45 protein-coding genes and 8 pseudogenes (1 of these 53 cut by a window edge) are annotated in these 57,671 nt (G+C 69.9%); 19 read left to right on the top strand and 34 right to left on the bottom strand.

The window, feature by feature from the left end; translation table 11 throughout:
* Positions 1-1,349, top strand: partial view of an acetaldehyde dehydrogenase ExaC gene (gene exaC, locus ACWBNA_RS20160; protein WP_482705811.1) — the 3' portion only. It extends 175 nt beyond the left edge of the window; 1,349 of the gene's 1,524 nt are visible here — the last part of the coding sequence; its start codon lies off the left edge, out of view; its stop codon occupies positions 1,347-1,349.
* Between the two features lie 152 nt (positions 1,350-1,501).
* Here exaC and ACWBNA_RS20155 read toward each other — a convergent pair.
* From ACWBNA_RS20155 to ACWBNA_RS20130, 6 genes and pseudogenes are all read right to left on the bottom strand, one after another.
* Positions 1,502-1,759 (bottom strand): annotated as a pseudogene (locus ACWBNA_RS20155) (helix-turn-helix domain-containing protein); the annotation flags it as partial.
* A gap of 188 nt (positions 1,760-1,947) precedes the next feature.
* Positions 1,948-2,556, bottom strand: a complete 609-nt coding sequence (locus tag ACWBNA_RS20150; protein ID WP_482705810.1) for an HhH-GDP family DNA glycosylase — start codon at positions 2,554-2,556, stop codon at positions 1,948-1,950.
* 122 nt (positions 2,557-2,678) lie between these two features.
* On the bottom strand, positions 2,679-3,395 hold the full coding sequence (locus ACWBNA_RS20145; protein ID WP_482705809.1) for a DUF4839 domain-containing protein: 717 nt from the start codon (positions 3,393-3,395) through the stop codon (positions 2,679-2,681).
* 603 nt (positions 3,396-3,998) lie between these two features.
* Positions 3,999-5,759, bottom strand: a complete 1,761-nt coding sequence (locus ACWBNA_RS20140; protein ID WP_482705808.1) for an ABC transporter permease subunit — start codon at positions 5,757-5,759, stop codon at positions 3,999-4,001.
* The gene (locus ACWBNA_RS20135; protein ID WP_482705807.1) at positions 5,760-7,283 is read right to left on the bottom strand and encodes an ABC transporter substrate-binding protein; all 1,524 of its coding nucleotides are present in this window, start codon (positions 7,281-7,283) and stop codon (positions 5,760-5,762) included. It lies immediately after the preceding gene.
* A gap of 408 nt (positions 7,284-7,691) precedes the next feature.
* Positions 7,692-7,865 (bottom strand): annotated as a pseudogene (locus tag ACWBNA_RS20130) (transposase); the annotation flags it as partial.
* Positions 7,866-8,360: 495 nt separating this feature from the next.
* Between ACWBNA_RS20130 and ACWBNA_RS20125 the strand changes: the two are divergent.
* Both ACWBNA_RS20125 and ACWBNA_RS20120 read left to right on the top strand, forming a co-directional pair.
* A pseudogene (locus ACWBNA_RS20125) lies at positions 8,361-8,752 on the top strand (hypothetical protein).
* Positions 8,753-8,757: 5 nt separating this feature from the next.
* Positions 8,758-9,174 (top strand): annotated as a pseudogene (locus ACWBNA_RS20120) (nucleotidyl transferase AbiEii/AbiGii toxin family protein); the annotation flags it as partial.
* Positions 9,175-9,196: 22 nt separating this feature from the next.
* Here ACWBNA_RS20120 and ACWBNA_RS20115 read toward each other — a convergent pair.
* Positions 9,197-9,916 (bottom strand): annotated as a pseudogene (locus ACWBNA_RS20115) (C-terminal helicase domain-containing protein); the annotation flags it as partial.
* A 273-nt stretch (positions 9,917-10,189) separates the two neighbouring features.
* Between ACWBNA_RS20115 and recA the strand changes: the two are divergent.
* A complete protein-coding gene (recA, locus tag ACWBNA_RS20110; RefSeq protein ID WP_482705806.1) occupies positions 10,190-11,266 on the top strand; it encodes a recombinase RecA in 1,077 nt (358 codons plus the stop codon).
* Positions 11,267-11,306: 40 nt separating this feature from the next.
* Here the strand turns inward: recA and ACWBNA_RS20105 are convergent.
* From ACWBNA_RS20105 to ACWBNA_RS20080, 6 genes and pseudogenes are all read right to left on the bottom strand, one after another.
* Positions 11,307-11,954: pseudogene (locus ACWBNA_RS20105) on the bottom strand (FGGY-family carbohydrate kinase); the annotation flags it as partial.
* The gene (locus ACWBNA_RS20100; RefSeq protein WP_482705875.1) at positions 11,864-12,127 is read right to left on the bottom strand and encodes a hypothetical protein; all 264 of its coding nucleotides are present in this window, start codon (positions 12,125-12,127) and stop codon (positions 11,864-11,866) included. The pseudogene ACWBNA_RS20105 and the gene ACWBNA_RS20100, both read right to left, overlap by 91 nt.
* Before the next feature lie 111 nt (positions 12,128-12,238).
* Positions 12,239-13,258: an ABC transporter permease gene (locus tag ACWBNA_RS20095; RefSeq protein ID WP_482705805.1), complete on the bottom strand. Its 1,020-nt coding sequence runs from the start codon at positions 13,256-13,258 to the stop codon at positions 12,239-12,241.
* Positions 13,255-14,862 (bottom strand): sugar ABC transporter ATP-binding protein, encoded by a 1,608-nt coding sequence (locus ACWBNA_RS20090; protein ID WP_482705804.1) that lies wholly within the window; start codon positions 14,860-14,862, stop codon positions 13,255-13,257. The genes ACWBNA_RS20095 and ACWBNA_RS20090 overlap by 4 nt, the downstream gene beginning before the upstream one ends.
* A 2-nt stretch (positions 14,863-14,864) precedes the next feature.
* On the bottom strand, positions 14,865-15,989 hold the full coding sequence (locus tag ACWBNA_RS20085) for a substrate-binding domain-containing protein (RefSeq protein ID WP_482705803.1): 1,125 nt from the start codon (positions 15,987-15,989) through the stop codon (positions 14,865-14,867).
* 690 nt (positions 15,990-16,679) lie between these two features.
* The gene (locus ACWBNA_RS20080; protein WP_482705802.1) at positions 16,680-17,711 is read right to left on the bottom strand and encodes a LacI family DNA-binding transcriptional regulator; all 1,032 of its coding nucleotides are present in this window, start codon (positions 17,709-17,711) and stop codon (positions 16,680-16,682) included.
* 559 nt (positions 17,712-18,270) lie between these two features.
* Between ACWBNA_RS20080 and ACWBNA_RS20075 the strand changes: the two genes are divergently transcribed.
* On the top strand, positions 18,271-19,770 hold the full coding sequence (locus ACWBNA_RS20075; protein ID WP_482705801.1) for an arabinofuranosidase catalytic domain-containing protein: 1,500 nt from the start codon (positions 18,271-18,273) through the stop codon (positions 19,768-19,770).
* Between the two features lie 362 nt (positions 19,771-20,132).
* On the top strand, positions 20,133-22,754 hold the full coding sequence (locus tag ACWBNA_RS20070) for a LamG-like jellyroll fold domain-containing protein (protein ID WP_482705800.1): 2,622 nt from the start codon (positions 20,133-20,135) through the stop codon (positions 22,752-22,754).
* Positions 22,755-22,994: 240 nt separating this feature from the next.
* Here the strand turns inward: ACWBNA_RS20070 and ACWBNA_RS20065 are convergent, their stop codons facing one another.
* Complete coding sequence (locus ACWBNA_RS20065) at positions 22,995-23,243, bottom strand: NAD(P)H-dependent oxidoreductase (RefSeq protein ID WP_482705872.1); 249 nt, start codon at positions 23,241-23,243, stop codon at positions 22,995-22,997.
* 53 nt (positions 23,244-23,296) lie between these two features.
* Here ACWBNA_RS20065 and ACWBNA_RS20060 point away from each other — a divergent pair, with 53 nt between their 5' ends.
* Positions 23,297-23,659: an MmyB family transcriptional regulator gene (locus tag ACWBNA_RS20060; protein ID WP_482705799.1), complete on the top strand. Its 363-nt coding sequence runs from the start codon at positions 23,297-23,299 to the stop codon at positions 23,657-23,659.
* Between the two features lie 124 nt (positions 23,660-23,783).
* Here the strand turns inward: ACWBNA_RS20060 and ACWBNA_RS20055 are convergent, their stop codons facing one another.
* On the bottom strand, positions 23,784-23,999 hold the full coding sequence (locus ACWBNA_RS20055) for a 4-oxalocrotonate tautomerase family protein (protein ID WP_482705798.1): 216 nt from the start codon (positions 23,997-23,999) through the stop codon (positions 23,784-23,786).
* Between the two features lie 170 nt (positions 24,000-24,169).
* Positions 24,170-24,982 (bottom strand): SDR family oxidoreductase, encoded by an 813-nt coding sequence (locus tag ACWBNA_RS20050; RefSeq protein ID WP_482705797.1) that lies wholly within the window; start codon positions 24,980-24,982, stop codon positions 24,170-24,172.
* A gap of 194 nt (positions 24,983-25,176) precedes the next feature.
* Here ACWBNA_RS20050 and ACWBNA_RS20045 point away from each other — a divergent pair, with 194 nt between their 5' ends.
* Both ACWBNA_RS20045 and ACWBNA_RS20040 read left to right on the top strand, forming a co-directional pair.
* Positions 25,177-26,049 (top strand): helix-turn-helix transcriptional regulator, encoded by an 873-nt coding sequence (locus ACWBNA_RS20045; protein WP_482705796.1) that lies wholly within the window; start codon positions 25,177-25,179, stop codon positions 26,047-26,049.
* Between the two features lie 75 nt (positions 26,050-26,124).
* A complete protein-coding gene (locus ACWBNA_RS20040; protein ID WP_482705795.1) occupies positions 26,125-26,997 on the top strand; it encodes a helix-turn-helix transcriptional regulator in 873 nt (290 codons plus the stop codon).
* 229 nt (positions 26,998-27,226) lie between these two features.
* Here the strand turns inward: ACWBNA_RS20040 and ACWBNA_RS20035 are convergent, their stop codons facing one another.
* From ACWBNA_RS20035 to ACWBNA_RS20025, 3 genes are all read right to left on the bottom strand, one after another.
* Entirely contained in the window at positions 27,227-27,988 is a 762-nt protein-coding gene (locus tag ACWBNA_RS20035; RefSeq protein WP_482705794.1) for an SDR family oxidoreductase, read from the bottom strand.
* 271 nt (positions 27,989-28,259) lie between these two features.
* On the bottom strand, positions 28,260-28,589 hold the full coding sequence (locus tag ACWBNA_RS20030) for a TfoX/Sxy family protein (RefSeq protein ID WP_482705793.1): 330 nt from the start codon (positions 28,587-28,589) through the stop codon (positions 28,260-28,262).
* Positions 28,590-28,637: 48 nt separating this feature from the next.
* Positions 28,638-29,090, bottom strand: coding sequence for an SRPBCC family protein (locus ACWBNA_RS20025; protein WP_482705792.1), 453 nt, complete (start codon positions 29,088-29,090; stop codon positions 28,638-28,640).
* 205 nt (positions 29,091-29,295) lie between these two features.
* On the opposite strand from ACWBNA_RS20025, the pseudogene ACWBNA_RS20020 reads away from it, so the two are divergent.
* Positions 29,296-29,769, top strand: a pseudogene (locus ACWBNA_RS20020) (cytochrome P450); the annotation flags it as partial.
* The gene (locus tag ACWBNA_RS20015) at positions 29,766-30,011 is read left to right on the top strand and encodes a hypothetical protein (protein WP_482705791.1); all 246 of its coding nucleotides are present in this window, start codon (positions 29,766-29,768) and stop codon (positions 30,009-30,011) included. The pseudogene ACWBNA_RS20020 and the gene ACWBNA_RS20015, both read left to right, overlap by 4 nt.
* A 98-nt stretch (positions 30,012-30,109) precedes the next feature.
* Here the strand turns inward: ACWBNA_RS20015 and ACWBNA_RS20010 are convergent, their stop codons facing one another.
* The 3 genes and pseudogenes from ACWBNA_RS20010 to ACWBNA_RS20000 all read right to left on the bottom strand — a co-directional run.
* The gene (locus tag ACWBNA_RS20010; RefSeq protein ID WP_482705790.1) at positions 30,110-31,096 is read right to left on the bottom strand and encodes an SDR family oxidoreductase; all 987 of its coding nucleotides are present in this window, start codon (positions 31,094-31,096) and stop codon (positions 30,110-30,112) included.
* Positions 31,097-31,187: 91 nt separating this feature from the next.
* Complete coding sequence (locus tag ACWBNA_RS20005; RefSeq protein WP_482705789.1) at positions 31,188-33,308, bottom strand: SpoIIE family protein phosphatase; 2,121 nt, start codon at positions 33,306-33,308, stop codon at positions 31,188-31,190.
* Between the two features lie 96 nt (positions 33,309-33,404).
* Positions 33,405-33,830, bottom strand: a pseudogene (locus ACWBNA_RS20000) (SDR family oxidoreductase); the annotation flags it as partial.
* A gap of 213 nt (positions 33,831-34,043) precedes the next feature.
* Here ACWBNA_RS20000 and ACWBNA_RS19995 point away from each other — a divergent pair.
* Positions 34,044-34,601, top strand: a complete 558-nt coding sequence (locus ACWBNA_RS19995; RefSeq protein WP_482705788.1) for a hypothetical protein — start codon at positions 34,044-34,046, stop codon at positions 34,599-34,601.
* Positions 34,602-34,772: 171 nt separating this feature from the next.
* Here ACWBNA_RS19995 and ACWBNA_RS19990 read toward each other — a convergent pair whose 3' ends face one another.
* From ACWBNA_RS19990 to ACWBNA_RS19935, 12 genes are all read right to left on the bottom strand, one after another.
* Positions 34,773-35,264 (bottom strand): hypothetical protein, encoded by a 492-nt coding sequence (locus ACWBNA_RS19990; RefSeq protein WP_482705787.1) that lies wholly within the window; start codon positions 35,262-35,264, stop codon positions 34,773-34,775.
* A complete protein-coding gene (locus tag ACWBNA_RS19985) occupies positions 35,261-37,657 on the bottom strand; it encodes a molybdopterin oxidoreductase family protein (protein WP_482705785.1) in 2,397 nt (798 codons plus the stop codon). Before ACWBNA_RS19985 ends, ACWBNA_RS19990 begins: the two co-directional genes overlap by 4 nt.
* A 209-nt stretch (positions 37,658-37,866) precedes the next feature.
* Positions 37,867-38,025: a hypothetical protein gene (locus tag ACWBNA_RS19980; RefSeq protein ID WP_482705784.1), complete on the bottom strand. Its 159-nt coding sequence runs from the start codon at positions 38,023-38,025 to the stop codon at positions 37,867-37,869.
* Positions 38,026-38,107: 82 nt separating this feature from the next.
* Positions 38,108-41,095: an esterase-like activity of phytase family protein gene (locus tag ACWBNA_RS19975; RefSeq protein WP_482705783.1), complete on the bottom strand. Its 2,988-nt coding sequence runs from the start codon at positions 41,093-41,095 to the stop codon at positions 38,108-38,110.
* 113 nt (positions 41,096-41,208) lie between these two features.
* Entirely contained in the window at positions 41,209-42,144 is a 936-nt protein-coding gene (locus tag ACWBNA_RS19970; protein WP_482705782.1) for an ABC transporter permease, read from the bottom strand.
* Positions 42,141-43,262, bottom strand: coding sequence for an ABC transporter permease (locus ACWBNA_RS19965; RefSeq protein ID WP_482705781.1), 1,122 nt, complete (start codon positions 43,260-43,262; stop codon positions 42,141-42,143). The genes ACWBNA_RS19970 and ACWBNA_RS19965 overlap by 4 nt, the downstream gene beginning before the upstream one ends.
* Positions 43,259-44,887 (bottom strand): ABC transporter ATP-binding protein, encoded by a 1,629-nt coding sequence (locus ACWBNA_RS19960; RefSeq protein ID WP_482705780.1) that lies wholly within the window; start codon positions 44,885-44,887, stop codon positions 43,259-43,261. Before ACWBNA_RS19960 ends, ACWBNA_RS19965 begins: the two co-directional genes overlap by 4 nt.
* A gap of 13 nt (positions 44,888-44,900) precedes the next feature.
* Positions 44,901-46,001 (bottom strand): BMP family lipoprotein, encoded by a 1,101-nt coding sequence (locus ACWBNA_RS19955; RefSeq protein ID WP_482705779.1) that lies wholly within the window; start codon positions 45,999-46,001, stop codon positions 44,901-44,903.
* A 112-nt stretch (positions 46,002-46,113) separates the two neighbouring features.
* Positions 46,114-46,863 carry a purine-nucleoside phosphorylase gene (gene deoD, locus ACWBNA_RS19950; RefSeq protein WP_482705778.1) on the bottom strand — a complete coding sequence of 250 codons (750 nt, stop codon included), beginning with the start codon at positions 46,861-46,863 and terminating at the stop codon, positions 46,114-46,116.
* The gene (locus ACWBNA_RS19945) at positions 46,863-47,612 is read right to left on the bottom strand and encodes a glutamine amidotransferase (RefSeq protein ID WP_482705777.1); all 750 of its coding nucleotides are present in this window, start codon (positions 47,610-47,612) and stop codon (positions 46,863-46,865) included. Before ACWBNA_RS19945 ends, deoD begins: the two co-directional genes overlap by 1 nt.
* Before the next feature lie 77 nt (positions 47,613-47,689).
* Positions 47,690-48,730 (bottom strand): LacI family DNA-binding transcriptional regulator, encoded by a 1,041-nt coding sequence (locus ACWBNA_RS19940; protein WP_482705776.1) that lies wholly within the window; start codon positions 48,728-48,730, stop codon positions 47,690-47,692.
* Positions 48,720-50,087 carry an amidohydrolase family protein gene (locus ACWBNA_RS19935; RefSeq protein WP_482705775.1) on the bottom strand — a complete coding sequence of 456 codons (1,368 nt, stop codon included), beginning with the start codon at positions 50,085-50,087 and terminating at the stop codon, positions 48,720-48,722. The genes ACWBNA_RS19940 and ACWBNA_RS19935 overlap by 11 nt, the downstream gene beginning before the upstream one ends.
* A gap of 241 nt (positions 50,088-50,328) precedes the next feature.
* Here ACWBNA_RS19935 and ACWBNA_RS19930 point away from each other — a divergent pair, with 241 nt between their 5' ends.
* The 7 genes from ACWBNA_RS19930 to ACWBNA_RS19900 all read left to right on the top strand — a co-directional run bounded on the left by ACWBNA_RS19930 (position 50,329) and on the right by ACWBNA_RS19900 (position 57,625).
* Positions 50,329-51,363 carry a LacI family DNA-binding transcriptional regulator gene (locus ACWBNA_RS19930; protein ID WP_482705774.1) on the top strand — a complete coding sequence of 345 codons (1,035 nt, stop codon included), beginning with the start codon at positions 50,329-50,331 and terminating at the stop codon, positions 51,361-51,363.
* 135 nt (positions 51,364-51,498) lie between these two features.
* The gene (locus ACWBNA_RS19925; RefSeq protein WP_482705773.1) at positions 51,499-52,779 is read left to right on the top strand and encodes an extracellular solute-binding protein; all 1,281 of its coding nucleotides are present in this window, start codon (positions 51,499-51,501) and stop codon (positions 52,777-52,779) included.
* Between the two features lie 100 nt (positions 52,780-52,879).
* Complete coding sequence (locus ACWBNA_RS19920; RefSeq protein ID WP_482705772.1) at positions 52,880-53,815, top strand: carbohydrate ABC transporter permease; 936 nt, start codon at positions 52,880-52,882, stop codon at positions 53,813-53,815.
* A 25-nt stretch (positions 53,816-53,840) separates the two neighbouring features.
* Positions 53,841-54,749: a carbohydrate ABC transporter permease gene (locus tag ACWBNA_RS19915; RefSeq protein ID WP_482705771.1), complete on the top strand. Its 909-nt coding sequence runs from the start codon at positions 53,841-53,843 to the stop codon at positions 54,747-54,749.
* Positions 54,750-54,823: 74 nt separating this feature from the next.
* Entirely contained in the window at positions 54,824-56,284 is a 1,461-nt protein-coding gene (locus tag ACWBNA_RS19910) for a glycoside hydrolase family 32 protein (RefSeq protein WP_482705770.1), read from the top strand.
* Between the two features lie 148 nt (positions 56,285-56,432).
* Positions 56,433-56,888 (top strand): DUF6153 family protein, encoded by a 456-nt coding sequence (locus ACWBNA_RS19905; protein ID WP_482705769.1) that lies wholly within the window; start codon positions 56,433-56,435, stop codon positions 56,886-56,888.
* Between the two features lie 95 nt (positions 56,889-56,983).
* Positions 56,984-57,625 carry a DUF305 domain-containing protein gene (locus ACWBNA_RS19900; protein ID WP_482705768.1) on the top strand — a complete coding sequence of 214 codons (642 nt, stop codon included), beginning with the start codon at positions 56,984-56,986 and terminating at the stop codon, positions 57,623-57,625.
* Positions 57,626-57,671 lie beyond the last annotated feature (46 nt).

Below are 57,671 nucleotides of genomic sequence, written 5' to 3'. Positions count from 1 at the left end.
TGGAACGCGCTCTGGACGCGGCGCACGCTGCGGCGCCCGGCTGGGGTCGCACGTCGGTGACCGAGCGTTCCGGCATCCTGCTGAAGATCGCCGACCGGATGGAGGCCAACCTCGAAGCCCTGGCCGTCGCCGAGAGCTGGGAGAACGGCAAGCCGGTGCGAGAGACGCTGGCGGCCGACATCCCGCTCGCCATCGACCACTTCCGCTACTTCGCCGGCACGATCCGCGCCCAGGAGGGTTCGCTGGGCGAGCTCGACGACGACACCGTGGCGTACCACTTCCACGAGCCGCTCGGCGTCGTCGCGCAGATCATCCCGTGGAACTTCCCCATCCTGATGGCGACGTGGAAGCTCGCCCCCGCCCTTGCCGCCGGCAACGCGGTCGTCATCAAGCCCGCCGAGCAGACCCCGGCCTCCCTCCACTACTGGATGAGCCTGATCTCCGACCTTCTTCCGCCGGGCGTGGTGAACATCGTCAACGGCTTCGGCGCGGAGGCGGGCAAGCCGCTCGCGTCCAGCCCGCGGGTCGCGAAGGTGGCGTTCACGGGCGAGACCACGACAGGGCGGCTGATCATGCAGTACGCCTCGGAGAACATCAAACCGGTCACCCTGGAGCTCGGCGGCAAGTCGCCCAACATCTTCTTCGACGACGTCTGGGCGAAGGACGACGACTTCCGCGACAAGGCGCTCGAAGGCTTCACGATGTTCGCCCTCAACCAGGGCGAGGTGTGCACCTGCCCGTCGAGGGCCCTCATCCAGCGCGGCCACTACGCGGAGTTCCTGGAGGCGGCCGTCGCCCGCACCGAACTGATCAAGCCGGGCCATCCCCTCGACACGGACACGATGATCGGAGCCCAGGCGTCCAACGACCAGCTGGAGAAGATCCTTTCCTACCTGGACATCGGCCGGCAGGAGGGCGCGAGGGTCCTCACGGGTGGGGAACGCGTCGAGTACGACGGCGAGTTGAAGGGCGGCTACTACGTCCAGCCGACGATCTTCGAGGGCGACAACCGCATGCGGATCTTCCAGGAGGAGATCTTCGGCCCGGTGGCCTCGGTGACGTCCTTCGACGACTTCGACGACGCGGTGAAAATCGCCAACGACACGCTGTACGGCCTCGGCGCGGGCGTATGGACACGCGACATCAACACGGCGTACCGCGCCGGACGGGCCATCCAGGCGGGGCGCGTCTGGACGAACTGCTACCACGCGTACCCGGCGCATGCCGCGTTCGGCGGCTACAAGCAGTCCGGGATCGGACGCGAGAACCACAAGATGATGCTGGAGCACTACCAGCAGACGAAGAACCTTCTTGTTTCATACAGTCCGAAGAAACTTGGGTTCTTCTAGAGCCTGAAGTCGGTTGCCTGGAGGCATCGTTCGCTCCAGGCAATCCTGTTCTGGTTGCGATCCTCGGTCGCGCCGAAGGGCGACCGCCACGATGGTGGAGGTGGGGGGGCCTGGCGCACCCACAGCCGGTTGCGACCCCCGGTTGCTCCGGCCAGTTCCCGCTCCAGCCTCGCGATCTGCGCTTCGCTGAGCCTCGGCCGCCCCGGCGATCCCTTCGACAGGACCCCCGCTTTGCCGCGCTCGCGCCACTGGCGGCGCCACCGCTCCACGGACCGCTCACTGACCCGCAGCGCGGCAGCAATCTCCCTGATCTTCTGCCCGCCCTCGAAGCGTTCCACCGCCTGCAGCCGGACCCGTTCCCTCGCGGCCCTCCCGGCGTCGGTCAACCCGCCGCCCTGCGCGTATCTCACGGTCCAGCGCTACCGGAGCGAACCGGCCGCCGTCAGGCGAACGGCTCCGACATCACCCACTCAAGTTCCTTACGTTGTTGATGGGAGGAGAAGACCGGAGACAAGGTCCGCGAACTCGGCCGCGCATCATCCACGAGCAGATCAGCCTGCTGTAACCCTCACCTACAACGGCCAGGCCCGCTGGGTGGCTACGTGGCCTTCGACCTATGCCGCCAAACGGCATGCTCCAGTCCGCCTTTGTCGTGCCCGAGAAGCGCGGCGGCTTCCTCGTACACTGCGCGCAACTGGTCGTATGGGAGGTCCGGAACACCAGCATCCACGGCGAAGGCGCGCAGATGTACGTCAACGGCGACGTGCGAACGGCCGACGAGATTGCCTATGTAGTCAATGCTCTTCGGCCCCACTCCCTTCACCGTGCGCAGAGCGGCGCGATTGGCCTGATGATCGAGCCAGGCGTGGAGGTCCTCGCAGGTATCGACCCCGTGGGCAGCGAGGAGGTCCGTGATGGCGTGAGCCGTCGCGACCTTCTGTGCGTGGTTGAACTTCATGGCCACGCCAAGGTCTTCCGTGACGAGCCGGCGCTGGAAGCCGCGGACTGTTCTTGCATCAGCCCAGCTCAATTGCAGATGGAGGAGCCGCGGTCGGAGAGTCCTCTCGTACTTGCACCGGGGCTGAAAGCTGACGTCGCAGATGACAGCACCCATGTGGGTCCATCCGCCGGGCTTGGGAAACGGACCGCTGCCAAGTAGGTGTTGAACGTGGTCGGCGAGCCGCTGGGCAGGGTTGGATGCGGGCATGGGTCAAGGATGGCGCTGCCGCCCGGCAAGCTGGTGGGAAAGGTCAAAACTCTCGAATGGATGGAGCAGGGGGCCGTTCCATCGGGCAGTCCCCTCCATGATGGGAAGGCTGCCCATTTCGGCTACCGGGTCTCCGTCGAGACCGGGGCGAGGCGGAATAGGCACTGGACCGTGTTGAACTCGACCACCTCGGCGATGAAGCGGAACTTGTCGCCAACTGCAATGGTGGCAGGGACCTCCTTGCCGGTCAGGTGGAGGTTGCCGGTGTTGACGTCCTCGTACTTGAAGTTCGGGCCATCCGTCGTCTGCGGCCCCTTGTCGCCCGGGCCGAGAAGGAAGTCGTAGCGGGTCCGGTCATCCGCGTGGGCCGCCATGTGCCTGATTGACCCGTCGAAGGCGACCGTCTGCCCCTCGTGCTTGGTTGCGAAGTTCACGTTCGCTTCGTCACACGGGTCCGCCTTCAACAACGCTGCGAACTCGCGATTGTTCTGCGCCGTGATCACCTCAGCGGCAGTCGGCTCGTCTGCGTGCGGCGTAGCCGAAGGCTTCTCACTGGCGGCCGTCGAACTGGCTGACGGGCCCTTCTCCTCGTCGCCGTCGCCGAGCGCAACGCCCGTGCCGATGATGGCGGCCAAGACCACGAGGGCGGCTGCCCCCGCCCCGATCAGACGCCAAGGCAGTGGCCTCTTCGCCCGACGGAAGTTGAGGGTGGTGCGAAGTCTGCCTGGGAGCTGTTCCACGAGCTCCCATCCGTCCTTCTGCATCTTCGAGATCACCAAACCGTCGGTGCCCCGAACCGTCTGCACGGCCTTGTACTCGTACCTGATCTCATCGGCCATGCGGCTCCCCGCCCCCTGAAGCGAACTGGTCATACCAACTGGGCGCGAGCATAAATGACTCCACGTGGAGCCCGGCGTCACGAACTGTCGGCTCATCACCGGCATCCGCAGCACGCGCAACGCGTGTAACGGGAGGCCGGAGTCGGCATGCACTACCGAGGGCACACCTCGGACAACGAGTTGATCATCGTTGGTAGCCTCACGAGCGGCGCAAGTGTTCGCCCAGCTCAATGGCCTGCTGATGCAGCTGGGGGCAGATGGAGGGCCGTATAGTTCCAGCCCGTCGGCATGTGTCATCGACATACAGAGCGTGAAGACTTCCACCAGCCTCCCCACCCGGAGCCAGGGAATCGACGCCGACAAGACGGTCGTGGGCCTTCGTTGGCCCGCCCCCGCTCTCCCGCCCGAGATGAATGCGCATAATGCACACGCGCGAAACCGCAGGTCAGGAGCCCTTCGCGACCGGCTCAAGCACCGCAACGCACTCCACATGATGCGTCATCGAAAACACGTCAGGTGGGCGACACCGGTGGAACCTGCAGGTCAGGGTGGATTTTCAGGGCCGCCGAGCGGGAGACCGGATCCCCGAGCGTCAGATGAGCGTCACGGCCGGGATCCGCTCCGTCCCCACGCCGTTCCGGACACCGAGAGAACGGAGAGCAGGACGAGTGCGCATGCCGGGCCGAGCACGGTCCAGGGCGCCAGTTCCACGTACGGCTGGTTCTCCGACAGCAGGCGGCCCCATTCCGCGGTGGGCGGCTGCTCGCCCAGACCGAGGAATCCGAGGGAGGCCAGCACGAGGACCGTGGTGGGCAAGCGCAGGAGGGCGTTACGCAGCACGGCGGGCAGTACGGCGGGCAGCAGGTGATGGCGGAGCAGATATCCCGGGCCGGCGCCGAAGGAGATGGACGCGAGCATGTGGCCGCTGGCCCGTTCCTGTTCGAGCAGGGCCGCGGCCTGTGCGGCGTAGGGGGTCCAGCCGACCAGGCAGACCGCGCACGCGGCGCCCCAGGCCGACGGTCCGGTCACCGCGGTCGTCAGGAGTCCGGCGAGGACCGCCGGCAGCGTCGAGACCACTTCCGTGAGTCCCGCGCCCACCTGTGCCGCCATGCCGAGCAACAGCCCGGTGACGGTGCACACCGCCGTCACCGCGAGGGCCACGCCCACCGTACGCAGCGCCCCTTGGCCCAACCGGGCCAGCAGATCGCGGCCGAGCGCATCCGTACCCAACGGGTGTGCGGCCGAGGGCGGGAGCAGCCGGGCCGCCGTGTCCACGTGCAGGGGATCGCGCAGCAGTCCGGCGAGGACCAGGGTGAGCAGGGCGACGGCACAGGCTCCGGCGGCCCAGCGGCTGGAGCGCCCTTGTGGGAGGGGCGGCGCGTGCAGTGCGGGCAGGGCGCCGTCCCGCAGGGCGGGACCGAGGAGAGCGCGCCGCATGGCCTGGATCAGCAGACCGGCCGCGATGCCCATCAGGACCAGAACCAGTGTCGCGGTCTGCAGGGGCGGGAGATCCTGAGCGATGGCGGCGTCCAGGGCGAGGCGGCCGAGCCCCGGGATGTTGAAGATCTTTTCCACCGCGACAGCACCGCCGACCAGGGCCACGACGGTCGGCAGGAGTTGCGGAAGCACCCCGGCCAGCGTCCGGCGCAGCGCATGCCGGGCGACGCGACCGGCAGCAAACCCGTAGGCGTGCCAGGTCCTGGCCCACGGCTCGTTGAAGGCGGCGGGCAGCGACTGGTCGAGCAGACCGCCGATCATCGCCCCGGACGGGACACCGAGGGCGAGCGCGGGCAGCACCATCGACGACGGCCCCTCCCACCCACTGGACGGGAACCAGCCCAGCCACACCCCGCACACGGTGGCGAGCAGTGAGGCGAGCAGAAACTTGGGCAGCGCGGCGAGGACGGCGGCCCCGGTGGCCCCTCTCCTCCGGCGCAGCCGCCGCCGGGAGCCGAGATACAGCGTGCGGCCACTGACCAGCGCGGCGACCGCGATCGTGACCACGAGCGCGCCGAGCATCAGCGTGAAGGAGACCCCGAAGGCGGCCGTCACCTGCGGCAGAACCGCTTCGCCCGACACCCAGGAAGTGCCCGCGTCGCCCCGCGGCAGCCCGCCCAGCCATTGCGCGAGATGCGCGAACGGCCCCTCGTCCAGGCCCAGTTGCTCACGTACGGCGGCCAGTTGCGCGGGGGTCGGATCCTGGTCGGCGGAGCGGGCCCGCAGGACGGTCAGCGCGGGGTCGTTGCCGGACAGCCAGGGCAGCAGGCTCACGGCCGTCAGCAACGCCGCCCCGGCGGCGAGGCGGCCGATGCCCGCCCGCCAGCGCCCTGGACGGGCATCGACAGCGACCGACGTGACGCTCATCTACTTCAGGCGGGTGTCGACGTCGATCAGGGAGCGCTCGCGAGGATCGAGGAGCACCCCCTCGACGTCCGTGGCGACGCCTTGGACGACCTTCTCATGGACCAGGGGTACGACGGCGTCGGTGCGCAGGATCTCCGCCTCGGCCGACATGATCTTCTGCTGTCGCTTCGCCGTGTCGCCTTCCTCGGCGGCGGACTTGATGGCCTGGTCCACCTTGGAGTCCTTCAGACCGGCGATGTTGTACACGCCGTCGCTCGTGTAGTCGCTCGCCAGGTACGCGACCGCGTCGCCGGTGTCGAGAAGCGTCACGCGAGAGAAGACGAGCGCGTCGTACTTGCCGGCCAGCAGGTCGGCCTCCATCTGCGTGTATTCGCGCACGTCCTGCTTCACCGTGAACCCGGCCTTCTCCAGCTGCTGCTGGACGACGGTCGCTGCCTCGGGCAGTTCCGCGCGGTTGGTGTAGGTGGCCAGGCGCAGGGTCTTGCCCTTCGCCTTGGACTTGACCTGTGCGGTGGTCGCGGCCTCAGCGCGGCCGGTGACGTCGACGCGCTTGCCGGCTGCCCAGGACACGGCGGGCCCGAACAGGCCCTGCGCGGGGTCGGCGTACCCACCGAAGACCGAGTCGACGAGCGCGGCGCCGTCCACGGCCTCGCGGGCTGTCGCGCGCAGTGCGGGGTCGGTGAACAGGCCGCTGCCGGTGTTGAGGATCAGACTGTCGGTCCGTACGGACGGCACCTCGTGACGGGTCTTCTCGTCCAGCAGCTTCGCCTGGGCGGTGGGGATCCACTCGGCGATGTCGACGTCGTCGCCGCGTAGGGCGTTGGCGCGGGCGGCGCCGTCGGCTATCCACGTCACGTCGATCCCGGACGCCTTGGCCTTGCCACCCCAGTAGCCGTCGTAACGGTCGAGTGTGGCCCTGGACTTGCCGGTGAGTTTCGCTATCTCGAAGGGGCCCGTTCCGGTGCCGACCGGGCTGACCGTGCCGTCCTTCGCGTACGCCTTCGGCGCGAGGATGCCCAGCGCCGGGCTGGCCAGCCGCAGCGGGAGCACCGGGTCGGCCGCCTTGGTGCTGATGGTGACGGTGTCAGCGTCCTCGGCCTTCGCGGTGAGGGTCACTTCACTGAGGACGCGGGGCTTGGGCACGGCGGCACCCGCGTGGTCGAGCGCGCTGACGACGGACTCGGCTGTGACCTGGGCGCCGTCCTGGAAGGTGGCCTTGCGCAGCTCGAAGGTCCAGGTGGTGTCGTTCGTCTGCTTCCAGGACTTCGCCAGCGCGGGCGCGGCGGCGCCGTTCTTGTCCAGCGCGGTCAGGCCCTCGGCGACGGAAAGCTTGCTCAGCAAGGTGGCGTCGTTGCTGTATGGCGACAGAGCCTGCACCGGCGGCACCGCGAGAGCCACCCTCAGCCGGCCCGCCGACCCGCCTTCTGCATCCGTACCCGAGCCTCCTTCGCCGGACACGAAACAGCCGGCCAGCAGCGGGGTGAGAGCAAGCGCCGCGAAGAGGCCACGGGAGGTCGTACGCATGGGGGTCCTGTCGTCCGGGAGAAGACGGTGCACCCCAGCCACACCAGATGGGGCGGCAGGGCGAGGGCAGCATATAAGGCAAGCCTTACTTGACCTCACCAGGGTAAGTGAAATCTCAACCAATGAGATCGATCCACACGGCCGCCGACGGCGGCTCTTCGCTGTCCATCCGAGCAGGTCCGTTACGTGCCGGGTGCGCCGCGGGCGGCAGACCAGGGCAGACGGGCGAGCCGGTTTCCGGCTCCATACGGAAAGACGCCAGAAGGGAGAGGGTCTGTCGTATTCGCAGGTCAAGACCCATTTACTGCTCCACCAAAGCGCCCTTCGGATGCTCGGAGCGTCAAACGAGCGTCATGACCAACAGTCGATCCCTCCTCTTCAGGGCCCGCCTAGTCTCTTTCTCTTTCGTCATCGCCAGATGAGGATGGCGGCGAGGCCGAGTGCGGCCTGGTAGGCGATGGCAAGCTTGTCCGTTCGCATGGCCAGGCCGCGCCACCGCTTGAACCGGTTGATGCATCGCTCTACCGCGTAGCGCTGCTTGTATGCCTCAGCATCGAAAGCGGGCGGGCCGCCGACCTGACGCTCCGTCGGGAACAGCGTCAAATGAGCGTCAGGACGGTTTCCCATACGCCCCCACGGGCCGAGGAGAACGCGTCCATCACCTCGCGAGACGCCCACGAAGCCGCAGGTCGAACCCACTCCCCGGCACCAGGACACGTTCCACGTCGTGTATTTCGGGGAACGTCGAGCGCACCCGGACGCGCCTGAGCAACCTAGGAAAACTGCAGGTCAGAGACCCTTTGCAGCGGGCTCAAGAATCGCCACACACTCCACGTGCGACGTCATCGGAAAGGTGCCGACCTGAGCGAGTGAGGGAAAAGGCCAGGTCAGAGCCGCCTTCTCGGCTCACCGCGAGGCGTGCGGACGACCAGAGCGTCACGACCGATTGCCCGTCCTGCCCACTCGGGCAGACCGAGCTGCTAAAGGCAGCTCCCCAGCAGGCTCCGCCTCTCTCACGTCAGACACCGGCTCGCTCATCATGACCCGCGCCACTCCTCCGGCCGCCATAATGGACTCATGCCCTCCAGCTCACAGCACCCCGCACCCGCGCCAAGGGACTCCGGGGCGCAGACGCCGAGGACCTCGCGCTCTACCGGGAGAAGTTCCGGCGTCGTCTGCCGGAGTCGCTGGATGAGTTGTCCGGCCCGGCCCAGGGGATCGTGGAGCTGCCGCTGCACATGGCCTGGTCGGGGATGACCTCGTACGACCTGACCAAGCCTCGCCAGCGCATGGGCCTGTACCGCACCGTCCTGCACGAGGGCCTGCGTGATGACCTGCCCCGGTACCTCAACCGGGACCTACTCCTCCAGCTGTGGCCTGTGCTGCGCACCCTCGTCGGTCGCACCGTGCGCGCCGTATGGGAAGACGCCTTCCCCCAGCTCGCCTCCCGCACCCGGGCAGCCGCGTGACGGACATGCCGGAGCTGCACACGCGGCTCCTGGCGGATGTGATCGCGCTAGGTTCCCCGTATCCACTGGTTCTCACCGGTGGATACGCCGTGCGGGCCCACCGCCTCGTGAACCGCCCCAGCCAGGACCTCGACGTCGCCACCGAGAACCCGGCCCCCATGGCCGACATCGCCGCCACGCTCCGCGCCGGCCTGGAAGCCCGCGGTTGGAAGGTGCACGCGCTGGAGACCGCCCCGCTGTCCGCCCGCTTCACCGTGTCCGACCCGGCCACCGGGGAGGAATGCGAAGTCGACATCCTCAAGGAAATCTTCTGGCGGCCAGTCACCCAAAGCCCGTACGGGCCCGTCCTCGCGGAGGAGGACGTGATCGGGACCAAGGTCCGCGCCCTCGCCGACCGCGGAGCGCCCCGCGACCTGATCGAACGAGGTCCTGTACTCGGCCTCCTCACGGGCCGCCGAGCCGCGCCGTCACTCGCTCCGCTCGGTCGGCCCACACATGCCAGGCAGGCAGCCGCACGCCGTTCGGCAGCAGGGCCGTGTGGCTGAGGGCGAGCTTCAAGTGGCGTGCGTCCTCCATGTCGGAGGACGCCCCGTGGTCCAGCCGGACCTGGACAGCACCCGTGCCTCGGCGGACGTCGAAGTCGTAGGGGTAGCCGTCAGCCGTGACGTTCCTGTCGAGCAGGACTCCGGACATCGCGTCTGCCAGCATGAGTTGAAGCCGGTCGCCAACAAGCTCGTCCTGCTGCCCGGAGTTCGCACCGGGCGAAAGCAGCGCTGCTTTGGCCTCAGCCGCGTCCAGCACTGCATGCGGCATGCCCGCCCGAACCGACCAGAAGTCGCGGTCGCCGAACACGATGAGGTGCGAGCGGGCGCGGGTGATGGCCACGTTCCACAGATTGACCTCGCGGCAGAGCCAGTTGACCGCACTGGGGCGCATTCTCGCACCTGCTACCAGGGACAAAAGGATCACGTCTTGCTGTCCCCCCTGGAACGCGTGCACCGTGCCGACCCGAACGCGCCCCTCGTGCTTCCAGCGCTCGGCGATCAGGTCCTTCTGAGCACGGAATGGGGTGACCACCCCTACCGTAGAACCTTCAGGCAACCGCATCAGCAACCGCTCCACGGAAAGATGAACGCGCTCTGCCTCCTCCTCGTTCATCCACGACCCATTGCTAACGTCACGAAGTCGGTGGAGGGCATTCTCGGAAGCAGTGACGACATTCGACGGCGCCGCGGTTCAGCGAGGGAAAGCGGGCGGCGGCGCGGTCTGCGTCCGGAGCGCGACCCGTCCCGCTCCCCTCTGTTTGGTACCTTTCACTGGACACGCAAATCGATCGGATGTTCGTTTACTGGGATCTCCGAGACGTCCGTTGTCGGCAGTAGACGCTCACGTTCTCCGACGTGCGGCGTGCCACACAATCGGACCGGGTGAAAGCTCATGGCAGGAACCGACCACGAGAAGGCGCTGGACACCGCGCTCGCACAGATCGAGCGGAAATTTGGCAGGGGCGCGGTCATGCGCCTCGGCGAGCGGCCCAATGAGCCCATCGAGGTGATCCCTACAGGATCGACCGCGCTGGACGTGGCGCTCGGCGTGGGCGGTCTGCCCCGCGGCCGTGTGGTGGAGGTATACGGGCCGGAGTCCTCCGGCAAGACGACCCTGACGTTGCACGCAGTAGCGAACGCACAGAAGGCCGGCGGCTCGGTGGCCTTCATCGACGCCGAGCACGCACTCGACCCCGAGTACGCCAAGAAGCTCGGCGTCGACACCGACAACCTCATCCTGTCCCAGCCGGACAACGGTGAACAGGCGCTGGAGATCGTCGACATCCTGATCCGCTCCGGCGCGATCGACTTGATCGTGATCGACTCCGTCGCGGCCCTGGTGCCACGCGCCGAGATCGAGGGCGAGATGGGCGACTCCCACATGGGTCTGCAGGCCCGTCTGATGAGCCAGGCGCTGCGGAAGATCACCAGTGCGCTGAGCCAGTCCAAGACCACCGCGATCTTCATCAACCAGCTCCGCGAGAAGATCGGCGTGATGTTCGGCTCGCCGGAGACCACGACCGGTGGCCGGGCGCTGAAGTTCTACGCCTCGGTGCGGCTCGACATCCGACGTATCGAGACGCTGAAGGACGGCACCGACGCGGTCGGCAACCGCACCCGCGTCAAGGTCGTCAAGAACAAGTGCGCTCCGCCCTTCAAGCAGGCCGAGTTCGACATCCTCTACGGGCAGGGCATCAGCCGCGAGGGCGGCCTGATCGACATGGGCGTGGAGAACGGCTTCGTCCGCAAGGCGGGCGCCTGGTACACGTACGAGGGCGCCCAGCTCGGCCAGGGCAAGGAGAACGCCCGCAACTTCCTCAAGGACAACCCCGGCCTCGCCGACGAGATCGAGAAGAAGATCCTCGAGAAGCTCGGAATCGGGGCACCGGCGAAGGCCGCAGTCGCCGAGGACACGGGCGACGTCCCGGTCCCTGGTGCCGCCCGGACCTCGGCGGGTAACGCCGCCTGACAGTCACGGGCGCGGCCTGGCCGGGGGCAGGCTTCCGACATGACGCCTCGGCGCGGATCCGGCGCAGTCGGTGCATGACCTCGTTGGCGCCGCGGCCGAAGTAGTCGTGCAGGAGCCGGTATTCGGCGTACAGGCGGTCATAGGCCCCGGCCCGCTCGGGGTCGGGGAGGAACACGGCTGGGCGGGCCTTGGCCATGGCGTGGGAGGCCGCCCGGATGTCGGCGTACGCCCCGGCCGCCACCGCGGCGTGCATGGCCGCGCCGAGAGCGGGACCCTGTGCCGAGTCGATGACACCGAGGGGACGGCGGGTGACGTCGGCGTAGATCTGCATCAGCAGCGCGTTCTTGGTCAGCCCGCCCGCGATGATCAGCTCTCGTACCGGCACGCCGGCGGTCTCGAATGTCTCGATGATGGTGCGGGTGCCGAAGGCGGTGGCTTCCAGCAGCGCCCGGTAGACGTCCTCGGGGCGGGTGGACAGGGTCAGGCCCACCACGACGCCGCTGAGGTCGTGGTCGACCAGGACGCTGCGGTTGCCGCTCTGCCAGTCCAGCGCGATCAGACCGTGCTCGCCCACCCGCTGCCCGGCCGCCAGCGCCGTCAGGTGTTCGTGCGGGTCACGCCCCAGGGCGGCGGCCTCTTCGGCGTACGACGCGGGGAAGCCGGTGCGGATGAACCAGCCGAAGATGTCCCGTCGGGCAGCTCCCGGTCCAGGACCGCGTGCCGGTACCCCTGCTCGGCGGTCCCCAACTCCGCGCCGTCCCGTACACGGACCACCACGGCCCGGCCGGACAGCGTCCCGAAGTCGACTCCTACGACGCAGGGTTCCGGGTTCCCGGCTGTCTCGTCTCCGGCGTTCACCATCAGCCTCCTCACATTGACGTAATGGACGTATTCGACATATCGATCGCTGTTCGATCTTCTGAGGGAGCCGAGGCGGCATCCGTGTCCGGATCGGCGGAGTCGAGGGACGTGCTAGCTGCGGCTCCTGCCGAAGTAGCGGGCGCGCACCCGGTCGAGCAGGATGGCGACGCCGAGAACCGCTCCCTGCACCACCTGCTGGTCGTACGGGCTGACCTTGAGCGCGAGCAGGCCGTTGGTGATGAACTCCAGCAGGATCGCGCCGGCCGCGATGCCGGCGATACGCCCCTCGCCGCCGGAGAGCGACATGCCGCCGACCACCGCGGCGGCGATCGCGGTCAGTTCCCAGCCGGCGCCGACCGAGGGGTCGGCCACGTTCATCCGGCCGATCACCATGATGCCGACCACACCGGCCAGCGCGGCGCTGGCGACGTAGGTGGAGGTGATCCGGCGGGCGGTCGGGATGCCGGCCAGCCGGGCGGCCTCCTTGTTGCCGCCGACCGCGTAGATCTGGCGGCCCACGTAGGTGCGCTCCAGCACGAACCAGGCGATGGCGGCCGCTCCCACGAAGAACAGTGCGGGAACCGGCACTTGGCCGATGTAGAACTGGCTCAGGTTGCTGAACATCGGGTCCAGGTTGTTGATGGGCGAGCCGCTGGTGATCGCGAGTGCCAGGCCCTGGGCCACGGTGTAGGTGACCAGGGTGATCACGAAGGGCGGCACGTTCAGGCGGGTGACCATGACACCGTGCCAGAGGCCGACGCCGCCGCAGATCACGAGCGTGAGCAGCATGGCGAGAGGCGCGGGCAGGCCCTCGTTCACGTTCATCCAGGCGGCCAGGATGCCGGCCAGACCGGCCAGCGCGCCCACCGAGAGGTCGATGCCACCGGTCAGGATGACCAGCGACTCGCCGATCGCCAGGATGCCGACCTGCGACAGGTCGCGGCCCATCACCTGGAGGTTGCCCACCGCGGTGTACGTGTCCGCATTGGCCGCGATCCCGGCGAACACCAGCACGCAGGCGATGATCACGCCGGCCTCCGGGGAGGCCGCGAGCTTGCGGGCGAGGCTCGATACCGCCGGGCGGGAACGCGGCACGACCTCGTCGGGTACGAGCGTGCTCTGAGCGCTCATGCTGTGGCTCCGTTCGTCAGCTGTTCCTGATCGGGCTGTTCCTGATCTGGCGATGCCTGATCGGGCGATGCCTGGTTGAGGGGGGACGTTCCGGCCGCGGCCGTCATGATCCGTTCCTTGGTGGCATCGGCCCGGTCGAGGACCGTGACCACCCGCCCGTGGTTCATCACGGCGATGCGATGGCAGATCCACAGCAGTTCCTCCAGTTCTGAGGAGGCCACCACCAGCGCCATGCCCTGCTCGGCTGCACGGTCGATCAGCTTGTAGATCTCCGCCTTCGCGCCCACGTCCACGCCGCGGGTCGGCTCGTCGAGCAGCAGCAGACGCGGCTGCGCGGCGAAGGCGCGGCCGAAGATGGCGCGCTGCTGGTTGCCGCCGGACAGCGAGCCGATCGGCTGCTCCACCGACCGCATCCGCACGTTGACGTTCTCGGTGATCTTCCGTGCCTCGGCGCGTTCCCGGCCCGGGCCGAGCAGGCCCCGGGTGCTGATCCGCCTGAGCACCGAGACGACGACATTCGACCGGATGGACGCGAACAGCACGAGCGACTGCTCCTTGCGGTCCTCGGGGATCAGCGCGATCCCGGCCGCCACGCCGTCACCCGCGCCCCGCGGCTGGTAGGGCTCGCCGCCCAGCAGCATCCGGCCGCCCGTCGAGGGCTGCGCGCCGGCGATCGTGTGGACGAGGCGGCTACGGCCCGAGCCCATCAGTCCGGCCACGCCGAGGATCTCGCCCTCGCGCACCTCCAGGTCGACGGGGCCGAGACCGTCCGCGGTCAGGCCCTCGACCTGCAGCAGGACCGGGCTCGCCGCCGACGCCTTCGGCTCACCCTGCGTGACCTCACCGCCGACCATCTCCCGGATCAGCCGATCCTCGGTGGCCTGAGCCGGTTCGAGGTCGGCGACCAGCCTGCCGTTGCGCAACACCAGGACGCGGTCGCTGATGTCCCGTACCTCGTCGAGACGGTGCCCGATGAACAGCACCGTGCCGCCGCGTTCGGCCAGTTGCCGGGCCAGGCCCAGCACCATCTCGGCCTCGACCGGACCCAGGGAGGAGGTCGGCTCGTCAAGGATCAGCAGCTTGGGCTCGCGGCCCCAGGCCTTGGCGATCTCGATCATCTGCCGCGTCGGCACCGGAAGGGTGCGCACCTCCCGGCTCACCGCGATCGTCTCCGCGGACACACCGATCTCCGTCAGCATCGCCTCGGCCTCGGCCCGCTGTGCGGCACGGTCCACCAGGAACCGCCGCTGCGACTTCCGCGGACGGCGGCCGAGCAGCAGGTTCTCCGCCACCGAGAGCTGTCCCACCAGAGGGAACTCCTGCGAGACCATGGCGATACCGAGTTGCCCAGCGGCCTCGGTGGACCCCGCGACGAGGGGCTCGCCGTCGATCAGGATCTCGCCGCCGTCCCGGTGGACCGATCCGGCCAGTGTGCCCATCAGCGTGGATTTTCCGGCGCCGTTCTCGCCGACCACGCCGATCACCTGGCCGGCGTAGAGGTCGAGTTCCGGCAGGTCCAGGACGCGCACCGGTCCGTAGGACTTGTGCACTCCCCGCAGCCGCGCGGTGATCGCGCGGCCCGGGGCGTTCCTTGTGGCCGTCATGCTCAGCCGATCCCGAGCTTCGACTCGAGGGACTGGTACGCGCTCAGGTCGGACTGGGTGACCAGGCCCACGCCGGAGCTCAGGGTTGAACCGTCCTTCTCCAGGTACGGCTTGACGATCGCCATCGTCTTGGCCTTGCCCAGCACCTTCTCCGCGGCCAGAATGTACGCCCCGGTGTAGCCCTGCTGGTACGGCATCTGCACAACGGTGCCGGAGATGACGCCGGACTTGATGAACTTCAGGGTCTGGGCGTCGGAATCGTCGGACACGATGTGCACCGAAGACGTCTTGCCCGCCGAGGTCACCGCCTGCGCCAGCGCGGGGCCGTCGTAGGAGTAAACGCCGTAAAGGCCGTTGACGTCGGGGTTGTTGGCCAGGATGGTCTCGGCGTCGGAGGTCGCGGTGCTGGCCTGGAGGTTGTCGTTGACCTTCTGGGCGACCGTGATCTTGGTGCCCTTCAGCGCGGCTTCGAAGCCCGCGATGCGCTGGGTGGCGTTCGACGCGGTGAGCGAGCCGACCAGGATCGCCACCTTGCCCTTGCCGCCGAGCACCTGCTTCATCGCGGTGCCCGCCTGGAATCCGGCGGTGTAGTTCGGGGTGCCGAGGTAGAGCGAGGCCGCGTCGGTGCCGGGCAGCGGCGAGTCGATCGCCAGGACGCCGATGCCCTTCTGAACGTCGGAGTGGATGGTCCCCGCAGCTGACGTCGGGTCGATCGCCGAGATCGAGTAGCCGGTGACGCCCTGCGAGCGCAGGGTCTCCAGCTCCGAGTTCTGCTCGGTCAACTTGCCGTTGGCCGGAGCGAAGTACGTGCACTTGCTCTTCGCGACGCCGAGGTCGGAGCAACCCTTGAGGAACCCGACCTGACCGGCCTTCCAGTAGTCGGCGGCCACGTTCACGACCATCGCGATGTCGACTTTGGACACGTCCTTGCCGGCCAGCGCCGACTTCAGCGCCGCGTCGAGCTTGGCGAGGCTCGTCTGGTTGAAGCTGACCGAACCGGCCAGCGCGACCGGGGCCGCGCTGGAGCCCGCGCTCGAGCGCGCCGAGCCGGAGGAGTCGGAGCCGCCCGCGTTCTTGGAGCAGCCGGCAGCGGTGAGCGAGATGAGCACGGCGGTCGCGGCGGCCACAGTGCGGGCTCGTCTGGTGCGAATCATGGGTGATCAGCGCCCTTCTAGGCGTGTCGGGGGGCGAGCCCACGACCGGGACGGATGTGGGCAACTGGGGATGACTGGATCGCGATCCCGGCCGCCGGGCCCGGCCGATGGCACACCGGTGCCCAGGGGCGGGCGGGGAGGTTGAGGGTGGTCCACTCGGGAGTCGTCGGCGGGCGAGTGGCCGGCCTGGATCCGGCGGATCGCGCGGGTGGACCGGTAGATGGCGGAGGAATGCCGCCGGGTGGGAGCCGACCGTGTGACCGTGGCAGGGGCGGCAGGTCGGTGATGCCAAGTCGCCTGATGGTTAGTCAGAACATGTGGGCCATTGGGCGGGACGGTGGCCTGGGTGAAGCGGTCGCGGCCGCCGGGGAAGCTCCGGATCGCGTGCGGTCGGCCACCACTTCGCCGGTTTCACAGCCCAAACGGCCTGGACGGCGCGGTCGTTCGGCCTAGGCACGTCACTTGCGACGGCGGGCCCCTGACGATCGGGAGCCGGACGACGTGGTGTTTGTCCCGCAGCCGGAGCGTTGGCGATCACGGTAACTGGGAGCGGCCCATGTCGGTTTCCTTTCCTGTGGGCAGGTCGGTGGTGCGACGGACGACGGGCGAGACTCCGACGATGGTTCGGCCGGTGTGCGTCGGTCAGTGTCTGGGACGGGTCGGTCAGTGTCTGGGACGGGTCGCCGAGGTTCGCACCACCAGACTGGGCGGGATGACGATGTGAGGTGTCTCGTTGGCCGGCGGAATCCCGGCGTCGGGATCACCGACGATCTCGATCAGCGCACGCAGGGCACGTCGGCCGAGTTCGTCGAAGTCCTGGCGGACGGTGGTCAGTGACGGTCCGAAGTACTCGGCCTCCGGCGTGTCGTCGAAGCCGACGACACTGATGTCCTCGGGCACCCGGAGCCCGGCCTGTTGCAGCGCCCGCAGCAGGCCGAGCGCCATGTGGTCGTTGGCGCAGAACACCGCGGTGATATCGGGGTCTGCGGCGATCCGTCGACCGTGCTCGTATCCGGTGCGGGCCGTCCAGTCACCGCCGACCAGCGGCTCGGCCACCGCGGCGTCCCGCTTTTCCAGGGCGTTGCGCCATCCGGCCTCACGCTCCTGGGCGTCGAGCCAGGAACGCGGCCCGACCAGGTGGTGCACCGTGTGATGGCCGAGGTCGAGCAGGTAGGAGGTGGCGAGCTCGGCACCCGCCTCGTTGTCCACGGCGACCGAGGCCAACGCGGTGTGGGTACCGCAGCCGACCGCGACCAAGGGCACGTCCGGCGGCACGTTCGCCAGTGCGCCGACCGCGGCGGTCTGCGGCGCGATGACGATGATTCCCGCCACGCCCTGGTCCCGGAGACGGTCGACGGCGTCCAGCAGCGAACGCCGATCGAGCGCGCCGACGGCGGCCACGGTGACGAAGTACTCCTGCTGCCGGGCCGCCTGTTCGATGCCGTAGAGCATGCAGGCCGGGCCGTACAGCGTGGTGTTGAAGCTGATCACACCGAGGGTGCGGGTGCGGCGTGTTGCCAGGGTGCGGGCGGCGGCGTTGGGGCGGTAGCCGAGTTCGCGGACCGCCGCGAGCACACGGATCCGGGTGACGGGCCGCACGTTCGGGTGGTCGTTGAGGACCCGCGAGACGGTCTGGTGCGAGACGCCCGCGATCCGGGCCACGTCCGCCATCACGGGTGCACGAGCCCCTTCCATGCTCAACCTCCTCACGCGGCGTCACGTTTCGAGCGGTGCGGTTCCCGGCCGACACCAGGAGCGTTGTGGGGGAATTGTTAGCGCACACATTTTCGGTAGGTCAATCGCTCCCCGTACTGTCTTTCGGAATTCTTAACCGCGTTGCCAGGGCCGAGAACCGCCTTGACCTGCTCATCCGTCACCCATGGCGGAGCAGGATGGCTGCCGACCGAGCACCGGGGCCAAAGCAGCGCATGACCTTAGTTTCCGCACTCTTGACTGTTCAACTGTGTTGCCTGCAGTTCACCGCGGCGTAAAAAGATGGTGTCGCGAGACCGGTCGATCAGTCACCGACCACGTGAGAACGGCGCGGACACAACACCGCGGTCCAGCCCCAACAGAGCGACCGACAGGCCGACCGCACCCTCGCCTCCCTACAGCTCGGATGAGGGGCGGCATCCGAGACGTCCTCCATTGTTAGCGCTCACATCCCCCCTCCCCCGCTGAGCGGTCGACGCCCCCTGCTCCCTGCGCACGCGGCGTCGCGCCGGACAAGAACGCACGACGGAAGAGGTTCACAGTGATAGGCAGACACCTGAGAGGGATCCGGCTGAAGGTGGTGGGCGCGGTCCTCACGCTGCTCGCCGGCATCCTGGCCGGAGTCATCGGTACCGCGGGGACGGCTCAGGCCGCTTCGTCCCTGCCCTGCGACATCTACGCCTCCGCGGGGACGCCCTGCGCCGCGGCGCACAGCACCACGCGGGCGCTCTACGCCTCCTACAACGGCGCTCTCTACCAGGTCAAGCGCACCTCGGACTCCGCCACGACCAACATCGGCGTACTCACCGCCGGCGGCTACGCCAACGCCGCGGCACAGGACTCCTTCTGCGCCGGCACGACCTGCGTCATCACCAAGATCTACGACCAGAGCCCGAACCACAACGACCTGACCATCGAGGGACCGGGCGGCAACGGCGGACAGGACGTCGGCGCGATCGCCAACGCCCTGCCGGTCACGGTCGGCGGCCACGCGGCATACGGCGTCTTCGTGTCCGCCGGCGTCGGCTACCGCGACAACAGCACCACGGGCATCGCCACCGGCAGCTCGCCCGAGGGCGCGTACATGGTGACCAGCGGCCACCACGTGAACCACCGGTGCTGCTTCGACTACGGCAACGCCGAGACGTCCGGCAACGACACCGGCAACGGACACATGGACGCGATCAACTTCGGTACGGAGTGCTGGTTCTCGTGTTCCGGCGCCGGATCGGGCCCTTGGGTCGAGGCGGACCTGGAGAACGGGCTCTTCTTCGGAGGAAACGGCTCGAACGCGAACAACAAGGGCAACTCCAGCGAGTACGTCACCGCCATGGAGAAGAACAACGGCACGACGACCTACGCCATCAAGGGCGGCAACGCACAATCGGGCTCTCTGACCACCTGGTACAACGGCGCTCTACCCAACCTCGGCGGCTACACCCCGATGCACATGGAGGGCGCCATCGTCCTCGGCACCGGCGGTGACAACAGCAACGGGTCCGACGGCTCCTTCTTCGAAGGCGTCATGACCTCCGGCTACCCGACCGACGCCGCCGACAACGCCGTTCAGGCCAACGTCACCTCCGTCGGCTACACCACGCCGGCCGCCGCCTTCCCCGTCGCCGGCACCGCCTACCGCCTGACCAACACCAACTCCGGCAAGGTCCTGGACGCGGTGAACTGCGGTACCGCCAACGGGACTTCGGTCGACATCTGGTCCTCGCTCGGCAACACCTGCCAGCAGTGGAAGTTCGCCGCCGCAGGCAACGGCCACTACACCATCACCAACGTCAACAGCGGCACGGTCCTGGACGACAAGAACTGCGGGGAGAGCAACGGCACCGCCGTCCAGTTGTGGGCCTCGCTCGGCAACGCCTGCCAGCAGTGGGACGTCACCAAGGCCGGCAGCCACTACAGCATCACCAACGTCAACACCGGAATGGCGCTGGACGTCGCGAACTGCGGAACGGCCAACGGCACCACGGTCCGCCAGTGGCAGCAACTCGACAACACATGCCAGCAGTGGGACATCGCCCCCTGACCGAACCCACCGAGTCATCCGTCCCGTCGGCGGCGGCGAGCACTGCGGGCACCGAGGGCGGTGCCGCCCGCCGTTCGCCGACGGTGGAGGCCACTCCACACGGGTGGTGACCGTCGTGGGCTCGACCAGGAACGGCGACTGGGCGTCGGCGTCGGGGCTGGCGTCAACTTCAGGTAACGCCGCAGTTCGGTCTCGCCCCCGCACAGACATCACCCTGGCCATCGGCGCCCAAGGTTTGCGATCACCACGGATGCGGGCGACAAACCGCGGAACGGCAGTCCCCCCATTCGTCATGGTCCTCCCCCGCCGCACCGCACTGGGCAGTTGCCCTGACCGACTCATCTCACCAAGGAACGTCGCACATGTCTTCAGAAGCCGCGCTGCCCCGCAGGACCGTCCTCACAGCCGCCCTGGGCGCCGCGTCCCTCGCCGGGACGTTCGCCGCCTCCGCTCCCGCCCGGGCCGCCGAGCGCTCCGGCGCGGCCGCGGACGCCCCTGCCGCGGACCTCCCCTCCGCAGCCGCGCACTGGACCTTCGACGAGGGCTCCGGTACCTCCGCCGCCGACTCTTCGGGCAACGCTCGCACCGCGGTACTCCAGGGCGCTGCCACCTGGGACACCGGCAAGGTCGGCGCCCACTGCCTGGGCCTCACGGCAGACGGCAACGCCGCGGCGTCCGGGCCGGCCCTCGACACATCCAAGGCATTCTCGGTAGCCGCATGGGTCAACCTCGCTCAGACGGGCGGCTACCAGACCGCCGTCAGCATCGACGGCAAGGTCGTCAGCTCCTTCTACCTGGGGCTGCGCGACGACACCGGCACCTTCGCCTTCGCTCGGCTGAACGGGGACGCCACCGGAAATGCCGCGGTGGCGGCCGCCGCCTCCGCCCCCGCCATCGGCGCCTGGACCCATCTGGTCGGCGTCAGTGACCCCGCAGCCGGCGTCACCCGCCTCTACGTCAACGGCGTGCTGGAAGGGGAAACGGCCTACACAGCGGGATGGGCCGGCAGCGGCGACACCGCCATCGGCCGCGCCCTGTACGGCGGCGGGCACGTCGACCAGTGGCACGGCCTGATCGACGACGTGTGGATGTTCCCGTCCGTCCTCACCTCCGACCAGGTCGCGGCGCTGGCCGGAGTGCCGGTGGAGACCACGACACCGCTGCTCAGCGTGGACGTCGCCCACCCCGCGCACGCCGTGTCCCCCATCCTTCCCGGCCTGATGTTCGAGGACATCAACCACTCGGGCGAGGGAGGTATCTACGCCGAACTGGTACAGAACCGCGCGATGATGGCCAGCGACACCGCGCCGGTCCACTGGTCCGCCGTCGGTGGGACGACTCTCGCTCTCGACACCGCCACTCCACTCAACGACGCGCTCAAGCGTTCCCTCAAGGTCGTACTGCCGAGCGGCACCGGGGCCGGAAGCCGGGCCGGGGTGGCCAATGACGGCTACTGGGGAATACCGGTGCGGCCCCGAACCACGTACAAGGCCCGGCTGTTCGCCAAGGCATCGCACCGGATCGGGCCCCTCACGGTGACCATCGAGTCGGCGGACGGCGCGACGGTGTACGCGTCCGCACAGGTGCCCCACGTCGGCACCACGTTCCCCGACCGCCCTTTCGAGCTCACCCTGCGCACCGGTCCAGGCACCCCCGTGGTCGGTGACGCGAAACTGACCGTCACCATCGCCGACCCCGCCGCCGGGGGCGAGACCCTATGGCTCCAGCACGTCTCCCTCTTCCCTCCCACCTACAACAACCGTCCCAACGGACTGCGCATCGACCTGATGGAGAAACTGGTCGCTCTGAAACCGAAGTTCCTGCGCTTCCCCGGCGGAAACTTCCTCGAGGGCAACACGATCGCCACTCGGTTCGACTGGAAGAAGACCATCGGTCCGGCCTGGGAGCGCCCCGGCCACATGGACGACGCCTGGGGCTACTGGTCGACGGACGGGCTCGGAGTGCTGGAATACCTGGAATGGGTCGAGGACATGGACGCCCAGCCGGTCCTCGCCGTCTTCGCCGGCTACTCGCTCAAGGGCGAACACGTGACCGGCGACGCGCTCAAGCCATACGTCCAGGACGCACTCGACGAGATCGAGTACGTCACCGGCCCGGTGACCAGCACCTGGGGCGCGAAGCGGGCCGCCGACGGACACCCGAAGCCGTTCCCGCTCGAGTTCGTGGAGATCGGCAACGAGGACTTCTTCGACCGCTCCGGATCGTACGAGGAGCGGTATGCGGCCTTCCACGACGCGATCAAGGCGAAGTACCCGCAACTGAAGCTGATCGCCACGACGCCGGTGACGAGTCGCGAGCCGGACCTGATCGACGAGCACTACTACCTCGCGCCGTCCGCCGCTCAGGCCTCCACCCACAAGTACGACAGCCGGGACCGCAACTCGACGAAGGTCTTCGTCGGGGAATGGGCCGCGCAGGAGGGCCGCCCCACACCCGACCTGAACGCCGCGCTGGGCGACGCCGCGTGGCTGGCCGGGCTGATCCGCAACTCCGACCAGGTCCTCATGGAGTGCTACGCGCCGCTCTTCTCCCACGTCAAGAACAACGTCTGGGCGACCAACCTGATCGCCTATGACAACCTCACCAGCTACGCCTCGCCCAGCTATTGGGCGCAGCACATGCTGACGAGCGGGCTGGGCAGCACAGTGCTGCCGGCCGCCGCCCGTGCACTGCCGGCCGTCGCCACCGTCGCCACCCGCTCCGGGAGCCGCCTCTACCTCGCGGTCGTCAACTGCGGGACGGAGAAAGTGAATGTGCCGGTCGAACTGAAGGGGCTGGCCAAGGGTGTCGAGAGGAACGCCACCGCCACCGTCCTGACCGGACCCTCACCCACCACCACCAACACGCTGACCGAACCCACGGCTGTGGTGCCCAGGACCGGCACCGTCACCGGCGCCGCGGCTTCCTTCACCAGCACCCTGCCGCCGCTCTCCGTCACCGTCCTGGAAATCACCCTGACCTGATACGCCACTCCGGCGAACGGAGCCTGTCCCGCCGGCTCGGCTACACCCGCCGCCGCACCAACGCCGAGGGCCTGTCCACCTCCTCGGCGGCATGAGCATGAGCCACTCGCACCGGAAACGCCCTCGCCCTTGAACGGCTTCGCCGCTCTAGAGGCGCCAAAAGGGGCGCCTGACGGGGCTTTTGCCCGTCAGGCGCCGGTCGCCCGGGAGGGGCGTTCAGCGGTGGTCGTGGGACGTGGGTCAGGCGGCGAAGGAGGCGAGCAGTTCGTTGTACTGCTTGGCGACGGTGGCCAGGTCCTCGTCGAAGAGGCCGAAGGCCGTGCCGTACACCTTGACCATCGGCTGCCGGATGTCGAACTGGCCCAGCCGCAGGGTCGCGTGCCAGTTGCCGAGGAGGGTCTCGATCGTGGCCTGGTTCGAGCCTTCGGGGGTGTAGTGGTCGGCGGGGACGCCGGTAGTGACGGCGACGGCGGCCTCCTTGCCGGCCAGCCGCGGGGAGTTCTTCCGCGACTGGGACCACGGTCGCGGACGACACGGTCGCCATGCTGCGCGCCGAGGCCGGCCGGGATCTCCACGACCGGCGGCTGACGGACCTGATCGGCGAACTGTCCACCCGCAGCGAGGACTTCCGTCACCGCTGGGCCGCCCACAACGTCCGGATCCACACCACAGGCGTCAAGCGCCTGCACCACCCTGTCGTCGGTGACCTGGACCTGCCTTTCGAGACCTTCCCCCTGGGCCCCGACCCCAGCCAGTTCCTCCTCACCTACACCGCCGAGCCCACGTCAGCCTCGCAGGACGGCCTGAACCTGCCGGCCAGTTGGGCCGCGACCAACGACGACATCGAGCGGGCCGCGCCGGCCGACGACTCCGAGCCGGCCGACTCGGCGGACACACCCGACTGACCGGAGAGCCACGCGTGCCGATCCGCGGCAGCCGGATGGTTCAACCAGCAGTCACGGTCTTCGGGTTGAGTGGCTGCAGCCGACCGGCCCCGAAGCCGATCGGCTGCCCGCCGGTGTCAGACCGTCACGCCTCGGGTGATTGGTCGAGCATGGCGAGAGTCAGGACGTTGCCGCCGATGCCCCAGCCTCCGTCGGCCACCTCCTCGACCAGGACCATGGTGTTGGCGCGGGCCCGTTCGCCGTAGATCTCGACGTAGAGCTCGGTGGTGCGGGCGACGATCTTCTCCTTCTGCTGCTCGTCGAGGGTGCCGGCGGGGACCTTGAAGTTGGCGAAGGGCATGGTTGTTCTCTTTTCTGGGATGGCATGACAGGGAACTGCCTGCGGGGAGCAGGGCATGGTCGTCCTCGCGAGGCCAGTGGGTGCGGCTCACGAACGAGTGGGTGCGGCTCACTAACGGCACCGGCGGTGTCACCGGCAGCGCCTCGCGCGACCGCGGTGACACCGGCAGGTCAGACGATGCCGCCGTTGGCGCGGACGACCTGGCCGTTGATCCAGTGGCCGGCCGGCGAGGCGAGGAAGGCGACGACCTCGGCGATGTCGGCGGGGGTACCGAGGCGTTCCAACGGGGGCTGGGCGGCCAGGCGGGCGATGCTCTCCTCGTCCTTGCCGTCGAGGAACAGTTCCGTGGCGGTGGGGCCCGGGGCGACGGCGTTGACGGTGACGTCCCGGCCGCGCAGCTCTCGGGCGAGGATCATCGTGAGCGCCTCGACGGCACCCTTGCTGGCGCTGTAGGCGCCGTATCCGGGAAACGCCAGGCCCACCACGGACGTGGAGAACGTGACCATCGCCCCACCGCGGCGGATCTTCCGGGCGGCCTGCTGGGCGACGACGAAGCTCCCACGGATATTGGTGCGGTACACCGCGTCCAGCTGCGCCAGGTCCAGGTCCGCGACCGGGGACAGATACATTCGGCCGGCCGCGTGGACGACGACGTCGACGCCGCCGAACTCGGACGCGGCGGTGTCGAAGAGTGCGGCGACCTGCTGCTCGTCGGCGACGTCGGCCTGGACGGCGATGGCCCGGCCGCCGACGGCGGTGACCTCCTTGACGGCGGCCTCGGCCAGATCACGGTTGCCCGCGTAGCCGACCACGACGGCGAATCCGTCGGCGGCCAGCCGGCTCACCGTCTCGCGGCCGATACCGCGGGAGCCGCCGGTGACGATGGCGACGCGGGGCAGGCCCGCGCGGTCGTCGAGCGCGGAGCGAGTCGGCGTGGAGCGAGTCTGCACGGAGCGAGTCGGCGCGGATTCTTGGTTCGGCATGGAGACTCCTGCGAGAGATGCCGGTTACGGAACGCCACGACGGGTGATCGTGGCGGGGGGCGTCGGTGTGGTCACCGGCTGCTCCCTGCTTGCCTCTCCAGCGTGGGCCGCCACTGCCGGGCCAGCCAGGGCTGTCTCCACCCAGGGGTTGCCACCCCCTGGTTCAGGACGCCCACGCGAGTGACGATAGGGGCGTGAACCACTCCGAACTCGCCGCGTTCCTCAAGTCCCGGCGCGCCCGCATACGGCCGTCCGATGTCGGCCTGCCCACCGGCCCACGGCGCCGGGTGCCCGGACTGCGACGCGAGGAGGTCTCCCAGCTGGCGGGCCTGTCCGCCGACTACTACACCGAGTTGGAGCGTGGCCGCGGCACCCAGCCCTCGGCCCAGGTGCTGGCCGCCCTGGCCAGGGCGCTGCGACTGAACGGCGACGAACGCGACCACCTGTTCCATCTCGCCGGCCGTCGCGTCCCCCCGGCCGCGCACGGCCCGACCGCGCACGTGCAGCCGGCCCTGCTCGGCCTGCTGGACCAGCTCACCACCACTCCCGCCCAGGTCATCACCGACCTGCACGAAACCCTGGTGCAGAACCATCTGGCTGCGGCGCTCGTCGGCCGGCCCCCGGCGGTGCGCGGCCCCGAAGCGAGCTTCGTCTACCGCTGGTTCACCGACCCCGACGCCCGTGGCCTCTACCCCGCCGAAGACCACCCCCACCACTCGCGGGTCTTCGTCGCCGACCTCCAGGCGGTCGCCGCACGGCACGGCGACGACACCGAGGTGCACCGGATGGTGGCCGCGCTACGACGGCGCAACCAGGAGTTCGCCGACCTGTGGGACACCCACGATGTCGCCCTTCGCCGGACCGACCACAAACGCATCGTGCACGCCGCGCTGGGCGTCATCGAGCTGGACTGCCACAGCCTGTTCAGCGAGGACGGACGCCAGCGCCTGCTGTGGTTCAGCGCCCCGCCCGGCACCGAAGGCGCCGCCCAGCTGCGGCTTCTCTCGGTCATCGGCACCCAGGACATGACGTCTGGCGCTAACGAACTCGGACAGCCGCAGGCCTGAGTCCGACGAGCCTGGGAGTATCACGGCCACCCTGCGCGGCCGCACGGCTCGGGGTGCGGGGCTACTGTCGACGGCATGGACGGCGACAACCTGCTGGGGCAGTTCCTTCGAGCTCGACGCGGCCTCGTGCAGCCCGAGGAGCAGGGAGTGCCCGTGACCGGCCACCGCCGTGTGGCGGGTCTGCGCCGGGAGGAAGTGGCCACGCTGGCCGGGCTGAGCACCGACTACTACATACGCCTGGAGCAGGGCCGCGAGAGGAACCCCTCGGTACAGGTGGTCGACGCGCTCGCCCGGGCACTGTTGCTGGACGACGACGCGACGGCCCATCTGCACCGACTGGCCCGGCCCGTGCCCGGACGTTCCCGCAAGAACGCCCGGCGTCAGCGGGTGAGTCCTGTTCTGCTGCGGATGATGAACACCTGGACCGGGACGCCCGCCGTGATTCTGGGGCGCTGTATGGACGTGCTCGCGCACAACCCCCTCGGTGGCGCCCTGTTCGCCGGCCACACCTACAGCGGGGATCTGATGCGGCTCGTCTTCCTCGACCCCGACGCCCGGGATTTCTATCCGGACTGGGACCGGGTCGCCGCCAACACGGTCGGCGGTCTGCGCGAGTCGGCGGGGACCGACTACGACGATCCGCGGATGATCGAGCTGGTGGGCGAGTTGTCGCTCAAGAGCGAAGCGTTCCGCAGGTTGTGGTCGCGTCATGACATCCGCCAGAAGCGGCACGAGACCAAGCGCTTCCGGCACCCGGTCGTCGGTGAACTCACCCTGGACTACGAGTCCTTGACCATCAACAGCGCGCCCGGTCAGCAACTCGTCGTCTACCAGGCCGAGCCCGGCAGCCCCTCCGCCCACGCGCTGTCGCTGCTCGGCAGTATCACCGCGACCCGGACGGCGCAGGCCTCGGATTCCGTGCAGCAGGACATCGCCACAGGCGAGTGAATCCACTCCGGCCGTCCGGCCGTCCGGTCGTCCGGTCGTCCGGTCGTCTGCCCGTCTCGCCGTCTCGCCGTCTCGCCGTCTCGCCGTCTCGCCGTCTGGCCGTCTGGCCACTGCCGCCCGGTTCGGTCGGCGCCATCTCGGAGCGCTGAAGGTAGCCGTCCTGGAACCCGGCGTCCCGGAACCCGGCGTCCCGGACGATGAACGACCCGAACGAGACGCGTCGTTCCTCTTACGGGCGCTGCCGCACGGGCCGGATGACCATCTCGTTGACGTCGACATCGGCCGGCTGACTGATCGCGTAGGAGATCGCACGGGCGATGGCATCGGGCGGGATGGCAGCCGAGCGGTAGGCCTTCATCGCCGCCGCGGCTCCTGGTTCGGTGATGGTTTCGGCGAGTTCGGACTCGACGACGCCCGGGGAGACGGTGGTGACCCGGATGAACGGGTCGGCCTCCTGGCGCAAGCCTTCTGTGATCGCCCAGGCCGCGTACTTCGTGGCGCAGTACACAGCGGCCGTGGGAACCACGGAGTAGGCACCGATCGACGCGATGGTGATGAAGTGCCCGCTGTTCTGGCGCTGGAAGTGCGGCATGGCCGCGGCGATGCCGTGCAGCAGACCCTTGACGTTGACATCGACCATCCGGTCCCACTCGTCCACCAGCAGTGAGTCGAGACGCGACAGCGGCATGACGCCGGCGTTGTTCACGATCACATCGATGTGCCCCCGGGCGGCAACCGTTTCGTCGACGAACCTGGCCACGTCGGCCCGTTCGGTGACATCGAGACGTCGTACGTCGATGCTTCCGCCGTCGGCTCGGACGCTCTCGGCCAGGCTGGTCAGCCGATCCTCTCGGCGCCCACCGGCAACGACGTGGTGCCCTTCCGCGGCAAGCCGCCTGGCGATTGCTTCGCCGATGCCGCTTGTGGCACCCGTGACGAGTACGACCTTCCGGCTGTCCTGCTCTGTGATCTCCGAGGTGGTCCGAGTCACCGCGTCCTCCTTGCTCAGTCAGGGCACAAGCCCCGCCAACGGTTCGTTCACCTGCGAACTTGCCGTGTTTGCGACGCCTGGAGAAGGCCGGGATCCTCCTAGGAGTACGGCACCCACTCCGACCGGCCTAAGGGGCGGTGGCGCGACAGTCCGGCCACTCGGGCCGGTTCATCCCCGCGTCGACGTCGGCGGTGCGGACGGTCACTTCGGTCCTGGGCACCTCTCCCCGGAGACGGTGCGGCAAGGTCCCGTCACAGATGTGGGGCCCGGTCTACTTGGGTGGCAGGGCCGCCGCGAAGGTGTGGCCCTCGTCGATCCACGCGTCGAGCGCGGTGTCCTCCGTGAGCGCGGACGCGGCGACGACGACCCAGCCGCGCATCGGTCGGCCGGTGAAGTCGAGGACGCGTGTACCGGGCCGAGTCAGCGCGGCGTCGGTGCCGTCGGGGCCAACGCGGACCATGAGCTCGTCCCCGACGACACCGACGGCCATGTTCCCCCGGTGCAGGAACGCCAGGCCGCCGAACATGCGCTTCTCGGTGATCGCCGGATCCGCTCCCAGGCGTTCTCGGATGCGCTCAGCCAGTCCTTCGTCGAATGCCATGACACACCTCGCTCCCTGGGCCGGTACGCCAAAGACGTGGAACGGCGGTCATGGCGGTGGTTCCTGCAGCTTGCGCTCGAGGTCGTGCAGGTCCTTGCCGATGGAGGAGCGGACCTTTCTCGCCATGATCGGCGCGGCAAGGCGGTAGTAGCCGCCTGCGTCGCCCCGGACCCGGATGCCCGCGAGCGTGCCGTCCGGGTGCGGCGTGAAGGTGTAGGTGATGTGCATCGGCATCGGTCCGGCCACCGACACCATGTCCAGCAGCCGTGCGGGCTCGTACGCGGCGACCCGGAGCACGTAGTCGATGCGCTTGCCCAGGAAGTAGGCGGTACGGGTCACCTCGGCGCCGACGCCGAACCCCCCTCCGTCCGCTTCCCGGGTCAGTGCCGCCGCCCGGATGCCCTGGGTCCACTCGGCGTCGTGGCGCCAGTCCATCGCGTACTGCGCCACCTGGTCCGGCGGAAGCGGGATCACCCGCTCTGCCCTCTCGTCGATCGTCATCGGTGCTGCCTTGTCGTGGGTGCCGGTGTGCTGCGGGCCGGGTCTGAGGGTGAAGATCACAGGGCCAAGAGGTGTCGGAGTCGTCCGACAGTCCCGAGGTGATGGTGATGGCGATGGTGATGCCTGCCCAGTGTGGTGCGTAAGCACCGACCGGGGCCCACGCGACACGGTCGCCCTCGCGATCGCCCGCGACTCGGGCGGCGGGCGCTTCCACCCCTTCGCCCCCTTCCTCGGCGGCCGGGCCGTCACCGATCCGGAGTGGCGTGGGGAACCGATCCCGTCCGGCGCGCTGGTCCTGCTCGACCTGTACGGCCAGAACCACGACCCCGACCTGTGGACCGATCCGTACGCCTTCGCCCCGCAGCGCTTCCTGGAGCGGCCGCCCCAGCGCGACGAACTCGTTCCGCAAGGCGTTGGCGACCGGGCCGCCGGGCACCGCTGCCCCGGTGAGGACGTCACGATCGTGCTGCTGACAGCCCTCGGTCCGCGGCCGGCCCGGCTGGAGTACGAGGTGCCCCCGCAGGACCTGAGGATCCCGCTGACCCGCGTACCGGCCCGCCTGCGCAGCGGCTTCGTCATGGAGGCGGTCCGTGTACCGGCGCCCGTCCCCGTGACCGCGGGGGCCACGGGCTGGCTGGACCAGGACGGGCCGGACCAGGAGGAGGGAGCCATCCGGTGATCACCGGCGAGCATGTCCGTGAACTGCTGAACCGTGAGGACGACGCCGTGCTGGTGCTCCTCCGCGGCCGGGCCGAGGTGGTTCCGGCACCGGACCTGGACTCGGAGCACTGCCGCGGCGCGCTGCAGGTGGTGTCCGGCCAGGCTCTCAGGGAACGCCTGCGCGCCGACCCGTCGGCGGCCGGCGACCCCGATGCGCTGGCGGCCGCCCTCGACGCGACCGTGAGGGAGCAGGGCGGCTGAGGAGGACGATCGCGGAGCGGTTCGCCGAGTGAGCCGGGTGATTCGGCGAACCGCTCACGCGCGGGTGCCGCCGGTCAGCCACGCCCGGGTGCTGTTGGTCAGCCCGAATGGCTCCGGCTCACCTGGCGGCCGGCGGCCACGGCCGCTCCCGCCACCGCGGCGGCGACGGCCGTCCTGCGCATCGCGGTGCGCCGTCGCCCGCCCCAGCCGCCGTGCACGGTTCCCTCGCCGGGAGCCGGAACGTGCAGCGCTCCGTGCGTGGCCGGGGCTTCCTCGTCGCGGGACAGATGGGTCTTGTCCGTCTGCCGTGCCATGGCCCGCTCCGCGAGTCCCGGTGCCAGCCTGGACTGACGTACCAGAGCCCGGCCCGCCGGCCCGACCACCACTTCGCGGTGCGGGTGCCGGACCAGGGCCACGACGGCCCGGGCGACCCGCTCGGGGCTGTAGACCGGGGGCATGGCGACCACCTTGCGCCCGGTGAAGTTGGCCGCCTGCTCGAAGTGCGGGGTGTCGATGGTCGCGGGCATCAGGGTGCACACGTGGATGCCCTTCACCCCCTCCACCAGCAGCTGCTGCCGAAGGCTCGATCCGAGCCCCTGGATGGCGTGCTTCGACATGCTGTACGGGTGGCTGTACGGCTGCGCGACGGCACCCACGATGGAGGAGATGTTGATCAGCGTGCCGGTCCCCTGCTGCCGCATCACCCGCAGTGCCGCTCGGGCGCCGTGCACGTAGCCCATCACATTGACGTCCAGGACCTTGCGGAAGTCCTCCAGCGGCACGTCCTCGAAACGGCCGAAGGCGTTGACGGCCGCGTTGTTGACCCAGACGTCGATCCGGCCGAACTCCTCCACGGCACGCCGTGCCAGGTCCTCGACCGCCTTGACGTCCGTCGTGTCGGTCGGCACGACCAGCGTCCGTGCCCCGCGGTGCTTCGCGCACTCCTGGGCCGTCGCCTCCAGCGCCTCCTCGCGGCGCGCGGCCAGCACCACGGCGCATCCCTTGCGCGCGAACGCCTCGGCCGTGGCCTGTCCGATCCCGCCGGACGCTCCGGTCACCACCACCACGTGATTTCGCCACCGCATCCCGTGCCTCCTCAGGTCTGCCCGTGCCACGCCCCTCGTGTCCGGCTCCGCAGCGGACCGGGTACCCGGCACCGGCGAGTCATCTCGGCTGTCAGCGGCCCGTTCCGTACTGCAGCACCAGGAGGGCCACGTCGTCGGTGCGCTGCTCGGTCGCACTGGCCTTCCGCAGCAGGTCGTCGATGAGCAGGTCCAGGTCCCGGTCGTCGGCGTGCGCCAGGTGGTGTGCGAGGTCGGCGATGGAGTCGTCGAGGTCGACGGTCGGTGTCTCGACGAGGCCGTCGGTGTAGAGGGCGAGCATGACGCCCGGGGTGAGCGGGATCTCGGTCAGAGGGAAAACGGCGTCCGGGTCGATGCCCAGAAGCGGCCCGGGCGTGACGTCGACGGGCCGGGTGTCGCCGTCGGGCAGGCGCAGGAGCGGTGGCGGGTGACCGGCGCTGGCCAGGGTCGCGCGCTCCCGGGCGAAGTCGAGGTGGACGTAGAGACAGCTGGTGAACAGGTCGGGGCCGAGGTCGGTCAGGAGCCGGTTGGTTCTGGCCAGGACCTGGTCGGGAGCCGTGCCGAGGGTCGCGTGGGCGTGGACACCGGTACGGACCTGGCCCATCAGAGCGGCGGCGGCGACATTGTGGCCCTGGACGTCACCGATGACGGCCGCGGCGGCCGTGTCGCCCAGCCGGATCAGGTCGTAGAAGTCTCCGCCGATCTCCATGCCACGGGTCGCGGGCAGGTAGCGGGCAGCGACCCGCAGGCCGGTGATCCGGGGCATGGTGCGCGGGAGCAGCGCCTGCTGGAGGCCGTGGGCGAGCTCGTGCTTGGTGTCGTACAGGCGGGCGCGGTCCAGGGCCTGGGCGACGAGCCCGGCGAGCGACGTCAGGACGGCGCGTTCCTCGGCGGGAAACTCGTGGGGGTTGTCGTAGGACAGGACGCAGATGCCGACGGGTCGGCCGGAGATGATCAGCGGCAGGAACGCCCAGGCCTGCTTGCCGCTGATCAGAGGCGCTTCGGGATAGATGCGGCGCATCTCCTCCGGTTCGGAGAAGAACGCGGGGATGCCGCTGTCGAGGGCGCGCCCGGCCGGGGTGAAGTCGGTGTCGAGGGGCAGGGCGTCGAGGCGTTCGATGGTGTGGGGGGCGTAGCCGCGGTAGCCGTTGATGCGCAGTCGGCCGCCGTCGGCGGTGGACAGGACCAGGCCCTGGGCGCCGAAGGCGGGCATGATCTGGTCGGCGACCAGGTCGACGACGTCCTGCACGCCGACCACTTCGGTCAGCCCGGCGGCCAGGTGGGTGAGCTGGTAGAGCCGGCCCGCGCGGGTCGGTGTGACGGTGTGCGTGGACCAGCGGGGCGCCGGTACGGGCGGGGGCTGGGCACCGCTGGGAACGATGCGGACGCTGATGCCGCTGGCGTCCGGGTAGAGGTGGAACTCCAGCCACTGGTCCGGCGGGCGGCACGCGGTGAACGACACGGGCTCGCGGCTGATCACCGCGGCACGGTAGCGGTCCTCGTAGGTGGGCTCGTCGAGCCAGCGCAGGGACTGCCACGGCAGGGTGCCCAGCAGCTGACCGGCTTCGCGGCCCAGCAGCCGGCAGGCGCCGGAGCTGAGGTAGGTGAAGTGCCCCTCCAGGTCCAGGGCGCAGCTGCCGCCGGGCAGGCGCTCCGCGAAGTCGGCGGCGGCCGTCGCGGGGCTCGCGGACCGGCCGCCAGCTCCCGTGGGGACGACGCGAGGCAGGGCGCTGCGGGCCGGGAGCCTGCCGGCCGCGTCGGCTTCCTGCAGCAGCCGGGCCATGCGTCGGCACCGGGACGCGATGTGGCCCCGCTCCCGCCCGGTCATGTACGGCGGACGGGTGGCCGGCCACATCAGCAGCAGTACCCCCCAGCGCCGGGCGTCGGTGACCGGTGCGGCGACCAGCGCCAACGGATAGGGCAGCACCATCGCGGTGCGCGGATAGGAGCGGGCCATCTCCTCCTGGCTGCCCACCCACACCATCCGGTCCTCACGGACCGCCTCCGCCACCGGTGCCGGAGCGGCCGTCGACACCCTCGCCCACGGTGCGGCGAACTCGGCCGGCGCCCCGCACAGCACGTCCAGCCACAACACCTGCTCGTCCGGTGCGAGCAGGTACAGGGCACCGATCGACGCGCCGGTTCGGCGCACCGTCTCCGCGAAGACGGCATCCAGTTCACCTGTGTCGGCGGCCGGGTCACCCCTGCTGGTCACGAGGCACCTCCGGCATCGCTGGGGACCCACCCACGGCCGCGGGCGCCCCGCCGCTCCGCTCGGGGCACGACGTATCCGTGCCGGACGTACCCGACCTCACCCATATGAGGACGTTACGCCCACGGGGAGCGGCAGGCACGCCCTCCCGCGCACTCGCCAGGCCTTCGCCCGGCGGACCACGCGTGCACGGGCCACGCCTGCGTCCGTGCGGTGTCTCACCGGGTGTCGGCGTTGCCGTCTCGCCGGGTCGGCGTTGCCGCCCGTCTCCACGATCACCTCGCCAACCGTGAAGCTGGAGTCGGCGTCGGAGGCGAGGCAGACGTAGGTCGGTGCGAGTTCTCCGGGCTGGGCCGCGCGGCCCAGGGGCGCCTCGCTGCCGATCTGGGCCAGTCCGTCCGGCGGCATGTGCTGGTCCGCCTCGTTGAGCGGCGTCCAGGTCGGCCCCGGTGCCACCACGTTCGCGCGCACACCCCGTTTGGCCAGGTGAGTGGCCATGGACTTGTTCAGGGCGATCAACGCGGCCTTGGACGCCGCTTAGTCGATCATCGTCGTACTGCCCTTGAGGGCTTCCCCTCTCGCACCGCGCCGCGCTTTCCCTCACCGCGTGCCCGGTACGGAGACACCCACCTTTCGGCCCGGGCCCGCATGTGCCACGGCGTGTGCCCGGGTCCCTCGGGGTACTCGGCACCGCGCCGACGTCGCCGAGGCGCCGCCGATCACGAAGGGAGAGGCCTGATGGACGACCGCCCGAACCCGACCGACACGGACCTGCTCGGCATCTACCTCAACGATCACCTCGCCGGAGCCACCCTCGGCGTGGACCGGGCCCGGCTGCTGGCCGACGCCGAGTCCGAGCGGGACCCCGAGCTCGCCCACGCGGTGCGGCCGATCCGCGACGAGATCGCCGAGGACCGGGCGGACCTGCTGAAGATCATGCGAGGGCTCGACGTCCCCGTGCGCCGCTACAAGATCGTCGCGGGGCGCCTGGCCGAGAGGGCGGGCCGGTTCAAGACCAACGGCCGGCTCGTCCACCGTTCTCCGCTCACCCCGATGGTGGAGCTGGAGCTGCTGCGTCTGGGCGTGGAGGGGAAGGCCGCCGGCTGGCGGACCCTGCGCCGACTGGCCGACGCCGACGACCGTCTCGATCCCGTACACCTCGACGACCTGCTCGAACGCGCCCGGCGCCAGCTGGACACGATGGAACGGCTGCGCCTGCGACAGGTCACGACGACCTTCCAGCAGACCGACGACGAGTCCGGCGTCCGCCCCGTCCCCCAGGAGGCTCGCTCATGAACGACCACACTCCCTCCCAGGCCGAAGGCGAGCCCGACTGACCCCGACACCCCGGAACACGGCCCGGCTCCGGACCACTCGACGCCGTCTCAGGCCGAGGGCGACCGCGATGACGCGGAGGACATCGGCGACGGGCCCTGAATCCCACGCTCACGCAACTGAATCCCACGTTCACGCACTGGCGAGCAGCTGCGGCGAAAATTGCTTGATCATGGTGTTGGTCCAGCGCATCTGACGCAGCGTCCGGGGGTGGCAGGAGCCGGCCAGCCCGAGGAGCCGGTCGTCCGAGGTGGCCTGTGCGACCTGGGCGAGCATCTCCCAGTGCAGCGAGTTCCGGGTGGCGGTCAGGTGCAGTTCGCGCAGGTCGTACAGGAGGAGCAGCCCGGTCTCCGGGCGGCGGCCGAGGGCTTCGGCGGCCTTCTCCTTCAGCGCGGTGAGTGCTCCGGGCGAGGGGTCGCTCTGCGGGCCGGGCAGGTCGAGGTCGTAGTGGTGGCCCACCTCGGCGAGCCGGGTGGCGTGCTCACGGGACCAGTGGGAGAGGTCCGTGGCGACATGGTGGATCTCGTGCTCGGTGCGGTGACGTGCCGCGGTCGTCAACAGGTCTCGCTGCAGCGTGCGTTCGCCGTCGTGGAGGACGCGCAGCGTGGTGGTGATGCCGCTCATGTCCTGCTCCCTGCCGTCTCGGTCGTGCTCCCGGCCCGGGCCCCGGTGTCACGGCGGGCGACGAGGGTGACGCGGGCCGCGGCGGTCTTGAACAGGGGCTGCTTGGAGACCGGGTCCCAGTCGGTGACGGTGCCCTCGTTGGCGGCGCGGCCCGTGGCCCCGTCGGGCGGGCGGTGGCCCGCGGGCGTGTCCCAGTAGCCGTAGTGGAAGGGCAGGAACACGACGCCGTCCCGGATGCCGGTGGTGCGCAGCCGTGCGCGCACCGCTCCGCGAGGGGTGCTGACCTGGACGAGATCGCCGTCGGACAGGCCCTGGTGGGCCGCCTCGGTGGGAGACAGCTCGGCCCAGACGTCGGGTGCGGCGGCGTTCAGTTCGGGGGCGCGGCCGGTCTTCGTGCGGGTGTGGAAGTGGTGCACGGTGCGGCCGGTGATCAGCTGGAGGGGGAAGTCCCGGGAGGTGTCCTCGTGGGGCGGCAGGTACTCGGCCGCCTTGATGACCGCCTTGCCGTGCGGGTTGAGGGACCGGTACTCGGTCTCCTCGACGGACGCTCCGGTGACCAGGTCCTTGCCGTAGCTCTCACAGGTGTCCGGGTCCGCCCAGGTGATGCCGTCGGTGTACAGGCGCGCGGTGCCGTCGGGGGCGTCCTCGGTGCAGGGCCACTGGATGCCTCCGGCCTCGCGGAGCCGGTCGTGGCTGAGGCCGGTGTAGTCGCACGGGCGGCCGGCGCTGCACCGCTGCCAGGCCCGGAAGGCCGACTCCGGGTCGTGCCAGTGGATCAGCGGGTCGCCGTCCTTGTCGCGGAAGTCCATGCGGGCGGCGTAGTCGAGGAAGATGTCCAGGTCGGGCCGGGCCTCGCCGGGCGGTTCGACGGCCTTCTCGGACAGGTGCACGGTGCGGTCGGCGTTGGTGAGCACACCGGTCTTCTCCCCCCAGGTCGCGGCGGGCAGGACGACGTCGGCCAGCTGCGCGGTCTCGGTCTCGAACAGGTCCTGGGCCACCACGAACAGCTTTTCCTTGGCCAGGATGGAGCGGATGCGGGACAGTTCGGGCAGGGAGACGGCCGGGTTGGTCCCGCTGATCCACAGCATCCCGATCGAGCCCTGCTCGGCGTAGCGGAAGATCTGCATCGCGTGGGTGGGCGGCGCGTAGTGCGGGATGCGCTTTGGCGTCACGTTCCACACCCGGGCCAGGTCGGCGACGTGCTCGTCGTTCTGCCAGTTCCTGAAGCCCGGCAGGTCGCCGTCGGCGCCGCACTCGCGGGTGTTCTGTGCGCTGGGCTGGCCGTTCATCTGCAGCACTCCGCACCCGGGGCGGCCCAGCATGCCGCGGACGAGGTGCAGGTTGTTGACCTGGACAGCGGCCGCGGTGGCCTGGTGCGACTGGTAGACGCCTTGCAGCACCGTGGACAGCAGCCGCTCGGCGTCGCCGATGATCTGCGCCGCGTGCTCGATCGACGCGGCGGGTACGTCGCAGATCCGGGCCGCCCACCGCGGGGTGCACCGCTCGACGTGGGCGGCGAGTTCGGCGAAGCCGACCGTGTGCGCGTCGAGGTGGTCGCGGTCGATCCGGTCGGTACGGATGATCTCGTGCAGCAGCGCGTTGAGCAGGGCCACGTTCGTCCCCGCGCGTGGGGCCAGGTGGACGGCCGCCTGCCGGGCCACCGGCGTGTACCGCGGGTCGACGCAGACCAGGCGGGGCGGCTCGGGGCCTGCCAGCCGGTCCAGGACGCGGGTCCACAGCACGGTCTGGGTCTCGGCCATGTTGTGCCCGAACAGGGCGATGACGTCGGCGTGGTCGATGTCCTCGTAGGAGCCGGGCTGCCCATCACAGCCGAACGTCTGTTTGAGGGCTTCGGCGGCGGTGGCCGTGCACAGGCGGGTGTTGCCGTCCAGGTGGTTGGTGCCGATGCCGGCCCGGGCGAGCACCGCGAGCGTGTAGTACTCCTCCAGGAACAGCTGTCCGGTCGTGTAGAAGCCGATCGACCCCGGCCCGCACCTGTCCAGCAGATCCTTGGAGCGGGCCACGATCCGGCCCATCGCGGTGTCCCAGTCGGACTCGACCAGCCGGCCGCCCTCGCGCACCAGCGGCCGGGTCAGCCGGTCCGGTGAGCCGTTCGCCTGCCAGCCGTAGAGGTCCTTCGGGCCGAGCCGGCCGCGGTTGACCCGGTCGCCGGCACGGCCGCGCACACCCACGATCCGCCCGTGCCGTACGGCGATGTCCATGGCGTCGCCGTTGGAGTGCAGCAGCGAGGCGGACGGCACCCACCGCTCCACCTCGTCCTCGGCGACTCCGGCCGCCAGATGGGCGTCGGTGCGTGCGGGCCACGGAGCGCCCGGACCGTAGGGGGTGCGCGCGCCCCACGGGTTCTTTATGCGATCAGCCTCGGCCACCATGATCACACCTCCACCGGCCAAGCCGCTGGACCACTGAGTACCCCGCACCCACGATCTCGCACCACGCGCGCCCGCGCCGCCGCGCACGGGCAGAGCCCTCCGTCGCGCGTCGGCGGAGCCGGAGACCGCCGCTTCCGGGAACGGCGAAGGATCCCGCAACGGCGGAGGATCCCGCCCGGATACCGGGCGGGATCTCCCCGTGCGGGCGGCTACTTGGCGGGCGTCTCCCGCCACACCTGTGCCGCCATCACTTCCGCGTCGGCCTGGGGCGTGCCGGCCCTGACCAGGATGATTCCCCGAGACCCGTCGGGAAACGTCACCGCGCGCATCGCCGTACCCAGCGGGCCCGGCGTCGACTGCTCCGACATGACGACCCCAATCATTGGACGAACCGTCAGCGTAACGGAACCGCCCCGCCGAGCCGCTGGACCTCCCCGGCCGGGGCCGTTGTCACGGCAGCTCGTTCACACGGTCGGTGCCGGGCGGGGCGACCGGGCTGTGGGCGGTGAGGTAGTCGGTGAGGGCCACGATGTCGTCCCCGCCGCCGACGGTGTCGGTGCCCTCGGCGAAGGTGGTGAAGCCGTCGCCGCCCGCGGCGAGGAAGGTGTTCGCGGTGACCCGGTAGGTGGCGTCCGGCTTCAGCGGGTCGCCGTTGAGCGTGATCGACGCCGGGTCGATGCGGTCGCCGACCGGGGCGGTGCGCGAGAAGGAGTACGACAGGCCCTTGGAGACGCCGAGCATGAGGGTCGGTGCCCGGGTGCCGGAGTCGTTGAACTGCTCCTCCAGGATCTTCTCGATCCGCGCCCCCGTCAGGTTCACGGAGACCAGGGACCCGGCGAAGGGCTGTACGGCGAAGGCCTCCGCGTACGTGATCTCGCCGACCGCCTCCCCGCCCGTCGACGACGCGTACACCAGGTCCGCCCGCACCCCTCCCGGGTTCATCAGGGCGATCTGGGCCCCGCCGCTCTCCGGTGCCGAGGTCGCGGCGAGTTGGGCGTCGGCGACGAGGTTCGCCAGGTCGGACTCGGCGTCGCGGGTCTCGGAGCGGGTGATGTCGGCGGTGACGCTGCCGACGACCCGGTTGGCCAGCGGTGCCGACAGCGACTTCCACTTGTCGATGACGGCACTCTGGTCGGCGTCCTTGGCGCCGGTGCGGGTGACGAGGTGGTTCATCGCGGCGACCTGGTCCCGTACGACGTCGCCGGTACGGCGGTCCACCGGCAGCCGGGTCTCGGTAACCACCCGGCCGAACGACGACGCCGAGGTGACCAGGCGGGGGTGGCCGGCCGGGTCGGGCAGGGAGCAGATGTACGGCTGGTGGGTGTGGCCGGTCACCACGGTGTCGATCGCCGGGTCGAGGTTCTTGGCGATGTCGACGATCGGGCCGGAGATGCCGTCGCACTGGCCGTACGATCCGGCCTGCACGCCGCCCTCGTGCAGCAGCACGACGATCGCCTCCACACCCTGGTGGCGCAGTTCGCGGGCGGAGGCGTTGGCGGTCTGCACCTCGTCGAGGAAGCGCACGGAGGTGATGCCGGACTGGCCGGTGACCTCGGGCGTGCCCTCCAGCGTCATGCCGATGAAGCCGACCTTCACCCCGTCCGTCTTCTTCACCCAGGTGGGCGCCAGGAGAGGCTTGCCGGAGTCGCGGTCGATGACGTTGGCGGCCAGCCAGGGAAACTGGGCGCCGTCGTACGGCTCGTCCTTGATGAAGCAGCCGTCCTCGGGGTGACAGCCCCCGTGCTGCATGCGCAGCAGCTCGTCGGTGCCCTCGTCGAACTCGTGGTTGCCGACGCTGGTGACGTCGAGGTGCAGTTTCTCCATGGATTCGACGGTGGGTTCGTCGTGGAAGAGGCCGGACAGGAAGGGGCTGGCGCCGATGATGTCGCCCGCGGCGACGGTCAGCGAGGTGTCGGTGCCCTGCCTCAGCTGGCCCAGCCGGGCCGCGAGGTACTCCGCGCCGCCGACCGGTGTGGACTTCGCGTCGAGCTTGGATCCGAGGTTGGCGTCGCGTCCGGTGGGCGGCTCCAGGTTGCCGTGGAAGTCGTTGAAGGACAGCAGTTGGACGTCGACGGTGGACGACGGCTTCTGCGTCGTGGGGAAAGCACGGGTGTACGAGAGCCACAGCCGCACGTCGGCGGCGTCCGTACGGCCGTTGCCATCGAGGTCTCCGGCCGCGCCGGCGGTCGGGACGGCCGCCAGGTCCTTGGCGTTGACGTCGCCGTCACCGTTGACGTCCGGGGTGCGGGCGGCGAGGAGATCCGGCCGGACGGACAGCAGGTGGAACTTGGTGACACTGCCGTTGAAGCCGAAGTTGTCGTCGGCGACGAGGACGAGCGAGCGGGAGCCGTCGGGCAGCTTCGGCCCCCAGGTGATGCCCTCGACGTTGTCGGCGTCGGTGCCGGAGGTGGTGAAGTCGTACAGCAGCTTCTTCGGCATGGGCTTCTCGGTGCCGGACAGGGTTTCCTTGCCGCCCACGTCCGTCGCGCCGATGGTGCTGGTCCAGTAGAGGCGGATGGAGAAGCCGACACCGGAGGCGAAGGACCGCTCGACGGTGAGGTAGTCGGTGTCGTTGATCGCGACGATCTCGGAGACTCCCCGGTCCGCCGAGTACGTGCCGACCGGGGCGGGCAGCGGCGCGGTGGGCGCGTCGGAGATCGGGTCGACCTCGTAGACGTGCTCGGCCTCCGGCTTCCCCGTCCGACGGTCCATCTCCAGCAGCCGGGACGGGCTCTTGACCGTCAGCCCGGCCGCGGGGCCGTCCTGGACGAGGGCGTTCTCGGTGATCGTGACCACCTTGCGCCCGTCCGGGGAGAGGGTGAGGCCTTCCAGCGCCTGGTTGTTGCGCACCCCGGCGGTGAGGGTGCCCGAGGCCGACCGGACGGGGGCGTACGCCTGGGGCAGTGGCAGTTCGCGGACGTACCCGCCGGAGGTGGCCGCCTCGCGGACGAAGGCGGGCTGCCCGATGGACGAAGCGCCCTCGCTGGTCCACAGGAGGCTCTTGCCGCCCGGCGTCCAGCGGATCGCCTCGGGGTCGACCGCCTTGGGGGCGAAGGGTTCGCCGGTGGTGTCGGCGAGCACGGTCAGGCCGTCGAGAGCGGGCTTGTCACCGGCGAAGGCCGCCCCGTCGAGGGGCAGTCGGAGGGTGTAGAAGCGCGCCTTGCCGTTCTCCGAGCGGTCGTCGCTGACGGCGACGTACTCGCCGGAGTGCGCGTCGTAGTCGATGCCGGACAGTCCGCCGAACGGCATGCCGAACTCCGTGGTCCCGGCGGGGACCGTGAGGGTGTCGAGGAGCCGGACGTCCTGCGTCTTCCCTGAGGCGTCCGCCTCCGGTTCCGCGGCGAAGCCGTTCGTGAGGGCCAGGCTGCCGAGGAGGCCGGCCGCGGCGAGGGAGGCGAGGAGCGCGCGTCTGCGGCGCGCTGGGGATCTGTGGCGCATGGGTGTCCTTCCAAGGGGAGGCGCACGGGCGTGCGGACATGGCTCGCCGACCCGTTCGCCCGGCGAGGTGCTGGCGGGTGGGAAAAGCCCGGCGAGAGGGGGGTGACGAGACGTCAGAGTGAGGCGGCGGCCGGCACGGCACGGCCCCGGCGCCTGCGGCGCCACGCGTACAGGGCGAGGGCGATCAGCGTCATCGCGTACGGGATCGTCGACACCAGCTGCGGCGGTACGTCGAGCGAACCGAGCTGCACGGCCAGGGCCTCCGCCGCTCCGAAGCCGAGCGCGGCGAGGAACACGCCCCACGGCCGCAGGCCGCCGAGGAACACCGCGGCGAGGGCGATGAACCCGCGGCCGGCCGTCATGTCCCGTACGAAGAAGGAGACGTAGCCCATGCTGAGGAAGACCCCGGCGAGTCCGGCGAGGGCCCCGCTGAGGGCGAGTCCGGTGTACTGGACACGCCGGACGGCGATGCCGACGGAGGCCGCCGCGTCCGGCATCTCGCCGACCGCTCGCAGGTGGAAGCCGAAGCGGGTGCGGTAGAACAGCCAGGCGACGAACGGCGCGGCCAGGAAGGCCAGCCAGGTGATCATGTTCTGGCCGCTCACCACATCGCCGAGCACCGGCACGTTCTCGACACCCGGCAGGGTCACGGTCGGCAGGCTGCCGCTCTTCAGGCCGGAGGTGCCGCCCTTGTCGTCGAGGAGGCTGTAGACGGCGTAGGCGGTGCCGCCGGAGGCGAGGAGGTTGAGGCCGATGCCCGCGATGATCGCGTCGGCGCCCAGTTCCAGGCGGAGGGCGGCGAGCAGGACGCCCAGCAGGGTCGCCATCGCCACTCCGCTGACCGCGCCCAGCGCGACGGAGCCGCTGTATCCGGCGACCAGCGCACCGGTGCAGGCCGCGCTCAGCATCTGGCCTTCCAGGGCGATGTTGCTGATGCCGGCCCGTTCGGCGACCAGGCCGCCGAACGCGGCGAGCAGGTACGGCGTGGCGATCCGCAGCGCGGCCGCCAGGAAGGCGCTGCTGAGGACGACGTCGAGCACGGAACTCATCGGACGCCCACCTGCCTGCGCGCGATGCGCCGCTTGAGCAGGTTCGGCAGGGCCTGGGCGGTGACCAGCAGCACGATGACCGCCTGGATGACCACCACGATCTCGGTGCCGACGTCGGTCTGCTGTTCCATGATGTCGCCCCCGGCGCGCAGGTAGGAGTAGAAGAGTCCGGCGATCACGACGACCAGCGGGTTGTTCCTGGCCAGCAGGGCGACCACGATCCCTTCGAAGGCGAGGCTTCCGGCGAGCCCCGGTTCGAGCCGTCCGTACACGCCCTGGACGAGATGGGCTCCGGCCAGGCCCGCGACGGCGCCGCCGATGACGAAGCTCCACTCGATGACCCGGGGCAACCGAATGCCGCCGTAGGCCGCGAAGTCGGGGTTGGCGCCGGTCATGCGGATGCGGTAGCCGAGCGGGGTGCGGGTGATGAGCAGCCACAGCGCGACGGCGGTCAGCAGCATCACCCCGAAGCCGATGTTCGCCCGGCCCAGTGGGACGCCGAACCAGTCGCTCAGCGGGGTGAGCGCGGAGTCCTGCCGGATGGACTTCGAGTGCACGGCGCTGCTGCCGGACTCCTTCAGCGGGCCGTTGACCAGGTAGTCGTAGACGCGGACGACGATGGCGTTGAGCATCAGCGTGGCCACGATCTCGTTGGCGCCGAGGCGTGCCTTCATCGCGCCGGGTACGAAGCCCATTCCGGCGCCCGCGACGGCTGCCGCGGCCATCGGCACGATCACGGCGACGACGGGCGGCAGCGGCAGGAAGATCGCGACGGTCGCGGCGGCCAGCGCACCGGCGTACACCTGGCTTTCGGCGCCGAGGCTGATCTGCCGGGCGCGGAAGGGGATCGCCACCGACAGCCCGAGCAGGGTGAGGGTGGTCGCGTCCTCCAGCCAGCGGCCGACGCGGAAGGAGCGGTCAAGCGGGCCGGTGAGCATCACCTCGTAGGCCCGTACCGGGTCGTTGCCGGTGGCGAGCATCACGAGGAAGCCGATGGCCAGGGCGGCCAGGATGGTGGCCAGGGCCATGCTGAGGTCGACGGCGAAGTCGCGGCGCCGGGTGGCTCGGTACTGGCGGCGGTCCTCGGTCTCGATCGCCGTCATGGGGGTGGTGGTCACGGGGCCTCCCCCAGGTCTTCCGGACCGGCCGTTTGGTCGTCCGGTCCCGTCGGGAGGTGTTCCAGGCCGGCCGTGAGCCGGTGGTGGTCGTGTTCCTCGACGCCGAGCATGTAGAGCCCGACCCTCTTCTCGGTGAGGCCGGTCGTGTCGTCGAACCGGGCGACCAGGCGGCCGTCCTTGAGGACGAGCAACCGGTCGGAGAGGGCGAGGAGTTCGGTGAGGTCGGCGGAGATCAGCAGGACGGCGGCACCCGTGTCACGCGCGTCGACCAGACGCTCGTACATGAACCGCATCGCGCCGATGTCGACCCCGCGGGTGACCTGGGAGGCGATCAACAGGCGTGGCCCTGCGGAGAGTTCGCGGGCGACGATGACCTTCTGCATGTTGCCGCCGGACAGTGCGCTCACCGGGACCGACGGATCGGGCGTGCGGATCGCGTACTGGTCGATCAGCTGCTCGGCGTGGGCGCGTACGGCACTCGGGCTCAGGACGCCACGGCGGGCGAGGGGCGGGCGGTCGTGGCGGTCGACGACGAGGTTGTCGGCGATGGACGCGTCGAGGGCGGCGCCGTTGTGCAGCCGGTCCTCCGGTACGTAGCCGATGCCGGCCCCGCGGTGTCCCGCCACGTCGAGACCGGCCGTGTCGGTGCCGTCGATGTGGACCGTGCCGGTGGTCGGGCGGCGCAACCCGGCGAGGATCTCGGCGAGTTCGCTCTGGCCGTTGCCCTCGATGCCGGCCACGCCGACGATCTCCCCGGCGGCGACGTCGAAGTCGAGGCCGTGCAGCCACTGGCCGCTCACGGCCTCGTAGCCGAGGCTCCGCACCCGCAGGGTGGTCTGCGTGGGACGGGCGGGGGAACGGTCCACGTCCAGGGACATGTCCCGGCCGACCATCATGGAGGCGAGCGAGCGTTCGGTGGCGTCGGCGGTGGCGACCGTCCCCACCAGGGAACCGGCGCGCATCACGCTCACCTGGTCGCTGATCTCCCGTACCTCGCGCAGCTTGTGCGAGATGAACAGCACGGTCATCCCGCCGTCGCGCAGCCGGCGGACGGCGGCGAACAGGTCCTCGGTCTCCTGCGGGGTGAGCACGGCGGTCGGTTCGTCGAGGATCAGTACGCGTGCCTTCCGGTGCAGTGCCTTGAGGATCTCGGTGCGTTGCCGCATCCCGACCGACACCTCCTCGACACGCGCCCTGGGGTCGACGGTGAGTCCGGACTCCTCCGCGAGCCGGGCGGTCGTCTCCACGGCCGCCTTCGGATCGACCAGACCGCGGCGGCCCGGCTCCACGCCGAGGACCACGTTCTGGGCGACGGTGAAGGACGGCACCAGCATGAGGTTCTGGTGCACCATGCCCACGCCCAGGGCGATCGCCGAGGCGGGCCCGCGCAGCACCCGGGGCCGTCCGCCGACCAGGATCTCGCCCCCGCTGGGCTGTTCGAGGCCGTAGAACATCTTCATCAGCGTGGACTTGCCCGCGCCGTTCTCCCCGACGACGGCCCGGATCTCGCCCGGCGGGACCTCCAGGTCCACGGCGCGGACGGCGCGCACCCCGTTGGCGTAGGTCTTGGTGACCCGGCGGGCGGCGACGGCCGGTCCGTCCTTGCCCCATGGCTCGTTCATCATCAAGGCCGTTCGGTTAGAGGGCGCTGGGCACCGTGACGGAGCCGGACTTGACCTTGTCGGCGGCTTCCTGGACCTCGGTGCGGATCTTCTCGGGCACCAACTCCTTGAAGTGGTCGTCGTTGACATAGCCGACGGCGTCCTCGGCGAGGCCGACGGTGGAGACGGCGCCGTACTTCAAGGTGTCCTTCTGGTCCTCCTGCGCGGCCTTGTACAGGGCGTTGCCGACGTTCTTGAGGATGGAGGTGACGACGGTGTTCTTCTGCGCCTGGTCGGCGAGGGTCTGGTACTGGTCGGAGTCGACGCCGAACGCGTACCGCTCGGCGCCGACGGCCGACTCGAAGGTGCCGAGCCCGGAGAGCCCGGCGACCGGCCACACCAGCGCGGCGCCCTGGCCGTACATGGCGGTGCTGATCTCCTTGCCCTTGGCGGGGTCGCCGAACGGCTTGTCGCCGCCCACGTACTGGACGAGGACGTCGGACTTCTTTCCGCCGGCGGCCTGGAAGCCCGACGTGAAACCGACGACGAAGTCCTCGATCAGCGGGATCTTCACGCCGCCCATGACGCCGACCTTCTTCTGCGATGCGGTTCCCTTGAGGGCTTTCGCGGCCACCAGCTTCTCGGCCAGGAATCCCGCGAGATAAGCGCCCTCGTTCTGCTTGAAGGTGACGGAGTACACGTTCTCGCACTTGTTGGAACAGGCGCCGTTCTTGCCGCTGTAGTCGACCGGTGCGTCGAAGACCCAGAACTTCTTGTCCGGGAATTCCGGGGCGAGTTTGCCGATGTAGTCGGTGACGTCGAACGTGCCGGCGGCGAGGATGTCGTAGTCGTCGGCCGAGGCCGCGTCTTCGAAGCCGGGCTCCCACTTCGTGCGGTCGGAGCCGAGCTCCACGACCTTGAGCTGGTAGCCGAGGTCCTTCGAGGCCCGCTGCAGGCCGGCGTAGGCGGAGTCGAAGAACGACTTGTCACCCAGCCCGCCATTGATCACCAATTTGATGCGCGGCTTGCCGGAGGAAGCCGCTCCGGAATCGTCCCCGCCATCCGATCCTCCGCACGCGCCGAGGGCGAGCATCCCTGTCACCGTCACCACGATGGCGGCGCTTCTTCCGTATCTCATGTTCGATCTCCTGATCATTTCTTCGCCGAGTAGGCGGCTGCGTTGACAGTAGAAAGTGCAAAACGTTTTGGCTACGTCGCCCGGTTTCTGTTTCATTTCCGGTGTGGGAATTTCAGGCGTCGGTGAGCAGCGCGGTCGCGGCGATGCGCAGCGTCCGGTCGAAGTCCGTCTCGCGTTCCGCGGCGGTGAGGGCCTCACCGATGCGCAGATGGTCGGAGACGGTCAGCACGGCGAGGGCCTCGCCGCCCTGAGCGCAGGCCACGGCGTACAGGCCCGCCGCCTCCATCTCGACCGCCAGCGTGCCCCTGCGCTCCAGGGCGTCGAAGAGGGCGGGGCGGTCGAGGTAGAAGTGGTCGCTGCTGAAGACCGGCCCGACGTGCACGGCCTCGCCACTGGAGAGCTCCCGCTCGGCGGCGTCCGCGGCGGCGCGCAGCAGCCGGTAGGAGGGGGCGAGGGAGAGGGTCAGACCGTCGACCAGGATGCGGCTGAGGCTGGAGTCGGTGTGCGCTGCGGAGGCGATCACGACGTCCCGCAGGGACACCGAGGCGGGGATCGCGCCGGCCGTGCCGACCCGGACGATCCTGCGGACGCCGTAGTGGCGGAACAGCTCAGTGGCGTAGATCGTCACCGACGGGATGCCCATGCCGGAGGCGAGCACCGACATCGGTACGCCCTGGTGGCTGCCGGTGTAGCCGAGGATGCCGCGCACGTCGGTGACCTGCCGCGCGTCCTGAAGGAACGTCTCGGCGATGCGCCGGGCGCGGCGCGGGTCGCCCGGCATCAGCACGAGCGGCGCGAAGTCGCCCGGCCGAGCCGCGATATGGGGTGTGCCGGTGACGGACGTCCTCACGGGTACGGCCATCACAGCTCCCTTCCCGCGAGCCAGCACACCAGCCGGTCCCACAGCTCGGCGTACCCGTCCCAGGCCAGGAACGGCGGCGGTGCCCAGTGCGGTGCCACGTCGGAGGTGAACGCCGCTGATCTGCCCGCGGCGTGGTCGCCGACGACGAGCAGGGGGTGTCCGGCGCACTCGGCGAGCAGTGACGCCCCAGGCCGCGCCGCCACCTCGTTGAGGCCGAGCAGCGCCGGCCAGGACCGCTCCAGCCCTCGTACGACCGTGTGCTCGCCCACCACCTCGGGGACGGCACCGGCCGGGAGCTCCACCCGGTCGTCGCGGTCCAGCATGGTGACCGGCAGGGCGGCGGCGAGCGGGGAGCGCCCCCATCGCGCGCGGGCGTCGATACCGCTGAAGGTCAGATAGCCGCCGATCATCAGGACCCCGCCACCCCGCTCCACGAAGCCGCGCACCAGCTCGGAGCGGTCGGGCGCGGGGACGGAGTGGTCGAAGGTCTCGGGCGGGAGCTGGAAGCTGTTGGCGCCCACGTCGCTGATGACGACGACGTCGTACGCGTCGAAGCCGTCGGCGGTGGCCGGGACGCGGGTCGGGATCTCGTGCGAGGGCACGTAGGTCACGTCGTGGCCGCGTGAGCGGAGCGCGTCGAGGAAGGCACCTCCGCCCTCGGTGTACTGCGCGGTGTGGAAGGCGTCGAAGCCTTTCTGGTGGACCGTGTAGGTGAACCAGGACTCGCCGACAACGAGCACTCTGGGCATGGCGAACCGCCTTTCGGGCAGGGGGCATCGGCACGGGAACTCCGTGCGGAGCGATGGCAGTTGAGGTCGGGTGAGGATCAGCGGGCGGCGGGTGCCGTGCTGCCGCGGACCTTGAGTTCGACGGGAAGGGTGTGCCGGGAGGCGGGCGGGACCTCGCCCCGGGTGACGTACTGGAGGAGTTGCGCGGTGGCGGTGCGGCCCACGTCGTAGGCCGGCTGGTGGACGGTGGTCAGGGGCGGATGCGCCAGCGAGGCCGCCCGGATGTCGTCGAAGCCGACCACCGACACGTCGCCCGGAACCGACAGTCCCGCCTCCCTCAGCGCCAGGAGGGCGCCGAAGGCCATCAGGTCGTTGGCCGCGAACACGGCCGTGCAGTCCTCGGGGAGACCACCCTCCTGGAGGAGCTTGGCGACGAGGCCGTATCCGGAGGTCTCCTTGAAGTCGCCGACGCGTTCGACGACCTCGCCCCGGAAGGCCCGGACGAAACCGTGCGCGCGGGCGTTGCTGCTCTTCAGGGCGGGCGGGCCGGTCAGCATCAGGGCCCGGCGGTGGCCGAGCGACCGCAGGTGCTCCCCCACCAGCCGTCCGCCCGCCTCGTGGTCTGCGGTGGCGATGAGGGCGCCTTCGAGACCCTCGACCTCCTCGTCGGCGAGCGCTATGGGGAACTTGCCCATCAGGGCCTCCAGCCGCCGCCGGGACGGCGGGGACCCCGAGGCGTACACCATGCCGTCGATGAACCGGCTGCGGATCATGCCGAGGTAGCGGTCCTCGCGGTCGGCGTCGAACTCCGTGTTGCACAGGATCAGGCCGTAGCCGAGGTCGTGGGCGGCGTCCTCGGCGCCCTTGGCCAGCTCGGCGAAGAAGGTGTTGCTGATGTCGGGGATCAGCAGGCCGATCACCGAGGTGGACCCGGCCTGGAGGCTGCGGGCCAGGGACGCCGGGACGTAGCCGAGCCGGTTGACGACGCTGCGGACCCGGGCGGCGGTGTGCTCGTTGACCGGCCGGTTGCCGCTGAGGACGTGGGAGACGGTGGTCGCGCTGACGCCCGCCGCGGCGGCCACGTCCTTGATGGACGCGGGGCGCCGGACCGCCGCCCGCTGGTACGGATCAGGGGTCATAGTGCTGCACCGCCCTGCCGTGGGAGGTGTCGAGGATCCGGGCCACCCGGGTGTCGGCCTCGGCCAGCAGCGCGGGTTCGTCCACGGTGAGCAGCCGGCCGTCGCGCATCAGCACCCGGCCGTCGACGACGACCGTCCGTACGTCACTGGCGCGGGCGCTGTAGACCAGTGCGGCGCGCGGATCGTGCAGCGGACGGCAGTGCAGCCCGGACACGTCGGTGAGGACGATGTCGGCGCGCATCCCCGGCTCCAGCGCCCCGATCTCGCTCTGCAGCCCGAGGGCTCGGGCCCCGCCCCGCATCGCCATGCGCAGCGTGTCGGAGACGGTCATCCAGGTGGCGTCCCGTACCGCCTGCTTCTGGGTGAGGGCCACCAGCCGTAGCGCCTCCCACACGTCGAGCGTGTTGTGGCCGGCGGCGCCGTCCGTGCCGACGGCGACCGTGACGCCGGTGGCGAGCAGGTCGCGGACCGGGGTGAGCGGGGACAGGGCGTGCTTGAGATAGACCTTGGGGCAGCAGGCCACGGCGGTCGTGCCGGCGTACTCGGCCAGCAGCGGCAGGTCGTCCTCGACGATCCCGCAGCCGTGCGCGATCAGCACCCCGGCCTCCAGCACTCCCGTCTCGTGCAGCACCCGGATCGGTGTGATGCCGCGCCGCTCCACGCTGGACCGCGTCTGCTCCAGGTGCTCGGCGGCGTGGATGTGCGTCCGCAGGCCGAGCCGCCGGGCGTGTCCGGCGAGGGTCCGCAGGTCACCGTCGTCGACCGTGTAGGGGGCGTGCGGCCCGAGCGAGACGGTGACGCGGCCGTCGGCACGGCCGTGCCAGGCCTCCGCGAACCTCACCGTCTCCTCCAGGGCTTCCTGGCCCCGGCTGCTGAAGTACGTCGGCGCGATGTCGGCCCGCAGGCCGGTCTCGGCGACCGCCTCCGCGATCTGCTCGGGGAAGAAGTAGTGGTCGGCGAAGGTGGTGACGCCGGAGCGGATCATCTCGGCGCAGGCGAGCCGGGCCCCGGCCCGTACGTCTTCGGGGGTGAGGTTGGACTCCATCGGCCAGACACGGTCGTTGAACCAGCCCTCGACCGTCACGTCCTCCGCCGCGCCGCGCATCAGCACCATGGGGCTGTGGGTGTGCGCGTTCACCAGGCCGGGAACGGCCAGCAGTCCGCGCCCGTCGATCACGTCGGCCGCGGGCCCCGGACCCGAGGGGCCGCCGGTCGGTCGTACGTCCTCGATGATTCCGTCCGCCACCACGATGTCCTGCGCCGGCAGGATCTCGCACTCGCCCTGCGGCGGGACGCGCAGCACATCGCAGCCGCTCACCAGGAGGCGGTCGGTCGGCGGAGGCGTTCTGTGGCTCATGGCGCACAAGCTAGATATCCAAAACGTTTTGCACAACCGTCCCCGGCCGGGTCCCGTTCAGGGGTGGCCGCAGGAGGACGACGGCGGCGTGCGGCAGCGCGATCGACTCGCCGTTCCCTGAGTCCGCGGGCCGACCGATGCGGCAGCGCTCGGCCACGAGTTCGTAACGGGCCGTTGACACAGGTGCCTCCGGGGGCGCAATCTCATCCCGCAATCAGTTGCCAAAACGATTGGGCACAGGATGGCCGGCAGGGTGGGGATCAAGGACGTGGCGGCCGCCGCCGAGGTTTCGGTCACGACGGTCTCCCACATCCTCAACGAGGTCGAGGGCAAGCGGATCAGCCCGAAGACCCGGCAGCGGGTTCTGGAGACGGCCCGGCGGCTGGGCTACGCGCCGAACAATCTGGCGCGGGGACTGCGGCTGAAGCGGTCGAACACCGTCGGCTTCGTCAGCGACCAGATCGCCACCACCCCCTACGCCGGGCGGATCATCCTGGGAGCGCAGGACGAGGCGGCCAAGCACGGCGTGCTCCTGCTCATGCTGAACACCGGAGGCGATCCGGCGCTGGAGCGCAAGGAGATCGATCTGCTGTTGCAGCGCCAGGTCGACGGGGTGCTGTACGCGTCGATGTACCACCGGGTCGTGGAGGTCCCGGAGCGGCTTCGCTCGGTGCCCACGGTGCTGCTGGACGCCCGCTCGGACGATGCCACCGTGCCCTCGGTGGTGCCGGACGAGGTACAGGGCGGGACGACGGCGGTGCGTGAACTGCTGCGTCACGGCCACCGCCGGATCGGCTTCGTCAACAACGTCGACGACATTCCGGCCACCCACGGACGCCTGGAGGGCTACCGCCGTGCCCTCGCCGAGGCGGACATCGCCGATGACCCCCGGCTGGTGGTGACCGCCACCTCCGACGCCGCCGGCGGGTATCGGGCGGCACTCGCGCTGCTGCGCACGACACCCCGGCCCACCGCGCTGTTCTGCTTCAACGACCGCATGGCGATGGGCGCCTACCGTGCCGCCGCCGAACTGGGGATGTCGATCCCCGCGGACGTGTCGGTCATCGGCTTCGACAACCAGGAACTGATCTGCGACGGCCTGTTTCCCGCTCTGACCACCGTCGCCCTGCCGCACTACGAGATGGGGGCGCGCGCCGTCGCGCGGTTGCTCGCGCTCACCGCCGCATCCGACCAGGCCACCGGCCCGGCCGCACAGGAAGAGCTGTCCTGCCCGCTCGTGGCACGGGCCTCGGTCGCTTCGCCGCCCCGACTCTGACCTCGGAGACGGCGAAGCACCACCGATACAGGCGGCCGTCATCACCGGCCGCCCGGCACGGTCTGCCAGGACCGTGCCCAGTGAAATTGGAGGAACCCAGTGAACCCAGTCGAATCAAGAACCAGGCGCCTCGCGGTGTCGAGTGTAGCCGCCCTGTCCGCGGCGGTACTGGTGGCCGGATGCGGAGGCAGCGGGGGCACCGGCTCGTCGGGCGCCGACGGCAACACGCTGACCCTGTGGACGCACAACGCCGGCAACGCCGCCGAGTACGGCGTCGTGAAGCGGATCGTCAAGGACTTCAACGCCGGTCAGAGCACGTACAAGGTCAAGATCCAGGCGTTCCCGCAGGGTTCCTACAACGACTCGGTGGTGGCCGCCGCCTCCGCCAAGAAGCTGCCGTGCATCCTCGACGTCGACGGGCCCAATGTCCCGAACTGGGCCTGGGGCGGGTACCTCGCGCCGCTGGACCTGTCCAAGGGGCAGGTCGCCGTGAAGGACCAGCTGCCCAGTACGGTCGCCACGTACCAGGACAAGACCTACGGGTTCGGCTTCTACGACGTCGCGCTGACCATGTACTCCCGCAAGTCCGTGCTGAAGAAGTACGACATCCGCGTCCCCACCCTCGACAAGCCCTGGACCCAGGGCGAGTTCATGGACGCGCTCGCCAAGATCAAGGCGGGCGGCACGTTCAGGAACGCGCTGGACCTCGGCACCGGCAACCCCGGCGAGTGGTGGCCGTACGCCTACTCCCCGATGCTGCAGAGCTTCGGCGGCGACCTGATCGACCGCTCGGCGTACCAGACCGCCAAGGGCGCGTTGAACGGCGAGAAGGCCGTCGCGTGGGGCAAGTGGTTCCGCTCGCTGGTGACGAAGGGCTACGCGCCGCAGAAGTCCGGCAAGAGCCCCGCCGACGATTTCCGCAACGGCAAGACCGCCATCCAGTGGGACGGCAGCTGGTCGGCCCAGGCCAACACCGACAAGTTCGGCAGCGACCTGGCCATCCTGCCGCCGGTCGACTTCGGCGACGGGCCGAAGATCGGCGGAGCTTCCTGGCAGTGGGGCATGAGCTCGACCTGCTCCAACAAGGAAGGCGCGCAGGCCTACCTGAACTTCTCCCGGCAGACGAAGTACTTCGTGGACTTCGCCAAGGCCACCAACACCATCGCCGCCACCGACGCGGCAGCGGCACAGGTGAAGGGTTACGAACCGGGCGGTCAGTTCAACGTCTTCCTCAAGGAAGCGCAGAAGTTCGCGGTGGTCCGGCCGGTCACCCCGGCCTACCCCTACATCTCCACGGTGTTCTCCAAGACGGCTCGGGACATCCTGGCCGGCGCCGACGTCAAGGGCGCCCTCGACCAGGCCGTCAGCGAGATCGACAACAACCTGTCGACCAGCGGCTACTCCACCGGCAGCTGACCGCGTCCGCCCGTTCCGGCGGACGGCGGCGGTTCAGCGCCTCCGCCTCCGCCGGGACCTGTACCTGCCTGGATGCCCCATGAGCAGCACAATGCCGCCAATGTCCACCCATCCCGACGTCGTCGCCGACGCCCCGCCGACCCTACGCGCGACGCGGGGACGCGCACGGCGCCGAGAGAGCCTCACCGCACTCGGCATGGTGAGCCCCGCCGTCTTCCTGTTGGTGATGTTCATCGTCATCCCCGTGGCGCTGGCCTTCGCGCTGGCGTTCACCAACGCCCGCCTGGTGTCCCCGAACCCGGCCCGATTCACGGGTCTGCAGAACTTCCGCGTCCTGCTGGACGACCCGCTGTTCTACAAGTCACTGCGCAACACCTTCTACTTCGCCGCTGTCGTCGTCCCGCTGCAGGGCGGCCTGGCGCTCGTGCTGGCCGTGCTCGTCAACGCCAAGGTCAAGGGCGTCAACTTCTTCCGCACCGTCTACTTCCTCCCGGTCGTCACCTCGATGGTCGTGGTCTCGATCCTGTGGACGCTGCTGTACCAGAAGACCGGCCTGGTCAACGAGATCATCTCCCGCGTCACCCTCGGCCTGGTGCACGGTCCGGACTGGCTGAACAACCCGTCCACGGCCATGCCCGCCATCATCCTCATGTCGGTCTGGCAGGGCGTCGGCTTCCACATGGTCATCTGGCTGGCCGGCCTTCAGACCATTCCGCAGGACCTGTACGAGGCGGCCGACATCGACGGGGCCACCCGCTGGATGCGTTTCAGGCACGTGACCTGGCCCGGCCTCAGCGCCACCCGCACGTTCGTGCTCATCACCATCACCATCAACGCGTTCGCCCTGTTCACCCAGGTCAGCGTGATGACGCAAGGTGGGCCCCTGGATTCCACCAGCACGGTCGTCTACCAGGCCGTGCGGACCGGATACAGCCAGCAGCAGACCGGATACGCGTCCGCGATCTCCCTCGTCTTCTTCGTTCTGGTGCTGGCCGTCTCCCTCGTCCAGCGCTTCCTCACCCGGGAGAAGGACTGACATGACCTCCGTATCCCCTGCTCCCGTGTCCTCTGCTCCCGCACGCCCGGAGGGCCGTCGCCTCCGGCCCTCGTTGCGCCGGGTCGGCCTGCAGGTAGCGCGCGTCGCGCTCGCGCTGTTCTTCGCGTTCCCGATCGTTTTCATGCTGGTGTCGTCGTTCAAGCCCGACCAGCAGATCTTCGGCGACCTGGACGGCATCAAGGCGTTCCTGCCGGTCGGCCACCTGTCCCTGGACAACTACACCGGGGTCTTCGACCGGGTGCCCGCCATCCGGTTCCTGCTCAACTCCGTCGGGATCTCCGTCATCACCGTGGCGCTGAGCATCTTCATCAACAGCCTCGCTGCGTTCGCCCTGTCCCGGATGAGGTGGCGCGGCAAGAAGGTCGTCCTCACCGCCGTGATCGCGACGCTGATCGTGCCGTTCGAGACCTTCGCCCTGCCGATGGTGTGGTGGGTCAACAAACTGCCCTGGCTGCAGCTGAACGACGGCCGGCTCGTCGTGACCGAAGGCTGGCTGGACACCTACCAGGTGCAGATCCTGCCCTTCGTCGCCAATGCCATGTTCATCTTCCTGTTCCACCAGTACTTCCAGAGCATCCCCAAGGAACTCGACGAAGCGGCGGTCATCGACGGGGCGAGCTGGTTCGGCATCTACCGGCGCATCGTGATGCCCCTGTCGGGTCCGGCGATCGCCACGGTCGCCATCCTGGCCTTCCTGCCGATGTGGAACGCCTATCTGTGGCCGCTCATGGTCGTCCAGAGCGAGCAGTTGCGGCCGGTCATGGTCGGCATCGACTACTTCTTCCAGCTCAATCCCTCCTGGGGCGAGGTCATGGCCTACTCGTCGATGATCACCGTGCCGGTGCTCGCGTTGTTCGTCGCCTTCCAGCGGGCCTTCGTCAGCAGCATCGCCTCCAGTGGCGTCAAGGGCTGACCCCCGCCGTCCCCCCGTCCCCACTGGTTCTGCCACCCCCCCCTGTGCCTCGCGCACCCTTCGAAAGGCCCCGTGTGCCCACGCCGCCCGCCGACCCCCACCTGCCCGCCGTACACCTGCGCCCGCCTCGCCACTGGCTCAACGACCCCAACGGGCTGGTCTTCCACGACGGCCACTACCACGTGTTCTTCCAGCACAACCCGCACGGCCCGCAGCACGCGAACATCCACTGGGGCCACTTCCGCAGCCCCGACCTGATCACCTGGGAGCTGCTCCCGGTCGCCCTCTCCCCCACCCCCGGCGGCGACGACGCCGACGGCTGCTACTCCGGCAACGCGGTCTCCGTCGCCGACCGGATGCTGGCCTTCTACTCCGCGAACCGCAACGGCCGCTGGTGGCAACCGGTCACCACCGCCGAGTCGCACGACGGCGGACTCACCTGGGCCAAGCGCCGCGAGCCGCTCATCCCCGAGCCGCCCACGGACACGACCATGTACCGGGACCCGTACGTCTGGCAGCAGGACGGCCGCTGGCGGATGCTGGTCGGCGCGGCACTCGCCGACGGCCGCGGCGCCGCGCTCCTCTACGAGTCCGACGACCTGGAGAACTGGGCCTACCAAGGCCCCTTCGCCGCCGGCGGCGCCGGTGCCGACGCCGACCCGGCGGGCTGGGAATGCCCTCAGTACGCGACGTTCGGCGACCGCGGCGTCCTGATCGTCAGCGACTGGGACCCGCGGGACGGCCCGTCCCATGTCACGGTCCACACAGGACGTGAGGAACAGGGCCGCTTCACGGCGGACGCTTCCCTACGCCTGGACCACGGCCCGGACTTCTACGCCCCCGCCCTGCTGAAGGCCCCCGGGGAAGACCGGTGGCTGCTGTGGGGCTGGTCGTGGGAGGCCCGAGACAACTCCTGGGTGCACGAGGCGGGATGGGCAGGTGTTCTCACCCTCCCGCGCGAGGTGACCCTGGCCGACGACGGCACGCTCGCCCAGCGCCCCGCCCGCGAACTGCTCGCCCTGCGCGGCGAGCGCGTACTGCACCGCACCGGACGCGTGACCAGGACCGAGGCGGTCGAACTGGGGCAGGTCAGCCGCACCTTCGACCTCACCGCCGTCCTGGTCCCGGACCCGTCCGGCACCAGCGGCCTGCGCCTGCTCACCTCCGCGGACGGCGGCGAACACCTTGACATCACCCTCGACCCCGCCGCCGGCCGACTCACCGTCGACCGCGGCCACGCATCGCTGGACCCACGAGCCCGAGCGGGTGCGTACCCGCTCCCCTGCCCGGCCGCGGCGATCCCCGGCACCCCCGTCGAGCTACGCATCGTCGTGGACGGCTCGATCGCCGAGATCTACCTCGCCTCCGGCCAGGTCCTCACCCTCAGGTTCTACCCGCTCGGCGAGGCCCCCTGGCGACTGCAAGCCCACACGACAGGCACCGGCGGCACCGACTTCGCCGTCGAGGCATGGGACCTGAACACGGGCGGAATCCATCAGCAACCGCTTCTGGCGGGCCGCGGACAGGACGCATGACGGCAGAGGTCACGGGAGCTCGTCCAGTAAGGCCATCACACTAACCAGCTAAGTAGTTCAGTGGAAAACGGCCCCTCACACAGCACGGCCCGGAACCCTTCGGTACTGTCGGTGGAGCAGATCCAGAACGGCCAGTGACGGAGTCGGTGTGAAGGTCAGCGGGTACGTACGTGCAGGAGGAGCCCTCGGGCACCTCCTGCTCGTCGTCGTGACCGCCCTCGGCATCTTCGCGATGCACGGCATGGGACACCCCAGCGACTCGGCCCACTCCACCATGAGCACCGCGTCCCACTCGGCCGCGATGGATACGGCAGCTTCGGGCCACGACGCGATGAGCGCTCCCGCCGACCGGGGCACGGACGGTCACGCGGCGCAAACGGCCGGGTCGTCGTCCTCGCACGAACCCGCCATGGCCATGGACATGCTCTCGCTGTGCGTGGCGGTCCTGTTCGGCGCGTGGGTGCTCCTCGCGCTCCTCAGGTCGGCGCTCGCCCGTCACCAGGGACGGCTGGCGGAGCTTCTCTCCCAGATCACCGCGATGCCGCGGCCCAGTCCACCGCCACGCGGACCCGATCTCACCCGTTTGTCAGTTCTGCGGCTGTAGGCCGAACCGCTCTCGCGGGCGCGCACCAGGTGCGTACCCGCGACTTCGCGTACGCCGAAACAGCCGAAGAACCGACCACACGAGGTGAATTGACCATGACTGCCTTCACGCATGCCCCGCGCCGCAAGCCCGTCCGCCGCACCGCCGCCGTCGTAGGCGTCGTAGCGGCCGGCGCGCTGTTCCTCTCCGCCTGCGGCGACGACGACATGAGCGGCATGGCCCACGGCAGCGGCAACAGCTCCGTGTCGGCAACCGCCGAGGCCGGCTCCGCGAGCTTCAACGACGCGGACGTCACCTTCGCGCAGATGATGATCCCGCACCACGAGCAGGCCCTGGAGATGGCCGGACTCGCCGGCGGCCGGGCCTCCGACGCGGAGCTCAAGGACATCGTGGCGAAGATCGAGAAGGCTCAGGCCCCGGAGATCAAGACGATGACGGGCTGGCTGGAGTCCTGGAAGAAGCCGACCTCCGCGGGATCCATGCCCGGCATGGACCACGGCAGCGGCGGCGGCATGATGTCCGCCGCGGACATGGGGCACCTCAAGTCCATGAAGGGTGCCGAGTTCGACAAGATGTTCGCCGAGATGATGATCGAGCACCACAACGGGGCGATCAGCATGGCCCAGGACGAGCAGAAGAACGGCAAGAACGCCGACGCCGTGAAGATGTCGGGCGACATCGTCAAGGGTCAGTCCGCCGAGGTCAAGGAACTGCAGGGCATCCTCGACCGGCTCTGAGCAGACGGAGCGCGAGCCGAGCGTTCGGCTCGCGCCGCCGGCCTGG

It is taken from the genome of Streptomyces sp. Q2 (assembly GCF_056820935.1).
The sequence above is the reverse complement of the archived record's forward strand: the minus strand, read 5'-3'. Positions and strand labels throughout refer to the sequence as shown.

Excerpts from the sequence above, each read along its gene's own strand:
- ACWBNA_RS19935 (WP_482705775.1), bottom strand. The coding sequence starts at position 50,087 with ATGAGCCACAGAACGCCTCCGCCGACCGACCGCCTCCTGGTGAGCGGC.
- ACWBNA_RS20145 (WP_482705809.1), bottom strand. The coding sequence starts at position 3,395 with ATGGCCGATGAGATCAGGTACGAGTACAAGGCCGTGCAGACGGTTCGG.
- ACWBNA_RS19930 (WP_482705774.1), top strand. The coding sequence starts at position 50,329 with ATGGCCGGCAGGGTGGGGATCAAGGACGTGGCGGCCGCCGCCGAGGTT.
- ACWBNA_RS20025 (WP_482705792.1), bottom strand. The coding sequence starts at position 29,090 with ATGACGATCGACGAGAGGGCAGAGCGGGTGATCCCGCTTCCGCCGGAC.
- ACWBNA_RS20050 (WP_482705797.1), bottom strand. The coding sequence starts at position 24,982 with ATGCCGAACCAAGAATCCGCGCCGACTCGCTCCGTGCAGACTCGCTCC.
- ACWBNA_RS20140 (WP_482705808.1), bottom strand. The coding sequence starts at position 5,759 with ATGAGCGTCACGTCGGTCGCTGTCGATGCCCGTCCAGGGCGCTGGCGG.
- ACWBNA_RS19970 (WP_482705782.1), bottom strand. The coding sequence starts at position 42,144 with ATGAGTTCCGTGCTCGACGTCGTCCTCAGCAGCGCCTTCCTGGCGGCC.
- ACWBNA_RS19900 (WP_482705768.1), top strand. The coding sequence starts at position 56,984 with ATGACTGCCTTCACGCATGCCCCGCGCCGCAAGCCCGTCCGCCGCACC.
- ACWBNA_RS19955 (WP_482705779.1), bottom strand. The coding sequence starts at position 46,001 with ATGAGATACGGAAGAAGCGCCGCCATCGTGGTGACGGTGACAGGGATG.
- ACWBNA_RS20060 (WP_482705799.1), top strand. The coding sequence starts at position 23,297 with ATGCTGCGCGCCGAGGCCGGCCGGGATCTCCACGACCGGCGGCTGACG.
- ACWBNA_RS20055 (WP_482705798.1), bottom strand. The coding sequence starts at position 23,999 with ATGCCCTTCGCCAACTTCAAGGTCCCCGCCGGCACCCTCGACGAGCAG.
- ACWBNA_RS19980 (WP_482705784.1), bottom strand. The coding sequence starts at position 38,025 with ATGTCGGAGCAGTCGACGCCGGGCCCGCTGGGTACGGCGATGCGCGCG.
- ACWBNA_RS20080 (WP_482705802.1), bottom strand. The coding sequence starts at position 17,711 with ATGGAAGGGGCTCGTGCACCCGTGATGGCGGACGTGGCCCGGATCGCG.
- ACWBNA_RS19945 (WP_482705777.1), bottom strand. The coding sequence starts at position 47,612 with ATGCCCAGAGTGCTCGTTGTCGGCGAGTCCTGGTTCACCTACACGGTC.
- ACWBNA_RS19920 (WP_482705772.1), top strand. The coding sequence starts at position 52,880 with ATGTCCACCCATCCCGACGTCGTCGCCGACGCCCCGCCGACCCTACGC.
- ACWBNA_RS20095 (WP_482705805.1), bottom strand. The coding sequence starts at position 13,258 with ATGAGCGCTCAGAGCACGCTCGTACCCGACGAGGTCGTGCCGCGTTCC.
- ACWBNA_RS20100 (WP_482705875.1), bottom strand. The coding sequence starts at position 12,127 with ATGGTGAACGCCGGAGACGAGACAGCCGGGAACCCGGAACCCTGCGTC.
- recA (WP_482705806.1), top strand. The coding sequence starts at position 10,190 with ATGGCAGGAACCGACCACGAGAAGGCGCTGGACACCGCGCTCGCACAG.
- ACWBNA_RS20030 (WP_482705793.1), bottom strand. The coding sequence starts at position 28,589 with ATGGCATTCGACGAAGGACTGGCTGAGCGCATCCGAGAACGCCTGGGA.
- ACWBNA_RS20090 (WP_482705804.1), bottom strand. The coding sequence starts at position 14,862 with ATGACGGCCACAAGGAACGCCCCGGGCCGCGCGATCACCGCGCGGCTG.
- deoD (WP_482705778.1), bottom strand. The coding sequence starts at position 46,863 with ATGGCCGTACCCGTGAGGACGTCCGTCACCGGCACACCCCATATCGCG.
- ACWBNA_RS19990 (WP_482705787.1), bottom strand. The coding sequence starts at position 35,264 with ATGAGCGGCATCACCACCACGCTGCGCGTCCTCCACGACGGCGAACGC.
- ACWBNA_RS20010 (WP_482705790.1), bottom strand. The coding sequence starts at position 31,096 with ATGCGGTGGCGAAATCACGTGGTGGTGGTGACCGGAGCGTCCGGCGGG.
- ACWBNA_RS20040 (WP_482705795.1), top strand. The coding sequence starts at position 26,125 with ATGGACGGCGACAACCTGCTGGGGCAGTTCCTTCGAGCTCGACGCGGC.
- ACWBNA_RS20070 (WP_482705800.1), top strand. The coding sequence starts at position 20,133 with ATGTCTTCAGAAGCCGCGCTGCCCCGCAGGACCGTCCTCACAGCCGCC.
- ACWBNA_RS19960 (WP_482705780.1), bottom strand. The coding sequence starts at position 44,887 with ATGATGAACGAGCCATGGGGCAAGGACGGACCGGCCGTCGCCGCCCGC.
- ACWBNA_RS19975 (WP_482705783.1), bottom strand. The coding sequence starts at position 41,095 with ATGCGCCACAGATCCCCAGCGCGCCGCAGACGCGCGCTCCTCGCCTCC.
- ACWBNA_RS20135 (WP_482705807.1), bottom strand. The coding sequence starts at position 7,283 with ATGCGTACGACCTCCCGTGGCCTCTTCGCGGCGCTTGCTCTCACCCCG.
- ACWBNA_RS19940 (WP_482705776.1), bottom strand. The coding sequence starts at position 48,730 with ATGACCCCTGATCCGTACCAGCGGGCGGCGGTCCGGCGCCCCGCGTCC.
- ACWBNA_RS19985 (WP_482705785.1), bottom strand. The coding sequence starts at position 37,657 with ATGGTGGCCGAGGCTGATCGCATAAAGAACCCGTGGGGCGCGCGCACC.
- ACWBNA_RS19995 (WP_482705788.1), top strand. The coding sequence starts at position 34,044 with ATGGACGACCGCCCGAACCCGACCGACACGGACCTGCTCGGCATCTAC.
- ACWBNA_RS20150 (WP_482705810.1), bottom strand. The coding sequence starts at position 2,556 with ATGCCCGCATCCAACCCTGCCCAGCGGCTCGCCGACCACGTTCAACAC.